Consider the following 57671-nt stretch of genomic DNA (forward strand, 5'->3'; position numbering starts at 1 on the left):
GAGAAGCAGGCAAGGGTTTTGCAGTCGTTGCCGATGAAATCCGTAAGCTCGCAGAAGAGTCCAGTACTCAAGGTAAAACTATCACTTCCACCCTCAAAGTGCTTTCAGGCGAGATTGAAGCTCTTTCAACATCTTCAAAAACAGCAGAAGAAAAATTCAATGCCATTTTTGCTCTTTCGGAACAGGTCAAAACGATGAGTCAGCGCCTTATGGAAGCTATGCGCGAACAGGAAAACGGCAGTAAAGAAGTCCTGTCAGCCATCCGCGACATAAACATGGTAACCAACCAGGTAAACGACGGCTCTGCCGAGATGCTCCGCGGCGGAGAGAATGTTGCCGCTGAAATGCAAAAACTTGATGAGCTTACCCGCGTCATCACCGACAGTATGAACGAGATGGCCTCCGGTGCCGTGCAGATTAGCAACGCCGTGCAGGAAGTAAATACAATAAGCCAAAAGAATAAAGAAAGCATTGAAAATCTTTCTAAGGAGGTAAATAAGTTTAAAGTGTAAATAGGCACGGCCAACACACCCCTATTGACAAATTTAAAATATAGCTCAAAATACAATAATGAGTAAAATGGATTTTCCAAAACACCTGCCGATAAAAGAAATTTTAAGAGCCTCGATGCCGGCCTTTATTTTGAGCCTGATACTTTTATTTTTAATAATATTTTTTACGCCCGGCTTTAAGGTTGATTATTCTTTTACCCTTTACAGCTCCGACGGAAAACTTTTAGGTGCATCTGCTGCGGGTGACGGGCAATGGAGATTTCCTCAAACTTCAAAGCTGCCTGAAAAATACAGGGAAGCCCTTCTAAGCTATGAAGATAAAAATTTTTATTTTCATTTTGGGATAGATCCTTTTTCGGTTTTTAGGGCGGCAGTTGAAAATATTTTAAAAGGAAAAATAGTTTCGGGAGCCTCTACAATTACGATGCAGACCTCCCGCCTTTCCGAAAAAAATCCGGTAAGAAGTTTTAAGCAAAAACTAAGAGAAAGTTTTTTATCTCTTTTTTTAGAGCTTTCTTATTCCAAAGAAAACATATTGAATATTTACGCATCCCATGCACCCTACGGCGGAAATGTTGTAGGCCTTGAAGCCGCCTCATGGCGGTATTTCGGAAGAGGGCCTGAAGATTTAACATGGGCGGAAGCCGCCTGCCTTGCAGTCCTTCCCAATCAGCCCTCTTTGGTACGCCCGGGAAAAGAATCCGAAATCTTAAAAGAAAAAAGGGACAGGCTCTTGTACAATCTTTTTTTACAAAAAAAAATCGATAAGGAAACATACGCTCTTTCCGTTGCGGAACCTGTCCCCGATAAACCTAAGGCCATTCCGCAAAAAGCCTATCATTATCTTGAGTTTTTAAAAACAAAAAGCTCCAATCAAAAAAACATAAGCAGCTTGGATTATTCTTTGCAGGAAATAGTCTTTGAAATTGCAGACCATCATTTTAAAAGAAATTTCTCAAGCGGTGTTTACAATACAGCCGTCTTAATTTTAGATACCGAAACGGGAGAAACGCTGGCCTATATAGGAAACACAGGGCTTCAAAGTCCGAATGCAAAAAATGAGCATGTCGATATGATTCATGCAAGGCGGAGTTCGGGGAGCTTATTAAAACCTTTTTTGTTTGCGGCAATGCTGGATGCGGGAATGATTTTACCGGACCAACTCCTCATAGATATTCCGACAAAGATTGCCGGCTACACACCTCAAAACAGTAACTACACATATTCGGGAGCGATTCCTGCCCGCAAGGCTCTTTCCTATTCTTTAAACATTCCGTTTATAAGAGCTCTGCGTGAATTTACAATCCCCGCCTTTTTGGATATCTTAAAAAGGTCGGGCTTTACAACATTTAACCGTTCGGCCGATGAGTACGGTCTTCCCCTGATTTTAGGAGGTGGAGAAATAAACCTTTACGAAATTACAAATACTTATCGAAAGATGATGCTGAGGGCTCAAAACAAACTTGACGAAAAATTTCCTTTTTCTTCAGGAGCTTGCAGAATAACAATGGATGTGCTGACCGAAGGGAACAGACCGGAAGAAGAAGCTATCTGGCAGCTCTATGCACAAAATCAAAAAATTGCATGGAAGACCGGAACCAGTTACGGGAACAAGGATGCTTGGACTATAGGTATTACGCCTAAATATTCCGTAGGCGTTTGGTGCGGAAACGCTTCGGGAGAAGGGAGGCCTGAAATTACAAGCACAAAACTGGCCGCACCAATCCTCTTTGAAATTTTTAATATCTTGCCAAAATCGGACTGGCCCGAAAAAGAATTAAAGGATTTTGAATTTATAAAAGCTTGTGCAGACTCGGGTTATCCCGCAGGAGAATTTTGTAAAACCGCAAAGGCTGTTTTAAAACCCATAAACAGTCATACACAAAATACCTGCCCTTATTGTAAAAAGGTATCTTTAAGTCCCGACGGCAAGTTTCAAGTTAAGGCAAACGACATAAACGAATTGCCTAAAATAGAAAACAGGTTTGTCCTTCCTGCTGCTGCAGAATATTTTTATAAACAGGGACATCCTGAATATAAAAGCCTCCCCCAGTGGCTTCCGGAAAGCACCGCATCAAATGCAGGCGAGTTTGAAATTTTATTTCCCGAAGACGGAACCTCGGTTTATATTCCTACAGAACTTGACGGCTCTTTTGGAGCCTTGGTTGCAGAAGCCGCCCATAAAAATCCCGATGCCGTCATCTATTGGGATTTGGACGGAGAATATTTAGGAAGTACAAAATCCTATCATCAAATGAAGATTCAGCCCTTAAGGGTGTCCTTAGGGGCGCCCCTAAGGGGCAGACATGAGCTGACCCTTACGGACAACAGGGGAAATACCCGTAAAAGAATTTTTTATGTTCTAAATGAAAATTAGTCTTTAAGCATAACCTGTAATACAACTTCGTCGGTTTTGCGCATACCTTGGGCTGCAACAACGCCGATTCCTGCTATGGTTTTTTCGATATCGTCCTTGACTACGCCGTCACCGCCTGCAAAGAAGTTTCCGTCCATAGCAAGCTCGTGAGAAAAAAGGGCTGAGTCCAAGGCAGCGGCAATTTTAGCGGCGCATGACTGCTTGGCTCCGTCACAAAGGATTCCCGATACGGTACCCAAAGTATTTACTATTGTTCCGCATACCTGTTCATAAGAACCGCCCTTCATATAGGTAATTGCAGCAGCACAGGCAGCTCCGGCAGTTACCGCACCGCAATAAGCAGAAAGTCTGCCTATTCCGGTTTTTTGGTGAATGGCTAAAAGATTACTTACAATCAAACAGCGGATCAGTTTTTCTTCGCTTATCTTATTTTCGCGGGCATATACAACTACGGGCACCGAAACGGCTAAGCCCTGATTTCCGCTTCCCGAATTGGTAATAACCGGATAAGAACAGCCGCACATACGGGCATCGGAGGCTGCTGCGACTTCACCTTCCGCTTGAACCTTAACCGAAAAATTATCGCCCTTCCTCTGATTATATTTTAAAATATTTTTTCCCGTTTCAATACCGTAGGAAGTTTTTAAGCCGTCCTCTGAAACTCTCATATTATATTCAACCTGTCTCATAATGATGGGAGAAACCTCATCAACCGGAACAGTGTCTGCAAACTCCAAAATATCTTTTACATTTAAACAGCTTCTATCGGTTAAAGCACCTGCGGCAGACTCCAAACTAAAAGGTTTTTCAAAGATAACTTCGTCATTCTTTTTTAGGAGTACGATATTCGTATGCTGGTGAATGAGCTCGGCAACTCCGGTATCTCCGTTTAATTTGCCGGTAATCCTTATGTGAAGACTTGCAGGCGTATCCATTAGTTTAAGCTTAGTGCAGGATTTGGCTAAATACTCATGAGCCAGTTTTACATGCTCTTCGGTTACATCGGCCAATACTTCCAAACCTTTATCTGCATTTCCACCGATAAGGCCTATCAAAGCAGAAGCTTCCATTCCCTTCATTCCGCCGGTGTTGGGCACAATAACCGACTTTGCATTTTTAATGATATTACCGCTGCTTTCAATTAAGATTTCATCGGGAACACCGCCCATGATTTTTCGTAAATTGGCAGCTGTGTAAGCAATAGCAATAGGCTCCGTGCATCCAAGGGCTGGAACCAATTCTTCTTTTAAAATTTGAACATACTTTTCTTTTTTTGCGTTATCTAAGCTCATACTCTTTCTCCACGTTAAAATTATAACTCAAATATTTTATTCATATATCAAAATCATGTCAACACTGCGGATAAAGATTACTCATTATCTTTTACAATTGTCTGGGCCAATCTAAAGCCCAAAATATATCCCGGATTTACAGGCGTGGCATAGCCCCAGGATTTTACACGGGAAAAACTTAAACCATGCTTTACCGAGCCGCTTTTTATAATACGGGGTCTGGCTCCCATATCATTTATAGGATTAATAAAATCTCCGGGAGCTCGACTATTGTACCTATCAAAACACCATTCCCAGCAATTTCCTGACATATCATAGAGTCCTAACTTATTGGGCTTTTTTTGACCTATGGGATGAATATCTATAATTTCCCCTGATGAACCTATATTAAATAGAGAACTGTTATCTCTATACCAAGTATATTCTCCGGCTTTTTCAATGTCATCGGTTCCAGCAAAACCGAAATTCCAATCAGCAGCTTCTATATCTCCGCCTCTGGCAGCGAATTCCCATTCAGCCTCAGTCGGAAGGCGGTAACCGTTATTTCCCATCCGGACATCGGGGCTTTCGCTTTTTGTAATATCCAAAGCAGTACGCAAAACTTTTCCGTCATAGTAATAAACAGGATCAAGACCTTCTTTTTCGCTTAAAGCATTACACCAAATAATAGCATCACTCCACGACATTTTTGTTGCGGGATAAACTCCGGTCTTTACCGTATTATAGGACTTTCCCATTTCTTCTGCCTTTTTCTTTAGCTCCGGAATTTCATACATTTCTTCAGGATTTGCCGAATGTCCCATATAGATGCCCGGCTGGCCTAAAGATTGAAACTGATATTCATGCTCGCTTTCTTTGAGAATCCACTCATAGACCTCATTCCAAAATGAATAGGAAACTTCATACTTTCCGATTTTATAAGGGTTTAAAGTAACTTTTCTCCCGGAAGTAAAAAAACCTTCAGAACCTTCTCCCTCGATAATTACAGGTTTTTCTATGACAGTTATCATTGTTTTAAAATTCTCAATTGAATCATAAGGATAATTGACAATTTTTTGTCTGGTAGCAAATAAAATTCCGCCTATCAAAATAACCGATACCAAAAAATAAACAAAATTTTCATTTTTATAACTTGCAGAATTTTTTATAGCCTTTAAGATATTTTTTATACGCTCCATACTTTCCCCATAAATAAAAATTTATCGGATAATTTATACCATATTAAAGCAAAAAAATCAATCAAATAGATTTTAAAAATCAACAACCCTCCGCACGAATAAAAGAAATTTCAGATTTTTAACTTTGTATCTTCTTTTTTATTGAAAATTTTATTTTTATGAATTATACTATTTTTATGGGGGATAATTTATGCAGACAATTTATCAAACAATGAGCGACGGATCGGCTGTTGCAGTTCATCAATGGCTGCCTAAAAAGAAGCCTAAGGCTGTAATTCATATAGTACACGGAATGGCTGAGCATGCTTTAAGATACGCAGACTTTGCCGAAGATGCTTGTACAAAGGGGTTTACGGTATTTGCATCAGACCATCGAGGTCACGGTAAAACTTGCGGAAATATAATGCTTAAAGGTTATCTTGCCGATAAAGACGGCTTTAGACGTGTAGTAGAAGATCAAAAAGAAATCAATGATGAAATTCAAAAAATTTATCAGGATATTCCGATTATAATACTCGGCCATTCATTCGGGTCTTTTATAACTCAAAATTATATAGAAAACTACGGAAAAACCGTAAAAGCTGCTATCTTAGTAGGAAGTGCAGGCCCAAACCCTATGCTGAAAATCGCAGGTCTTGCAGCCGGCTTAAATAAACTCTTCTCGGGAAGAAAAAAGCCTTCCAAATTTATGGATAAACTGAGTTTTGGAGCCTACAATAAAACCGTCGATTCCCCTAAAACTAATTTTGACTGGCTTTCAAGAGATGAAAAAGAAGTTCAAAAATATATTGATGATGAATTTTGCGGCTTTGTGTGCACTGTAGGTTTTTACCAAGACCTGATCAAAGGATTAAAAGAAACACACACAAATACCGAAATGGCAAAGATTCCAAATGAGCTGCCCATCCTCATTACTTCAGGCGATAGAGATCCTGTTTCAAACTTCGGTAAGAGCGTAAAAAAACTATATGATATTTACAAGGTCAACGGTATAAGCGACCTTAACTTAAAGCTCTATGAAGGAGCCCGCCATGAAATCTTAAACGAAACCAATAAGGAAGAAGTTAAGGCCGATATCTTTGAATGGATTGAAAAAAGACTTTGCTAGGAAAAATTATGGAGCCGGCTGTATAATTATCCCGTTTGACGGTTCGGAGTCTTTTTCTTCATTCTGCGTATCTTTTTTCTGTATATCTTTTTTTCTTAAGTTATGCTTTTGGATGTACTCTTGAGTCCTTTTATAGTCCTTCCTTGCAAGAACCAAATACTTGGGAGCAAGACCGGCACCTCCGGCCATTTCGTATCTATCGATAATGGCTTTAAGCATATCATCGGCTTCAAGCCATTTTTTTTGACTTATATAGATATGGGCTATCTCATATTCTGCGGCTGTTCTGGTAGAGGCATCGGAGCCATAGCGTTTGATTACTATTTTATAATATTCAAGGGCATTTCTTAGAGAACCGTTATCAAGCTCTGCTTGAGCCCTTTGGTTTAACTCAATGGGTGTAAGATTTGCAGGAACAGTTTCATCAGTCGGAAGACTGGAACAAGAAAAAAGCAAAGAAATTGCAGCCGTTAAAATTAGTAAATTAAAGCCATAGAATCTTGTCGTAATTTTTTTTGTCATTTTTATTCTCCAAATTTTATTAAAACCGTATTTTCAACACATCCTAAACAAACGATATTAAAAAAAGTATCATCATTTAAAACAAACTTGATGCAAGCGTTTATTCACGTATGACTGTAATTTCAACACGGCGGTTTTTTGCCATATTCTTTTCATTGTTGCTGGGGGCCAAGGGCCTTGTGCTTCCATAGCCTGCTGTCATTATCCTTGAGCGGTCAATTCCCCTTTTTGAAATTTCGTCTGCAATTCTTTCCGCCCTTTGAACCGAAAGAATTTTTTCGTCCTCAGGCTTGTTAAGGTCTGCCGTATGACCTTCAATTAAAAATTTTGTATAAGGGCCCAATTTTAAAAGAGCTTCAGCGATTACGTCTATCTTACCCATCTCTTCAGGAAGAACATCCGGCATATCGGCCACAAACCTTATATCAAACATTACTATCTTTACTATGTTCTTCGGATTTGATAGTGTAATCCCTTTTTCTTTATGCTTTTCAAGCAAGAGTTCAATATCATGATAGGCAAAGTAATAGTTTTCATCAGGCGGAGTAAAGGGCTCTGTAACATGGAGCATATCCTCATCGCAGATGATAACGACTTTTCCTTCCTGTAAAAGTTTTAAGTTTTCAGGCCTTGACAAAATACGGCTGCTATCCTCCATCGAAATAATCGGATCGGTTCTATTTTGGCCGAAAACGCCTCTAGCTATTATACGCAAGGGCTCGGTACCAACATATTCCCTATACAGCTCTTCATTAAGGCTTGAAGAATATAAAACTATGCCCATTTTTTTTGCAATTTTAGGATCTACCATGTTCTTTTCATATATGGTAGACATATTGGTGTTCCACACTTTCGGAAAAATGCAGGGCTGAAGTTTTTCTTTTGTATATTCTCCATGCACAGGCAGCAAACCTCTGGCATCTATTAAAATCCCCGTATAGGCCTTGCTGACAGCCGTACTTGGAGGAATCGATGGAACATAGGGCGTAGTATGCTTGATAAACAGCTTTGCAATTTCATGCAGTTCGGTACTTGTTTTTATCAAGGCATTGGACATATCATTTGAAAAATGAGGGGTTTTATAATTCCCTTTTTCAATTATCTTATTTATGGTGTTTAAGTTTACTTTTTCTTCGGCAAGATAGTTTCCCAAGCGGTGGGAAGAGTCAACTATAACTGAAAGATAAATATCCTTTAAAAGGGAAGGCATGTATTTTTCTATTGTGTTAAAAGCCGCATCCCTATCACTTGGAAGATAAAAACCGCTTTTATTCATATCAAGTTTTATTAAGGATTCGATTGAGCCCTTTTCCCAATTTTGAACGGAAGAAGATTGAAGGACGGGCTCATAGGCATTTAAGGCTAAATTAAAAAGGAAAAAAAACAAAAATAAGCCGCTGAAGCCCTTGGTATTTTTTAAAGCTGTGTTTTTATTTAAAAATTTATTCATTTGCTTTATCTCTTTAATTTATTATCGGCACCTTTAGTTTTTGACCTAAGGAAAGCACCGAATTTACCTCTATTCCGTTTTTTACGGCGAGGGTTTCAACTTGGACATTGTATTTTAAGGCTATGGACCACAAGGTGTCACCCTGTTTAATTACATATGTATCCTTGAAGTCGATATTTTGATCGTCATTTTTACGCCTATACGAATTTACGGTTTTTAAGGCCGGTATTTTAAGTACCTGCCCTATCCTAAGAGCGGAAGCATTAATGCCGGGATTATAGTTCATAATCGACTTGATGCTCACGCCATAGTGTTTTGATAAGGCGTAAAGAGTATCGCCGGATCTTATTTTATAACTGTAATATTTTATAAGAAGGGTGTTTTTTTCAAGCAAATCTTGAACAGCCTCTTTATACTCTAAAGGAATGCGCAAGTTATATTTTAAATTGGGCGGTGTAATATTGAATTTTAAAGAAGGATTAAGAGCCGAAAAAATGTCCGTATCAGCCTTAACTTTTTCTGCAAGCAAAATAACATCAATAGAGCGTTTTATCGGGATAATCTCTGTGGCTTCATAATCAAGAGCGTCTCCCCAGTCAATACCGTATTTTTCGCTATTCATAAGAATTTCCGCAATAGCTAAAAATTTGGCAACATAGAGAGAAGTTTCCGTCTTTAAGAATTTTTTTTCGGCCAGATACCAATAGTTTCGGCTTCCTGCCTTCTTTATAGCCTTATCCAAGGCCCCTACCCCGCAATTATAAGCTGCAAGAGCCAAGTACCAGTCATTATAATAATTATAATTCCATTTAAGTTTTTTTACTGCTGCAGTGCTGGTCTTCCATGGATCCCGCCTTTCATCAATCCATTCATCGATATGAATATCATAGCCGCCTATGCTGTTCCGCATAAATTGCCAAATACCTACAGCCCCCGATTTTGACACGGCCTTGGGCGAAAAACCCGACTCTATAACCGGTAAAAACAAAAGTTCGGGCGGGAGATTTTCTCTGCGTAATTCTTCAATAATAAAATTGCGGTAGGGGCCAGATCTTTTCATAATCGCTTCCAAATACCTTAAACCGTTTTCATTCAAATATTGATTTCTAAACCTTTCAATTAGAGGATATTTTGGAGGCACAATAACCGTGCCGTGAAGCGATTTTTGGCGGTTATAAGAGAGGTTTGATTTGTTAAGCTGCTTAAGTTTTACGGATTCATCCCTTGTAAAATTTAAAGAGGCTGAGTGAATTAAATCAAAACCTAAAAAAACAAAGACTATAAAAAAAAGCCGTGTCTTCACTAAATTTTTTCTCCGTAGTAAATACCTGCCCATTCCCATCTTCCGTGAATTTCAGGATCTGCCGGGAAGTTTACCTTTCTAAAATACAGGTACCATATTCTTGAATATTGATTCCAGCCCGAAGTTTTAAGATAGGCCTCATGAGGTGTAGAAGAAGGATCAATTTCAGGCTCTATTTTTATATAAGTTCCGTACATAAAATTTCTTAAAGAAAAATCTGGGGAACCGTAAATATCGGAAAGCTCCTGTTTCCACGCCATAGAAAAAAAGTTTACCTTTGAACGGTACCGCTCCAATGTATCATAGTCCTTTCTCTGAATTGCCGACTTAATAACGGACAAAAGCTCATCAAGGCTTTCCACTGTCCAGCTTTTTGTTGAAGAGCTGTAGTCTACAATTTTTCGGGCATAGCCGTAATTATCGGGGATGCCCGGGATAATCAAATCAAAACGGCCGAGACCTATAAATTTTGAATAGCTTTGAATGGCTAAATTCCATTCGCCGAGCTTTTCGTAATTTTGTGCAAGCATAAAATAGGAATAAGCAGGATCAATACTGTCATAAAAGTTGGACAGCAAAAGAGAATAATATTCTACAAGGCGTTTAGGATCATTCGTTATATTTATCAAATTTTTTAAACTTAAATATTGAATCGACTTACCCGAAATTTCCATATCCTTATCAAGTTTTATAACTCTTTCAAAAAAATAGGCAGCCGGTTCATTCATTTTTTGTTCCATATATTCGTTTGCCAGCATTAAAAGCCAATACCCCTTGTAAGTGTCATCAGGGTCGTTTTCTACAAGGGAGCTTAAAAAGACAATCAAAAGTTTGTTTTTCTTTTTAACCTTGAGATTTTTTGCTATTCTATCCTTAACGGCAAAGCTCATTTCTTTGCTTTCCGTCTTTTTTAATACTTCAATAAGCGTTTTTTGCTCGTCTTTTAAGTTATCCATATCTTCATACAAATAAAGATCAGGATCTTGTTTACAGCTTATAAAAATAAGACAAAGCATGAACATTAAAATAAGTTTATTTTTCATTTGCTTATAATATCATTTTCTCCCTAAAAGTACAATAAGGACTTAAAACCTTGAATCACGAGGCCTTTGTTTTAAGGCCTTAGCTAAAAGGCTGTCCAAAAGATTTGAAAATTTTTGAATCTCTTTTTTACCGAAAGAGTTTGTTTTTTCGAGAGCGAGGCCGTTGGCCTGCAGCTCATACATAAAATTCCTTGCAGATAGATATGTATTTATGTTGTCGCGGGTAAAAATCGTCCCCCTGTCATTTATGACATAAAGCCCCTTATCTACCAAAAGCTTTGCCAAGGGAATATCCCTAGTTATAGCCAAATCGCCCTCAGCCGAGTTTTCGGTTATGTATAGGTCGGCAGCCTGCTCCGTGTTTTCAGTAACAACCATACTTGCACCCTTAGGTATGGGTATTTCCCTGTTTGCCGCAAAGATTACAGGCAGTTTTAGACGTTCTCCGGCCTTGGCCGTAATTTGTCTTATTCTTACAGGGCACGAGTCGGCATCTACCCAAATTTTCATATTACCTCATTGATTTTTTCGATCATCCTCATAGCGGATTTTTCCATGTCACAGGCCTTTTGGATAAGCTCTTGTGAATCTTGCCCTGAAAATTCTTCCTTATATAGCTCATCGGTAACCAAAATACCTGTAAGAATGGCAAGTTTTAAAGGGTCGGAAACTTTAGAAGTTTGCCTCACTTGGTCTAAAACATTTAGATAGTGATTGTAAATTTGATTTAGATATTCATCGGTTTCATTGGCTTGAATGGCAAAGGAAGTTCCCAATACGTCTATATTTAATTGTCCTTTGCTCATTTTACCTAAAATATATCCATCTGTTTACTTGTCTCGGAGGATTGTCCCAGTACATCATCAAGGTCTTTTTGAAGATTACCGGAAACGGGTTCTTCCGAAACAGGATCTGCAGCGGGAGCTTGTTGTGAAGAGGTTTTAGGAGAAGGTGCAGAAAAAGACTCCGGTTTAGATCCGCTTGAAACAGGGGCTGCGGTTTCCAATTCAGAGGCAGAAGGCCTCGTTTCATGTTTTTTTGTATAAGAGGCATCCTCAAACGCACTTAATTGATTAAGTGCGCTGATTATTCCTTCCTCGATCTTAGATTGGTCATCCTTAAAAACTATTATAAGCTTCTCCAATTCGGAAATTCGTCTATCTCTAGCTTCAATTTCCTTTTTTAGAGCATCTTTTTCGGTATGAAGGCTTTTTATCATCTGCACAGCCCTTTCTACCTTGTTTTCAAGGAGTCTTACCTGATCGAGATTGAGCATATTAGACTCCTAAGGCTTTTTTTGAAGCTTCCACGACAGCCTTAAAAGCGGTAGGATCTTCGATAGCCATGTTTGAAAGGGCCTTCCTGTTTAATTTGATTCCGGCCTTGTTCATTCCGGCAATAAAGCGTGAATAGGTAATACCCTCAGCTCTAACGGCTGCATTAATACGGGTAATCCATATCTGCCTCATATCGCTTTTTTTATCTTTTCGTCCTACATAGCTGTGAAGCAAGGCCTTTCGAACTGCATCGCGGGCAGCCTTAAAGTTGGTACCGCGGCGGCCTCTAAAGCCCTTAGCTTGCTTTAATATAGCTTTTCTTCTTGTAATTCTTCTATCACTGCTTGTTGATCTTGACATTATAAACTCCTGACTTCTGTTTCAAATAAATTAACCGTAGGGTAATAGCTGCTTGCGCATCTTCATGCTGTCAGCCTCTGAAAGAATGGCCGATTTCTTAAGACGGCGTACCCGTTTTTGAGATTTTTTAGTCATAATATGACCCTTGTTCATCTGCTTGTATTTTACCTTACCGCTTGCAGTAAGAGAAAATCTTTTTTTAGCAGCTCTTTTACTCTTCATCTTAGGCATAAGTACCTCCAAATTTATTATAAGCTTATTTTTTTTGTTTGGGACTCAATGTCATAGACATTGTCCGTCCTTCCATAGCAGGTTTTTTCTCGAGGGTATAGGCTTCTTCACCCCCCAGTTTTTCCAAAACCTTGTTTAAAACTTCATAACCGAGCTCAGTATGAGCAAGTTCGCGTCCCCAAAAACGCACGGTTACCTTTACTTTATCGCCGCCGTCAAGAAATTTTTTAATATGTGCAGATTTAAACTCAAGATCATGGTCGTGTATCTTAGGCTGCATTCTGATTTCTCTCATCATCTGCTGCTTTTGATTTTTCTTGGAGTCACGGAGCTTTTTCTCCATTTGAAATCGATATTTACCGTAATCTATTATTTTGCAAACCGGAGGCTTCGCGGTAGGCGCAACTTCAACAAGGTCAAGTCCGGCTTCTGCGGCCATTTTTACAGCCTCAATAGTGGGAACAATACCAGCTTGTTCTCCATTAACCCCGATTAACCTAACCTCTCTCACGCGGATTTGATCATTTATCCGCAAACCTTTTACTTCAGCCAACGATTCTCCTTCTGCACCCTTTCCTATCGGTGCGATATAATAAAATTTAGGGTTCATTATATCGAAAATAAAAAAAATAGTCAAGGCTAGGACGACGAAAAACTATATTGACAAAGTTGTAATTTTTGGTTAAGATGTCGCCCATGTCTAACAATACGATATGCTTAAATTCGGAAATAAAAAGCGGAATCTTTTATACCGAAAAATCAAACGAGTTTACAGCTCTGGCAGAGCAAATAAGAGTCTACACTTCAAAAAAACGGACTATCTTGGATCCGAGAACAATAGTGTTTTTGAACATTATGCTTTCACTCATAACTACGGTTTCTTCGTCTATTTCTGCAAATATTTTTATTTTTTTGGTGTCTTTGGGCATTGTATGCCTTTTTAAGATGTATAAAAAGGCAGTAAAATATATCTTCATATTCTTTTTAGCACTCGCTCTTCCTTTTGGGATAAAAGCCCTGTCCGGCCTTCCCATACAGTTTTTGATTAACTCCGTTTCGCTTATTGCCATGGGTGTACAAAAATTTTTGCCCTTCCTTATGGCTGCAATGGTAATTTTTAACAAGGTAGATACAAAAAGCCTCGTAAGTTCTCTAAACAAAATGAAGCTCCCCAAGGGAATAATGCTCGGCTTTACGGTTGCAGTACGTTTTTTACCTACCATAAAAAAAGAAATGACCATAATCACAAACAGCATGAAAATGAGAGGAATCGAAATAGGAACAAAAAATATCTTTTTTCATCCGATTCAAAGTCTGGAGTACGCCCTCGTTCCGGTTCTTTTTAGAGCAACCTCGCTTGCAGACGACATGACTGCTGCAGCCCTCGTAAAAGGAGCTGAATCCCCAAAAACTTCAGCAGAGCTTTTTAAAATCAAATTCGGAATAATAGATTATGTCTTTGCCCTATCATCCATTTTTGTTGTCGGTGCCGCAATCATATTCGACTTCGATTCCGTATTTATGAGGCTCTTTTAAAGGACGATAAAATGAATACGGCAGTAGAATTAAAAGATGTTTCTTTTATATATGAATCCTCAAAAGACGGAAGAGCAAATTTAAAAAAGACTTCTCTTAATATCAAAAAGGGAGAATTCTTACTTGTTACCGGCATAAGCGGCTGCGGAAAATCTACACTGACAAAATGCATCAACGGCCTTATTCCTCGGTTTTACGAAGGAGAATTTTCAGGTTCCGTTTTTATCAATGAAAAAGATATTTCGAATTTCAGCATAGATGAAATTTCAAAAGATATAGGCTCGGTTTTTCAGTCTCCCAAGAGTCAGTTTTTTACAGATGACGTCATTTCGGAACTCAGTTTTCCTTGCGAAAACTACGGAATTTCCCGCGATGAAATTATAGAAAGGATTGCCGAAGTTTGTTCCATTTTACATATCGAAAATCTTTTAACCGAAAAACTTGAGAGCCTCTCGAACGGGCAAAAACAAAAAATAGCTATTGCCTCGATTTTAACCTTGAGACCTAAGATTATAGTCCTTGATGAACCCTCGTCCAATCTGGATTTTAACTCTATCCTTATCCTGGCAGATATTTTAAAAATTTTAAAACAAAGAGGTTTTACCGTAATCATAGCGGAGCACCGCCTTCATTATCTAAAAGATCTTTTTGACAGAGTTATCTATATAAATGAAGGAAGTATACAAAACGAATATAGCCGAGATGAATTTTTAGCCCTTACAAATACGGAGTTAAATTCTAAAGGTTTAAGAAGTTTACATCTTTTTACAAATGAAAATGAAGCGGAACCCATCGGCCCTGTACATAATAAATTTAACTCCGATACGGAAGCCGAAAAAATATGCAGCCTTTCGGATATTTCGTTTTCGTTTAAAGACGGAACCGAAATTTTAAACTCGGTTAATTTAGACCTTTACAAAAACGACATTGCCGCTCTTACCGGAAAAAACGGAGCGGGAAAAACAACTCTCGCAAAAATCATATCGGGTATTTACCGCCAATCTGCCGGAAGCATTAAATTCGGAGAAAAAATTTTAAGCGAAAAGGAAAGAGTGAGCCGCACAAATTTTGTTCTTCAAGATGTTGAATATCAGCTTTTCGGTGCCGATGTTTTTTCCGAGCTTTTGATAGGAAACAAAAAACTTGAAAACGTAAACGAAAAAATAGAAAAAGCCTTAAAGAAGCTTAACCTTTACGATTATAAAGATGAGCATCCCTTTTCTCTTTCGATGGGACAAAAACAAAGGCTTATAATAGCGGCCACCTATGTTAGAGGCTGCCCGCTTACAATTCTCGATGAACCGACAAGCGGCTTGGATTACGGAAACATGGTCAGGGTGGGAGAACTTATCGAAGAGATAGCCGAGACTTCGGCAGTGCTTATAATAACCCATGATTTTGAATTTATCTCGAAGATATGTAACAGGCTAATTCTTTTAAAGGATAAAAAAATAGCCTTAGATTCGAGGCTTGAAAAAAACGATAAAAAACTGGAAAGTATTTTTTCCACATATTTATAAATTATGGAGGACTTTATGGAAAAGTCAAACAAATTTAAAACAAAGGATTTTGTTTTTATCGGAATAATGACCGTAGTTTATATTGCGGTTTTTATGGTCATAGGGTTTGTTACTGCGGCAATAAATCCCTTTTTACATGCCTTTTCGCCTGCTATCACCGGGCTTGTCGTCGGAACAATTTATTTGTTTCTGGCTATCAAGGTTCCCAAATTCGGTGTCTTTACGATCAGCCAGCTCTTGCTCATTATGATTGTTTTGATTTTGGGAATGGGATATCTTCCATGGCTGATAGGTATGTTTATCGGAGCCTTGCTGGGCGACATAGCAGCCAATACCTCAAAGTATAAGAACAAGTATACGATAGCCATTGCAAGCGGCTTTATATGCTTGGGAAGTGCTTCAGGAGGCGTTATTCCGGTCCTCTTCTTTGTAGAGCATTATAAAAAATTCTGCTTTGAAAGAATGCAGATGAATGAAGCTCAGGTGGAACAAAGCATTGCAGCAAGCGCAGGATACCTCGGAGTCATCATCCTAATTTCGACATTTGTCTTGGGCTTTGCAGGAGTTCTTATAGGCTCCAAAATATTAGGAAAACATTTTAAAAATTCCGGAATAAAATAAGACAAAGTAAGAACGGTATAACATAATAATGAGCATCAAACAAGCTCTTGACCACGCTCGATTTTTCAAATATAATTCAGGGCATCTCTAAAAACTTTGTTAGATTTTTAGAGATGCCCGACGAGTTTTTTGTAAGTCCTTATATATCAATGACTTACAAAAAACATCGCAAGTGAAATCTAAGGTAAACCTCTAAAAACTGAGGTTTTTAGAGGTTCCCTTCAACAAATTGGAGAAATTATGTACATCAAAAAGCTTATCGGAAAAAAATGTTATCTTGCCCCAATGAGGATTGAAGATGCGGAAAAATATGCTGTCTGGGCAAACGATCAGGAAGTGTCCGAATATCTTAACTTTGCTTCTTCGAATATAAGCCTTGAAGCCGAGCGCATTATAATCGATAGGATTTCAAAAGAACATAATTACGCAATAGTAGATTCCGAGACCGATGAGCTTATAGGAAATATGGGGCTTATGAGTATCAATCATATAAATAGAACGGCTGAACTCGGCATCTTTATAGGTAACAAGGCCTACTGGTCAAAGGGTTATGGTACCGAGGCTATGTGCCTTCTCATAAACTATGCCTATCAAAAACTAAACTTACACAACATCATCTTAAATGTATATTCTTATAATGAAAGAGCTATTAAGGCTTACGAAAAGGTTGGCTTTAAAAAAGTAGGCGCAAGGAGAGGAGCTCTAATCCGTAACCGTAAAATGCACGACATAATCTTAATGGATATTATCCCTGAAGACTTTTACGCAAAGCATCCTGAGTTTGAACTAGGTTGATCTATAGATTGATTTATCGGAAAACCTTCTTAGAATAAGCGGCTATGAAAAAGCAAAAATTAAGCGGAGCTCAAGGCTTTGAAAGCTATTATCTTTCGATTTTTGGGGAAAGATGGCAGGGCTTAAAAGCCGCCCTTTTAGAAGAAAGAAAACCGGAAGCCTACAGCGAAAACCTCACACAAAACTACTATTTGGATTATGCAAGCATTCAGGCGGCAAGAGCTATGCCCGTCCTTGAAGAAGGGAGCTGCCTCGACATGTGTGCCGCCCCCGGAGGGAAAACCTTAGTCCTTTTAAGCAGGATTAAAGAAAATGCCGAAATACAGGCAAACGAACTTTCTGCCGATAGGCGGAACAGGCTTATAAGAGTTCTTGATGAACATTTAAGCGAAGAGAACCGAAAACGGATAAGGGTTTCTTCCTATGATGCTTCCCGAATGCCCCGCTATGGCCAAGAACTTTATGATAGAATTTTACTGGATGCCCCCTGCTCTTCCGAGAGGCATGTGCTCCAAAACGAAAAATACCTTAAACAGTGGACAGAAGCCCGCATAAAAAATTTAAGCCAAAGACAGTGGGCTCTTTTATCTGCGGCCTTTTTGCTCCTTAAACCTAAGGGGTTTTTAGTTTATTCGACCTGTGCCCTCGCCGATGAAGAAAACGATTTTTTAATCGAAAAGCTCATAAAAAAGTATAAAGAAAGAGTAAGGCTTGAAGACAAGCTCGATAGCCTTGGCCCCATTTCCCCTGAAAAGACAAGATACGGATTCCGTTTTCTTCCCGATAAGGCGGAGGGAGCAGGGCCCATCTATTTTTCTCTTATTCAAAAGAATTAAGCTTATCTTCTATCCCGTGAAATTAAAATTAAGCGCAATAAGTTTGCCATAGCTGTAAGGGCTGAGGCCACGTATGTTAGGGCTGCAGCCGACAAAACTTTTTTTGCACCCTTAAGTTCTTCTTGGCTTAAAACGGCATTGTGTTCCAAGACTTTTAGAGCACGCCTTGAAGCGTCGATTTCAACAGGAAGGGTTACAAGATAGAATAAAACTGCACAGGCAAAAAGGATAATGCCTATGTTGAGGAGTAAATTCATTCTAAAGATAATACCTGCAAGAGCTAAATAAGGGCCTGCACTTGAACCTATATTTGCAACCGGAACCAAGGTACTGCGTAAGACCAAGGGGGCATATTTTTCCTTATCCTGAATGGCGTGGCCGGTTTCGTGGGCGGCAACTCCTACGGCTGCTATCGAGGTCTTATCGTATACCGGATCAGACAAGCGTAAAACCTTGTGAGAGGGATCATAGTGGTCGCTTAAACTCCCCCCGATTCTTTGGATGCTTACATCAGAAATGGAATTTGATCTAAGCAGAAGAGCGGCAGCTTCCTTACCCGATATCTTCCTCATGGTCTGCACTTGGGAATATTTTGAAAAGGCAGACTTTACCTTAAATTGGGCATACAAGGATAACAGCAAGGTCGGAACAACCAAAACCAAATAATAATAATCGAAATACATAAACTCCTCCAAAAAATTTAGAATTTAACCTTGACTTAGAATTTAACTTCGACGAAGATGGGATCTCTTACACAAAGCAATTCGGAAAGGGGAATATCCACGGTTCCCTTATTTCCGTCTTTAGAAGAATGGCCGAAAGGAGTAATCTTGATGCTTTTAATTTTTTTAGGGCAGGTAATAGAAACATGAAACTTCGATTTTTTTAGATCGGAGGCTAATCTTTCCCCATAAGCAGCCTTAATAAGCTCTTCATATTCCGCAGTTCCTATAGGTTCTCCCGTTATGGCCGGAGCCATTAAAAGTTCTATATATTCACGGTCATCCTCGGAAAGCAAGTTTACAAATTCTTTTATATTGTCGGGGCCTATACTCAAGGACAAAAGACCTGCCTTCATATCGGTTTTTACAAAGGATGTTTCTCTATCCATGTCCTTATTCATAATTTTTATTTTTGCATTTATGCCCGCTATCGAATTGGTAGTCATGTTTAAAACTTTGATTCCCTTAGATTCAAGCTGCTGCTTTATTTCTTCGGTATTAAAGATAGAAGGGCTTTTAGCCTTTTCTTCTTCGGTAAACTGAGCCGCATTTTCGAGGAGGGCATCTATTGTTTTCCCTGTTTGAATATCCAAGGTTACGACAACATCTCCCGATGCCTGAACAAAGACATCGGCTTTTGGAGCACATGCCGTCAAAGCAAGACCGGCAATCAACACAAGCATAATGGTTTTAATATATTTCATTTTCATTTCTCCTATACCGATAAACAGCGAAGCAGAATTCCTGCCGAGCTGTTTATCGTATCTCCTATCGGTAACTATAGATATAAAGTACAATAAACGCAAAAAGTTTCAAAAGAAAATGCTTATGATAAACTCAAAGCTCTTTTACGGCAGAACGCAGCCATTCAATCCAAGCTTCCATTCCGTCCCCTTTTAAGGCGGAAACGGGGAAAATCTTTATATTAGGATTGAGCTTTTTTACATATTCGGTACATTTTTCAAGACTAAAATTAAAAAAACTTGATGCATCTATTTTTGTGATTAAAAGAACATCGCAAACTTGAAACATCGGAGGATACTTTAAGGGTTTATCGTCTCCTTCGGGAACACTTAAAATCATCACATTTTTTAAGGCTCCCGTATCGAATTCTGCAGGGCAAATTAAGTTACCGACATTTTCGAGGAAGATAAGATCAAGGTCGGCAATACCGAGAGCATCCAAACCTTGTTCCGTCATATCGGCATCCAAGTGACACATTCCGCCCGTATGGAGCTGAATTACCTTTGCTCCTGTTTGTGAAATGGTTTCGGCATCTACGGCCGAATCAATGTCGGCTTCCATAACCCCGATTCTAAAATCTTTTTTTAGAGCCTCGATGCTTGCTTTTAATAAGGTCGTCTTTCCCGAACCGGGAGACGACATCAAATTTAAAAGAAACTTTTTTTCTTCTTTTAACTTTTCACGCAGCTTTTCTGCATGAGCATTATTTGTTTCGTAAACGCCTTCTTTAATTTCGATAATCTTAAAATCTTTCATCATAATTTCCTTTTGAAAAATAAAAATTTAATAACAGACAATTTCTTTTATTACGAATTCCCGGCCTGTAAGAATCTCATGTTCATCACAAGAACAGGACGGGCATACGCCGTGATATTCTATCGGGTCAAAAACTTTGTTACAATTATTGCAGCGGACTGAAGCCTTTACCATTTCGATTTTAAGCTTTGTGTCTGCCATCCATGTTCCGTCTATGGCAGCAGGATAGCAGGCTTGAACAAAATGGGGAACAACGGTTGCAATTTCGCCGATTTGCAAAACTATTGTATCGACCTCGCTGACATTATTGGACTTAGCGATTGCATCAACCCGGCGCACAACTTCCATGACCAAACTTAATTCGTGCATAAACTTAAATCCGGTTTTCTATTTGTGCTTGGGAGAGGGCTTAAAAATCTTGTTAAACAAAATCTTACCTTCCCTCTTTACTATGTTTCTTATAACAACACCCTTAAGCTTTTCGAGGGTGCTTGGGTGCGCATCATAAACACGCTTTAAGCTGATAGCCCCGAAACGGCAGCGAGTCGTACACATTCCGCAGCCTATGCACATGTATTCGTCAACCTTTACGGCTCCGCATTTTAAGCAGCGTTCGGTTTCAGCCTTTACCTGTTCTTCGGTTAATGTTTTGCGTAAATCCCTAAATGTCTTTTTTCCTTCTTCGCAGGAAGGGGCTTCCGCTCTTTGGCGAGGCAGCCTGTCAAAGCCTGCAAGTTCCAAATTTTCACGGTCAAGGGGTTTATAATCCCGCCTTGTTCGGCCCATAACCAGACTTTGACCCGGATGTACAAAGCGGTGAATCGAGATAGCCCCTTCTTTTCCTTGGGCGATGGCATCTATGGCAAATTTAGGGCCTGTCAATACATCGCCTCCTACGAAGATATCTTTTTGAGCACTTTGGTAGGTAACGGGGTCAGCCTTTACGGTTTGATTTCTGTTTATCTCGCAAGCGGAACCTTCTAAGATAGAACCTAAATCGATGGCCTGACCTACAGAGGTTATAACGAAACTACATTCTACAGTCATAGTATCGTTTTCGTCATAGCTTGGGCTGAACCTTCCATCCTTATCAAAAACGGAAACGCATTTTTTAAATTCAACTCCGCTCACTTTTCCGTCCTTAACAAGAATGCGTTTTGGCCCCCATGAGTTTGTAATTTTTATACCTTCTTCTTCGGCTTCATGGATTTCTTCCGGAAGGGCCGGCATTTCTTCTCTTTTTTCGAGACAGAACATGGAAACTTCTTCGCCGCCTGCACGGACTGCCATTCGAGCTACATCAACGGCGACATTTCCGCCCCCGATAACGATTACCTTGCCTGAAAGGCTTTTGGTTTCGTTTAAGTTTTCTTCCCTTAAAAAGTCCACACCGGTAATTACGCCTGCCGCATCTTCGCCTTCAATGCCCAAAAGCCTTCCCTTTTGAGCACCGATTGCAAGGTAAAAGGCCTTAAAGCCCTGAGCTCTAAGTTCATCTAAGCTTACATCTTTTCCTACCTCGACTCCGGTTTTAAAGTTTACGCCCAGTTCTTTTAAAACATCTATTTCGGAATCAAGAACATTTTTTTCGAGCCTAAATGAAGGAATACCGAATTTTAACATTCCGCCCAAGGATTTTTCTTTTTCGAAGACGGTTACATCGTAATTATCTATTGCAAGATAATAGGCACAGGAAAGACCTGCGGGGCCTCCTCCTATAATGGCGATTTTTTTATCGTGATAATCTCTTTTCTTTTTAGGCACATAGCGGTGCTCGGAATTAAGATCCTGCTCTGCTATAAATTTTTTTATATCGTCAACGGCAACGGCTTCATCAAGCCCCAGCCTTGAGCAACCTTGTTCGCAATAACGGGGACATACATGACCGCAGACTGCCGGAAAGGGGTTCTCAAGTTTTATAAGCTCCAAGGCTTCTCTGTATTTTCCCTGAGCTGCAAGTTTGATATAACCTTGAACTCCTATATGGGCAGGGCAGTTTGCCTTACAGGGGCTGGTTCCTGTCTTTACTACAACCTGTCTGTTTGTGCGGTAATCGGGATTCCAGTCTTCAGGCCCCCATCGGTGGTCTCTGGGAGTTTTTACGGTTTTTTCTTCGGGGATCGGTTTTGAAGAGCAGATTTTTTGTCCCAGTCTTAGGGCATTTGAAGGGCAGTTTTCTACACATTCGCCGCAGGCTACACATTTTTCTTCGTCAATTACGGAGATATAATTTGAGCGGGAAAAATCCGTGTTTCTGTACATAATTGCATTTCGGATAGCAAGACAGCCGCATCCGCAGCAGTTACAGATGGCATGAGTTTTACCTTCTCCGTCAAGGTTAGGAATATCGTGCATGAGCCCGTTTTCTTCAGCTCTTTTTATAATTTCAAAGGCTTCTTCACGCGTAATCTGCCTCGCTCTTCCGGTCTTTATATAATACTCGGCGGCATGTCCCATCTGGATACACATATCTTCTTTTAGATGGCCGCAGCCTTCTCCCATCTTTTCGCGTACCGTTCGGCAAGAACAATCCGAAACGCTGAAAATCGTGTGCTGATTTAGGTAATGAGAAATTTCTTCATAGCTTGCATGATGGGTATCGCTTTCGATTGCACTTTCGATGGGAATAACCCTCATCGGGGAAACACCCATGGGCAGGATACCGGGAGCTATTTCTCCTTTCTTTTTTCCGTAGGCATCGAAGGCTATGGTTATTTCGGGATGCTTTTCGGTAAGCTCCTTGTTGTTGTTTATCATTTCCATAATGCCGGGAACCCATATTTCGGTCCAGTACTTATTTACTCCGTCAATGGTATTGGTAATACAGCAGCCTACATAGGCCAAATCCCAAAGAATCTTCTCGGTTTCCTCCACGGTTTTTCCGCATAGGGGAGATATATCTTGAGCACTTAGAGGTGTTCTGATTTTTAAAAACATACCGACCTTTGCCATTTCGTCGGTAACGATGTTTTCCATAACATAGTATTCGGGGTCATCGTAGGTAATTGACCTTTTGGATCCGGGTTTTGTCCGGTTTAGATGGTTGGCAAATTCCAAAAGAAAGGGACTTTTTCTTTTCGGCTTATAATCGACTGCATACAAGATTTTTTTAGGCTTGTCTTTTTTACTCATAAAACGCTCCATAAAAGTAAATAAGGTTTAACTCATTTGCGGATTTATCCGCAGGCACTTGATTCAGGATTTTATCATAAAGGCCTAAAAAAGTAAACTGCACGATGAGGATGATTATCTTGCAAATACGAATACGAGAAGACACCCTATCTGTATGCAGATAAGGTGTCTATCCTAAGCCGACAATTACCAATTAATTAATCGCTTCCACCTCTTCTTTACTGAGACCGGTCGCTTTAGCGATAATATCAATTGAAACACCAAGCTGTTTTAAATTGCCTGCATCCTCTAAGGCTTTTCGGTACGAACCGTCTGCAAAGCCTTGCCGGATACCTTGTTGTATACCTTGTTGTATACCTTGTTGTATACCTTGTTGTACTCCCTCTTCCCGAGCGTCCATTTCAAATGCCGACATTATGCGGTATTCCCTGCGTACCTGTTCGTTATGTTTTACTGCCTCTATCATCGTTTCTATCCTCCCTGTGTATTCGGTATTTGCCGCACCTGTTTTAATATATTCCAAAAAACCTTTTAGTTCTTTGTCTTCGGCTTTGCTGAATGCTTGTGCATTGATTATAACTTTTTTTGCCCCATCTTGTAAGAGTGTTTGCCTGTCTTCAAGACAGACGTTTTCAAATGTGTAAAGCGGTTTGCCTTTTCCTATTGCGTCAAACAAACACACGAAAATAATATAGCTGTCGTTTAAGGTTTTGTAGTGAAGGCCTTTATCCAAAAATGAAATATCGAGAGCCGCCTGATAATATCTCATTCGTTGTACATTATACCACAGGTTAAAGGATTTTAAAAGAGCGGTTTTTTAATTTAACCGCAAGGGACGCTAGGAGCGCAAAGGAATTTTAGGGGAGCTTTGTTAAGATATTTAATTTTCCTCTTTGCGAAGTTGAGCGAAGTTCAATGCTTTGCGGCCTTGGCGGTTTCTTTAATGTAACTGCCCCCTGTTCCGCCCGTACGAAACCTTCGATCCGAGCGATACGAGAGGCTCGAATAGGACGATACGAGAGCCTCGAGCAGAGGGTTCTGCCTCCCCTATCGTACTGAAATTACCAATTACCCATTACCAATTACCAATCCCCCTAAATCTCCTCCTCTTGCAAGCTCGTATTCACTTTACACATCCTCCAGTTCTTTACGTCTTTTGCGTTTTGGAAAGCGGCTTGTACTTCAGACGGAGTGGTAAAATCCGTACAGTTGCCCTCGGTAACACCCGGTCCTTCGATGTAAAGACAGCACTTTGCATTGTCCCCTGCATCACGCTGCGGTAAATCGGTAAAGATTTTTATAAATGCTTGGGCATTAAGCTGATTGCCGGGGCAGTACAGCATTTGCAAAGACGTTAAGCCTTGTACGTCAAGGGCGGTAAGCTGATTGTTACGGCAGTACAGCCATTGCAAAGCGGTGCAGCCCGACACGTTAAGTTCGGTCAGCTGATTGCCGCCGCAGGACAGACTTTGCAAAGCGGTTAGACCCTGTACGTCGAGGGCGGTAAGTTGATTGTTGTCGCAATACAGTTTGAAAAAGTCAATAATAGTGCAGACCCTAAATCCCCTAAAGTTGTAGTTTAAGCTGCCGGTTTTAATAAGCCGGCTTCAAACAGTTCCCGATAAATCATAGGAGGATAACCTTGCAGATTCATTGTGGTAATCCTTCGTCGGTTGTAGTAGACAATAAACCTCCAGACGATTTTCTTTACTTCTTCCCTTTTTAATTTTGTTGTATCTATGCGGTATAGTTTCTCCTTCTTCAGCGTCGCAAAAAAGGATTCCATCCTCGCATTATCATAACACTTTCCCACACCGCTCATGCTTTGAATTGCATGACGGCGAGCCAATTCGCTTTTATATGCCTCGCTCGTGTATTGAGAGCCTGCGTCACTGTGATGTATGAGCCCATCATCCGGCTTTCTTAATTCGTATGCCTCCTTTAGAGCTCTTATACAAAGCTCTTTTTTCATGTTATCGTCCATTGCAACTGTGATTATCTCTCCTGCAAAGCAGTCCATTATCGGTGCAATATACAGTTTTCCGTCTTTGCACGGAACCTGCGTTATGTCGGTCAGCCATTTCTTGTTAGGCGCATCTGAACTAAAGTCTCCTTTCAGAAGATTTTCAGGCCGTTGCGCCTTTCTGTCGGCTTTGGTAAGCCCATCGGGACTTCTTCTGCTCTTATGCAGCAGGTTTCCCTTCCTCATCGCTCTTATTACAGTCGAGCGAGAAACTTTTATACCTCGCTGCTCAAGTGCCAATCGTATCCTTTCTATCCCGTAGTTATCGTTTTCAGGATCCTCTGAAAGAATCTTGTGTATTTCGACCAGAAGAAGTTGCCAGCTTTTTATTTTGTTACGGTTCCGTTTCCACTTGTAAAAGCCCGTCTCGCTCACCTTTAGGGTACTGCACATCTTCACAATTGACCACATTTTTTCCTTTGCGTTTTCCAAAATGTAGCTGAATAACCCTTGCGTGCTTACTTCTTCCGGTCTACGACGAAAAAACCGAGAGCGTCCTTGAGGATTTCATTCGCTTTTTTCAGCTCCTGTATTTCCCGCTGCATCTCAAGTTCCCGCTCGTTCAACGGACTTTTGTCCGATGCGATTCTTTCTTCCTTCGCCTTTCGGCTTCTCACTTTTCTCCAGTCTGCAATCGTGTGATAACTGATTCCCAGCTGCTCGGCTGCCTTTTTCACTCCTATCTCTTCCGACAATAGCAGTGCCTGTTCTTTAAATTCTTTACTGTACTTGACCATATTTTCCCTTCCTTTATTTTTCGGGTTTTTAGGTCTGCACTTTTATGATAACGGATCAGTTCGGTGATTTTGCCTTTAAGGATAACGACAATACCTTGTGCGTGCAGCTCTGTGTACGTGCTGTTGCTGCTTGCAAGCGTTGTTTCTTCGCAGCCTTCAACTGTAACGGGGGTACCGTCAGCGGTTCTTACCCTAACTTTGATGTCGAGCTTATCGGGGCTTAAGGTAAGTTCGACTTTTCCGGGCGGAAGGGTTTCAAAGCTCACCTTTATGTTGACCGCTGCCGTTACGGTGTGGGTATAGGTGTTTGACGTGTTGTCTGTAACAACGGCGCCGTCTACTTTCCACTCTTTTACTACATAGCCTGCAGCAGGTTCGGCCGTAAAGGTTACGGTTTTGCCCTGTTCGACGGTTATGGGGCTTACATCCGTTTCCGCTATGCCGTCCGCCCTTGCTTTGAGTGTGCCGCCGGCGCCTTCTACGCTAAAGCTTACGGTGTGCTTGGGAACAGGAACAGCAGGATTTTCCGGTTCCTGAGGCTTTTCGGGTACGGTGTTCCCCTTTTCCTCTTCAACCAGCATCTTCTTTAAAAACGGGTTTTCACAAGACATAACCGATACCAAAAGTACCGCCAAAAATAAAACTAAAATCTTACCTTTATGCTTTTTCATATTCTAAATCCTCCGCTCATTCCGGCAGCCCAGATTACGGGGTAGCCGCCTCTTATATAGGGTTCGATAAAAAAGTTTTTTATTGCAAAACGGTAACCGAATGTTCCTTCTCCCAAACCGAAGATAAAGGGTTTTGCGGCCTTTCCGTTCCACCCTAAGGAAACGCCTCCTTCCGCCTGCACAAAAAAGCCTGAGTCCGGCTTTTTAAACTTTGCAAAATCATAAAAATTCCAGCGGAATAAAAGAGCCGTATCAAGAAGTCCGTATCTTTTAAATCCCGTCGAATACAAGAGCTTTGCACCGGCTGAAAACCTGCCGGTCTTTACCCAATCAGGCAATACAACAAGCCCGTAAAGACCTGCGCCCAAGGCATAGCCTTTCGGTACGTTCATATTCCCTTCCGCAGAAAGCCCCACCGACCAATGAAGAACGTCTTTTTGTTCTGCAGGTTCCTCATTCACCTCTTGAGCAAACAGAACGGAAGCTGCCATGCCCCCTAAAAACACCGCCACACAAAGTGCGGCTTTTATACAATTTTTCATCATACATCAATTCTCCTGATAAGTAATTTTGAATTGGTAATTTGTAATGTGTAATTTTCACCCATTACCCATTATCCATTACCAATTAATTAATCGCTTCCACTTCTTCTTGGCTGAGGCCTGTCGCTTGCATTATCTTTTTTACGGAATCACCAAGTTGTTTTAGTACCTTTGCCGTTTCAAGTTTTGTTTGATATGAACCGTCGGCAAAGCCTTGCTCAATCCCCTGTTCAATTCCTTCGGCAAAGGCGATTTCATGTTCTTCGGCTCGCTGTACTGCAATATCTGTTTCATAATCATATTCTGCCAGTAACATATTCAATACCTCCTTAGTCTTGCGTTTTAGATATTCACGCAAAATATTATTTTCTATACATTCTTCAACGGCTTTTTCAAAACCGTTTTGACTATCTATCTCTTTCCACTTGCGCACCGTTTCCACAAATATACTGTATTCCTGCATTGTCCGGCAATTTTCCAATACCGGATGACGGTTTTGCCGGTTTATGTTTATTACTTTAACGGTCAACTCAAGATTAGTTTCCGTTCCTCTTTCTATAAAGGCCTCCGAAAGTTTCAGAGTCTTATCGGAAGGATAGGCTTCCTCTCCGTTGTAAAATACGTAGAATTCAGGAGTCGGTATATTTAAGAGTTTGCGGCTGTACTTTTCTTTTGATTCAAAGAGGGTTTCATACAAGCGGCTGACATACTCAAGACAGCGGAGAGGCATATTAGGATTTATCGTCGATTGGTGTTCTGCAAGAACTATTATTTTGTTATCTACAAGATAAGAAACGTCGTTATAGAATGTCATGTACAAAACTTGATCGAGGCGGATATTTTTCAAATGCTCTATAGCCGTAAGTTTGGTGCCGTGCAAAGCATTATAGAGCGATAAGAAATTCTCTTTTGCTTTTTCATCTTCACTGAAAAGATCGACGAAGACAGAGTCTTTGTATTTTCTGTTTGAAGTACTCATAACTTATGCCCTCTCTTGCCTTAATTATACCACAACTTCCTCAATTTTAAAAGAGCGGTTTTTTAATTTAACCGCAAGGGACGCTAGGAGCGCAAAGCGTTGAGCTTACGCTCAACTTCGCAAAGGAATTTTTTTTATAAAACTAAGAAATAAACTTCACAGCTCTCTCCTTCCCGTGCTGTCAAAGGGTTTTTTCTCCCCTGATCAATACCATTACTGTGGTAGACCGGCTACCATTATGCTGGTGGACTGTCCACCATTACCGTGGTAGACCGGCTACCATTATGCATCCGTACTCTATGGAGCTATCCCTCCATATGGAGCTATCCCTCCATACTGTCGGGAGCTATGCCTCCCTGCTGTCGGGGCCTACGCACCCATACTTTATGGGGCTATGCGCCCGTACTGTGCGGACCTATGCGCCCCTGTTTTACGGCGTTTACTCCTTCAGCTTGAGCTCATTACCATCTAGTACCGTCTCCCAATTCTTTAGGCCCGACGATGTCTGCTGCGGCGTTATGGGGAACTTTTTTTTGTCCTCATTTTTAAGCGCATAACCGCTTGTACCCTGTACAACAACTCTGCCTGTAGCGTATCCGGGAGTATAGCCCGGAGCATCCTTCATCGTAAGCCTTGCCGCATGTTCGTTCTCAAGCGCACCCGTTACGATGATATACGTGTAATCCCCACTACCATTATCCAAGAACACGTCGTTGTCTTCAGTAACTGTTGCGCTGCCCGACATCTCTATAGGAACGGTACCGGCGGCAGTGGTACTTATATAGATACCGCTGCCTTGTTTTGCCGTGTTGCCGCTGACGGTTCCTCCGGTAAAGTAAAATCTTCCGCCGTGCGGAATGGCAATACCGCCGCCTTCACCGTTTGGAGCGTTGTTGTCCTTTATTTGTGCAGAACCCGATACGGTCAGCTGATACTTCGAGTATATACCGCCGCCTGCGGTATAAATTGAGGTCGCCGTGTTGCCGGAAACTTCGCCGCCTGAAATTTTAATTACTCCTAGATCGTAGCCGGATTGTTCACCGTAAATGCCGCCGCCTTTGTCTGCCGAGTTGCCGCTGACGGTTCCGCCGGACATGGTAAAGGTTCCGTGTTTCACGAACACGCCGCCGCCTTTGCTCGGTTTGGGTGAACTGATATTAGGGTCGGTTTTGCAGCCCGTAATGGTGCCGCCTGTCATTTTAAAAATTCCCTGTTCACCGATAAAGACCCCGGCACCGCAGTTGTTTTCCGCTCCGTCAATATAGTTTTCTTCTATTGTGCCGCCCGTAAAATTAACGGTACCTTTCTCTATACAGATACCGCCGCCGCCGACATCAACGGTGCTACCAAATTGATAATACGGTGTTTCTGCCGCATGATTGGCTTTTATTGTTCCGGCTGAAATGTATGCTTTTCCGTCTTCGCCGACATAAATACCGCCTCCAAGGCACGATGCTTTATTGCCTGATATTTCACCGCCTATCATTGTAAACTGCCCTTTGTTGGTTGTGCCGGTGCCTTCTACAGACACACCTGCCCTGTTAGTAGCCTTATTATCTTTGATAGAGCCTCCCTTTAAGATAAATGTGCCGCCGCCTTCTATCGCTACACCGGACTTTCCGCCGTCCACATAATTATTGCAGATTGAACCTTCTTCCATAGTAAAAGTACCGCCCTTAATCTCTACGGCATGGGCAAAGTTTCTAATTTCCGTCTTGCCCGTAACGGTTACCGTTCCACTTGTTTGTTGTATACCGTAAACAAAACTGTTAGCTCCACCTCCATGGGTATCCGTTATATTAGCTTTTAAGATAACGGAGTCGAGGATTAGTGTTCCCGCCGTTGTAACAAGATAGCGTGGAGGAGGAGGAGAGCCGCTAGGATTGGGGCGGTTATCGTGTATTATCGCAGGTACCGGAGGATTATAGTCCTTGCGTAAAGCTGCTATTGTAATCATTTTACCGCTTTCAATATTAAGGGTATTCTTTTCCTCAATCATTCCGTCTGTAAGAATGATGTAGGGCACGCCGTTTTGGGTACATTGTGCCAGCGCTGTTGCAACGGTTGCATACGGCTTTTCCTTTGACCCGTCTCCGGTAGTGTCATTGCCCTCAGCTGCATCCGGTACGTTATCGGTATACCAATCACCGTTTGTTCCGCGGACATAGAAAGCGGGAAATTCCGCCTTTGCGGTTGGCTTCAATTCTTCTGAAACCAAACCTTGTTCATCTATAAGTGTAATCGTATAATCTTTTTCAGCTCCGTATTCGGCTTTAACATCGGTTTGGTAATACAAAACCCATGCACCTGTAGGCAGATTATCCGCATCTGGTATGGGAAGTTTTTCCACTTTAGAAGCCTCAATAAAAGCTGAATCCGCAGGTTTTATAAAATCGGTGCCTCCGCCGTTTATTTTCAGCTCATATTTCGTCCCGTTGATTTCGATGTGAGTCATGTCTTTGTGGAGTTTATCGCCTGTAACCGTTTTGTCCATATCGGGGACTTTCAGACATAAAACGTAATGCTTCGAATCCCTTGTCTGCGCAAGAGTGACGGACGGCTTCGGAGGGGCTGTGTCCGCCTTTAGGTTCAGACTGAACTTCTTACCGAATTTTCTGCCGTCTGTAGAAATAAAGGTAATTTCGGGGCCTATGCCGCCGTTACTCCACTCCTGTGCTTTCAAAAAGTCTGGCTTGTACGTGAGCTTCAATGCCGCTTTGTCAGGTGTTTGCTCTAAAGTGTAGTCCGTGCCGTATGCCGGCTGCAGCGAAAGCCCCGGAAACCGGATAATTTTTTGCACATCTGATGGCGAAGATGTAGGAGACGGCATAACTAGGCTGAATTTTTTAGGATTGTGCAGTTTAATCGTAACTGTTACATCCGAGAACGCTCCATCACAGTATGACGGAATATACTCTATGCCTCCAATTTTTTGAGTCGGCTTATCAATGTCAAAGCCTCTAGGGACAACTTCCGCAGCCCAATAGCTTAAAAAATCTTCAGGGTCATCCCGAAATTGTTTACAAGTCGTAAATAATATGGCAGTTGTCAGCACTGCCGCAATTGTTGTTAAAATCTTTAAAAGTTTTTTCATCATATCCTCGCTTTAGGGGCCTGCTCAAAGCCTGCATTGCAGACTTTGGGCAGGGTTCTTCATGGTTTTGTATATAAAAAATGCTTCGGGCACATTTTACCTGAAGCGTTTTGGTGTGAGAAAATTTGGCTGTGTTTGATTGTTTTATTTGGACACAGGAAGCCCTCAGCTGTGAAGCTGTGAAGCTGTGAAGCTGTGAAGCTGTGAAGCTGTGAATTTTGTGCAGATATGCGGTTTTATGTCAAGTGCTTTGCACAGTGCTTTTGCAAAACTTTTTGCATTTTTTTTGTGAGGATGATTGTAACTGCTATCGGTACATTTTTCTTCCATTTGTAGTACAGTATAACATGTTTTTCCGTATATTTCAATCTTTTGAGGATTTTTTTTATTTAACCGCATAGAGCGCAAAGCGTTGAGCTTACGCTCAACTTCGCAAAGATTTTTTAATGCCGGCTTATAGTTTACAACAAAAACCTATCATGCTATAATTTAAAAGTAAAAACTTTTTTGGAGGAAAGAATGACAGCTTTTTATATAATTGCAGGATTGCTTGCGGTTTTCGGTATTTTAATTCATAGGTTTAAATTCTATTTTTTGATTGCAGGTTACAATATGATGAGTAAGGAGGAAAAAGAAGAATACAATGCATCTTCCATAGGTAAGCATGTAGGGCTTAGCCTCTATCTTCTTTCAGGCCTTTCCTTGTCCGTCGGCCTTTTTTTTCGGTTTTTTCAAATGTCCAAGCAAACCGAAAAACTTGTAATAGCAGTCTATGTAATTTTTACAATGATTGCAGTTTCAATCCTCTTGATAAAAGAAAATAAAAAAAGGCTAAACGAAGTTATTCCCTTTATCGTGTTTATAAATATTGTTGTTTTAATTATTTTGGCTGTAGTTATTTTTGCAGGGTAAAAAATATTTAGAGTGCATTTTAATTGACAGGCAAAAGGCTTATTTATATAATATCAAAGATGAGCAACACAGGTTTAAACACAAAGAAAATTCTTGAAAATTGGTACGGCAATCATCTTATTATTGCCGGAGAAAGTTTTATAGTGGGAATCCTCACAGGGCTTGCCGTTACGGCATTTAGAAAATCCATCGATTTTCTTTCAAGCTTGCGAATTGATGTTTATGATAAGGCAGTAAGCGGACTGTTAAACCCGGCCTTTGGTACAATCTTAAGCCTTGGCGTTTTAATTTTGACGGTAATTATTTTAGGCTTATTTATGGGCTTTATCATCAAAAAATATCCTATGATAAAGGGGAGCGGGGTTTCACAAATCAAGGGTAAATTTATGAAAAAGCTCGATATGAGTCCATGGCCTGAATTACCATTGAAATTTTTAGGCGGTGTTTTAAACATAAGTGCAGGCCTTTCAGTCGGACGGGAAGGCCCCTCCGTTCAAATCGGAGCGTATATAGGAAGCGCCTTTGAAAAAATCGGCAAGACTTCCCATATTGAAAGAGTCTGCCTTGTAACGAGCGGAGCTGCAGCAGGGCTTGCCGCAACTTTCGGAGCACCCTTTGCAGGAATCGTCTTTGCTATCGAAGACCTGCACCAATATCTGAGCCCCCTCCTTTTAACCTGCGTAATGCTCGGAGCCTTTGCAGGCGACCTTACAGCCTCCTTATTTTTTAAACAGGGAGCTATTTTTGATTTTCACGGTCTTCAACTTTTCCCTATAAAATATTTCGGCTGGTTAATTTTGATGGGGGCTGCGGCAGCCATAATCGGACATCTTTTTAAAAAATCGATTTATACGTCTCAAAAGATGTACAGAAAATTAAAAATTCCGCCCCAATTTTCGCCATTGATTCCGTATCTTATTTCGGTACCCGTCTGTGTTTTTTTGCCCCTTGCGGCAAGCGGAGGCGACCATCTGATTGAAGCCCTTGCAGAACACAGCTTTCCGCTTTCCATGCTCGTTCTGATTCTTGCGGCAAAGATAATTTTTACAGGTCTTTCGGCAGGCTCCGGAGCCATAGGCGGCATATTTGTTCCTCTTCTTTCATGCGGAGCCTTGACGGGAATTATATTTTCGAACATCTTGGTTTATTTTAATTTAATTGAAGCTCAATATGCCGTAAACCTGATGGTCTTTGCGATGGCCGCTTTTTTTACTACCGTAATAAAGGCTCCGGTTACAGCCATAGTTCTTCTTGCAGAAACAAGCGGAAACCTTTTCCATTTGGGAGGCTTGGTGCTGACCACAGCAGCTGCATACATTACGGCAAACATAATAAAGTCGCCGCCGAATGACGAGGTTCTTTTAAAACAAATTTTAAACAGTGAAGATTTTTCAAATAAAAAAGAAAAAGCAGAAGATCACGGCAAGCAGGTTTTTGAAGTTTGCGTTTCCCCCGAATCCTTTTTGGACGGAAAAAAAATTATGGACATTCAATGGCCTGATGACTGTTTAATCGTAAGCATTGCGAGGGGCGAAGAAGAAATTATTCCCGACGGCAGTACTTCCATTTCGGCAGGCGACAGGCTGGTGGTTTTAACGCACGGACACTATGTAGAATCCCATTTGGAGCAGATTGCAGAGATGGCTCAAGTTATAGATTAAGTATTTTACTTTCCGACACAAAAGCCTGAAAAAACCTTGTCAAGGATATCATCGGAGCGGACTTCTCCGGTAATTTCGCCCAAAAAGCTTAAGGCTTCTTCAAGGTCTTCTACGATGAGGTCGAGGGGGAAGCCTTCAAGAGAATTTTGATAGGCTGTTTTGAGCACATCCAAGGCCTTTTGAACGGCATCCCTCTGTCTTTCACTTCCGAGGGAAGCTGTTTTTGAAAAGCCGGAACTGCCTGTATTTTTTGCAAGAACAGAATAGGCCTTTTCAGACAAAGCCTTAATCCCATTAGAAGCCTTTGATGAAATTATTATGGGCTCTTTAATTTTTTCGGCTTTTAAGATTTCTTTTATTTTTTCTTTTGACTCGGTATCGAGTAAGTCCTCTTTTGTGATAACTGTAATTACCGGAGCCTTTGCATTTTTTATAAACTCGGAATCATCCTTGTTTAAACTACCTGCGGACAAGATATCTTTAGGGTCGCAAAGGTAGAGGATGAGGTCGGCATTCCGGCTCATCTCCAAGCTCCGCTCGACACCGATAGCCTCTATCGAATCCTTAGTATAGCGTATACCCGCCGTATCGTAAAGGCTTACGGGGATGCCGTTAAAGTTTAGGGAAGCTTCAAGCCAGTCCCTTGTCGTCCCGTGAATATCCGAAACTATGGCCCTGTCTTCTTTTAGGAGGGCGTTAAAGAGGGATGACTTTCCTGCATTGGTCTTACCCGCAAGAACAACCTTAGCTCCTTGAATAAAGATTTTTTCAGCTGCCCATGAATCGGCTAAATCTTTTAGAGGTTCGATAATCCGTAAAATCAAATCGGGAGAAAATGCACCTTGGCTTGTTTCCTCATCTTCAGGATATTCTATTTCGACATCGGCCGCAGCGATGACAGCCGTAAGGTTCTGCTTTATTTCCTCTATGCCCGAAAAAAGATTTCCCGACAGGCGGCCTGCTGCGAGCTCTATATTTATATCGGTTTTTGAATTGATTATCTCGTTTACAGCTTCGGCCCGCGTTAGATCGGCCTTTCCGTTCGCAAAGGCACGGAATGTAAACTCCCCGCCCTCGGCCGCTCTAAAACCGCTTTCGATTAAAAGGCGGTAAATTTTTAAAACTACGGCAGTTCCGCCATGGCAGATAAACTCGACTGAATCTTCTCCCGTAAAACTTTTAGGTTCCCGATAAACGCAGGCCGTAACCTCATCGACTTCTTTTTTGGATTCGGGATCTAAAACCCAGCCGTGCAGGATAGTGTTGCCTTGGGCTTCTTTTAGTTTTTCAGGTTTTGAAAAGATTGCGGAAGCAAGGTCTATCGCCCCCTTCCCCGAAGTGCGGACAATACCCAAAGCGGCAGGGCTTAGGGCCGTAGCTATTGCAGCTATAGGATCGTCTAGGGAATATTTACCTATCTGCATTATCTTCTCCCGAAATTTTTAAGCGGCAAAATATTATCGGAGCAAGCCCTGAGGCAATAAGACCTACTGCAAAAAATTCCAAAAAGCGGTAGAGCCTGTATTGTGCATAGCTTGAATCTATTTTTAAAAGATAAAAAATCATAATCGGAATACAGGAAAGAGCAGACCCGATTATAAAACGTAAAAATTTTTGAACCCAAGTTCCCGAAGAAGCATCAAAGCTATACTTCGAATTTTCAAGGATACGGATATTTCCAAAAGCCAGTCCAAGTATAAGGCCGGCTTCATTTACCTTTTCTCTCGAAATTAAAATGAGTATAAATGAAAAAAGAGCCGCAAGGGTAAACCTTATAGATGCAGTTTTTTTGAATTTAATGTTTTGGGCATCGCTCTCATCTGTTCTATTTAATGTTAATGTGGAAAGCTTTGCTTCAATTGCGGGAAGAAAAAACATCATACTTAAAAAGATAAACGCACCAAGGCCCCAGCCTAATAAGACATCGGTCGGATAATGCACACCGAGATAAACCCGTGAAAAGCCTACCAATAGAGGAAGAACAATTGCAGCTGCTATTTTTATCTTAACCGAAGCTGAGCCGCTTTTTTGAGGCTTTGCCGATTGGGTATCTTTTGAGAGGTTTCCTCTAAAGGGCTTATAAAACAAAACAGCCGGATAGATAAAAGCACTTATCGAAGAATGGCCCGAAGGTGTTGAAAAACCGCCTATGCTTTTAAGCATAATTTCAGGAGCATGAGCAAAGGGCCGGGGAATTTTAAAAATACGCTTAATCCCTCCGTTGAGTCCCGATGTAAAGGCAGCGGCATAGGCAAGATGAAGCCCCTTTTTATAATCTATACACCAAAGATACAGACCTATAATAAAAACTACAAATCCGTAAGTGGAAGCCTCCGTAAAAATTTTCATTACCTCGTTAAGAAAAGGACTTGAAAAATTTTGTACAGCCCTGATTACTTCTATTCCCCATTGGTGAATAAAATGAAGTTCTTTTGAAGCTGCCGTAAGTTCCGTCATTATAAGCCCTCCCCGTCAGGACGCAGATCCAAATACCTACCCGAATTATTCCAATAGATATAGCCCTCATCTATGGAATCCTTAATTCCTAAGATCTGGCGTTTTACGTAATTTTCATCATAGTATTTTTTATCATAAGAAACGGGGATAAAAAAAGCTTGAGCCCAAGGCCGTACAATTACCTTGTTGCGTGCCATCAATTTGTTTCTATAAGAACCTTGATGATAAATTCGATAGGGTCTTTCTTCGGCAGGTTGATAAGCTAAAAAACTTTGAGAAAAATGACTGGGATAAAACATCGGGCAGATAACGTCCACATATTCTGCAAGAAGTTCTACCTCCTGCCCCGTGCGGGCACCCGTGCGGTACCAGCCGTTTGCTCCATAAATATCTATAGAAATAGGGGCTTTGATTCTTTCGCGTGAGTAAGCTAAAAAAGACATAAGCGCACCGACCTTGTCCATGCCGTTTTCCCTTGCAGGGTATCGGACATCTGCAAGGTTTAAGCCGTCGGTAGGAAAACGTATATAATCGAATTGAATTTCGTCAAAGCCTAGGGAACAAAGTTCTTCGGCTATATCTACATTGTATTTCCAAACATTTTCGTTATAAGGATCGACCCAATGCTCCTGTATAATTTCTTTTTCTCCGTTATAAAGATTATAGCCCTGCCAAGGTTTACCGGTTTCTTTATCCTGAACGGCATACTGCCCGTTATTATATCTATATAAATTTTTATCTTTAAACACGACAATTCGGGCAATAAGATAAATCTTTTCCGCCTTTGCTCTTTTTATAAGTTTTTCGATATCGAGAGTATATTTTATTCCGTTATATTTTTTTATATCTTCATTTTTACTTTCATAGCGGACAAAGCCATATTCATCTTTCATATCGATAACAAGGGCATTGAGCTTGTTATCATTGATCGTTTTAAGATGTTTTTCAAAAGATTTTTCATCCCGCATCTGATGCGTAGGAGTATAAATCCCTTTTTTACCGTCGGAGATTTTTAAATAAGGATTCTTTTGATTTTTTTTGTCGTGTAATAACCATAGCTCGGATAAAGATAAATTACCGTTAAACAAAGTTAAACTATTCGGAACAAAGGCACAAAGATAATTTGAATTCTTCAGGTATTTTTTAACCTTATCATAATTTTTTAATAATTTTTTAGAAGTATAAGTTTGGGTATTAGGCATAATTAAATCGGTTTCAAATAAATCGTTTTCCATAACTCCGAAAACAGTATTGTCTATTATATTTAAACTATCTACACAAACGAGCTTTTTATTGTTTGCTTCTTTTTCATTTAAGGATATAAATACTTTTTTATTCCAATCAAGCTTATACATCAAACCTGAAAATGTTTGAGCACAGTAAACTTGAGAGTTATTCGAGATTTGATTAAAAACAATATCCGATATTTCTTCAATTCCTTCAGGGCCTTTTTTTAAACCGTCGCTTATATCGTTCCAAATTTTTGAATTTACATCGGGCTGTTTCCAAGCCATGCCTGCGATAGAGTGAGAAACAAAAACCGTTAAAATTTTTTCTCCCCTTGAATTAGGCATATCCAAAACACTGACAGCCTTTATTCCGTTTACCGAATGATTGGCTCCAAGGTCCTCCCAAGTTTTTCCTGAATCCCGTGTCAAAAAAACATTGCTTGAAGTTGCAGTAACAAAGATATTCGGATTAAAGGGGTGAACTTCCAAATCTTTAAGTTGAGGAATTTTTTCTATAAAAGTTTTGTTTCCATTTTTATCTATATTTTTGATTATTTTTTTTGGAAGTTTATCATTTAGGTAGTAGAATTCTTTTAAGTTTTTGCTTGCAGCAAGCCCCTTGCCGGTTAAAAAAAGCCATTGATTTCCGGCCTTAGATATTTTAAAAACCGCCGCATCACTCCAAATCTTTTTTACCCTAAAATTATCTATTTTAAACAAACCCTCAGAACTTCCTGCCAAAAAAGCATCTTGAGCATAAAGCGGGAGCATAATAATCAACAAAACAAAAGCAAGCCTTAAAGCTCTTTTACCGCAATAAAACATTTTCATAGGCTCACATAATGCCATAAATTGAAGATATATGCAAGCGGTATTTTTGGGCAAAGCTTCTTAATAATTTATATCATACAGTAAATCGTTTCATCGGCTCTTACATTTTTCTCTAAAATATGCTATAATAATGGAATATTGGAGTTTTACTATGAAAATAAATTGTCCTTGCGATAAAAGTTTTGAAATTGAACATAATGCCAAAATAAATTTAGACAAAGAACCTGAAATATTAAAAAAAATAGCTGACGGTTCATATTTGACATTTAAATGCCCTCAATGCGGAAGAAAGGTCCGTTCAGAAATAAAGACAAGAATAGAATGGCCTTCCAAAAAGCTTATATTGCTCTTCGTTCCTGAAGCCGATAGGATAGCCTGCCTTTCCAGCTGTTCGGGATTAAAAGAGATAAACGAAAAAACAAAAAAGGCGGAAAAGATAGAATATGAAAAAGCCGATGAAACCCCGGTTATAGGCTATTCGGAATTGGCCGAGCGTATTGCCGTTGTAGAGGCCGGCCTCGATCCTCATGCCATGGAAGTTTTAAAATTCTTTATATTGGACAGCGGAAAAGACATAAAGGGCAAAAAGATAAAAATCTTTTTCCACTCGGTAAACGATGACGGCAGCTTCGAGTTTTATGTTTACGGATTAAAAGAAGATCAAGTAGCGGTTATGAAAATTCCCGTCAAATTATATGACTCGATTTGTCAAGATATAAAAAGCAAAAAGAAGTCCGAAATTTTTACGGCAGTCTATTTGGGGAACTATCTTTCCTACCAAAATATTTTTACCGAAGGAAGGGATTCATAGTTTATGTACAAAAAATATCTTTGCTTATTTTTTGCTTTAATTTTATGTTTTTCATTAGGTGCTCAAAATACGGATTTGCCTTGGAGTGAGGTTGCCGAAGATCAAGGACAACAAACGGGAGGAACCGGCCAAGGAGGCGGAACATCAGGCTCAAACTCTACCTCTCAATCACAACCGAACGCAAACTCAAGTGCAAGCCAACAAACCCAACCAGAAGCAAATGCAAGCACAAACCAGCAAACGAAGCCGGCAACAAGCTCAAACCCATCCCCGCAAACTCAACCGGCACCAAGTGCAAATCCACAAGCTAAACCCTCACAGATAAAGCCTGAAGAAACCAAAATAAATATCATTGTATTTGCTCAAGCGATGACCCTTGCAGTTGCAAACGATAAGGCTCTTTATTCACGTAACTCGGCCGCAAAAGCAAACCTCCCCGAACAAGACCAACTCCGTTCGGCAAAGGTCATTCATAAATTTTCGGGAGGCGTTACCGAGATAATGAATTCGGGGACATCACCGATATTTTTTGCAGCAGGAAAAGACGGCTTTGTTACCAGATATTCTTATCCGAAATTTGAACCCGATACTTGGCAGCTTTCAAGTATGCCCATACAAAAAATAGCCGTACATCCTCAAGGAAGGCTTGTTGCAGTTTATGAAACAAACGGCTTCAGCATTCATCAAGTTTCTCTTTGGGACTGGGCAAAAAAGAAAACCTTATTTTCAAAACGCCTATCCGATTCGGTAGTATCCCTTTCATGGTCGGCCAACGGAACCTACCTTTTTGTAGGCAACAGGTCTACCGACGGTATCACTGTATTGGATTCAAAAGGCATAGTACAAAAGATCTATCAGGAAGCCCCCGGAATAGTTTTTTTAGCAGCTACGGCATCAAGCGAAAGAAGCATTGTAACTTATGGAGAATCAGGCCGTCTTGTTTACACCGATATAGCAAAGAAAAAAAAGCTAAAAGAATTCAGAACGGAGAACAAACTTGAAAATCCGAATCTTATAAAAAACTTTACAAGAATTATAGGCTATAAGGACAATAATATCTATGTAATAGATGCAGTTACGGGAGAAACAATTTCTAAACATCAAGCCCGATATGCCCTCTTTGCTTCTAAAATTCAAGATTCTGTTCCTATTTGGATCGAAAGAACTCGAAGAAAAAATGAATGGTGTATAAGACAGGGAGACGCTTCTTCAAACGGCTTTTATGTGCCGGGAAATTCCAAAATAACGGCAGCCCGCCATATTAAAAATCACATGATAATCGGTACCCAAGACGGTTCCATTTACATGATAGGCCTAAACGAAGACTCTTCAGTAAATCTTGAAAAACCACTCACCTACTCCGGCTCAAAAATAGATGACATTACAAGCGACGGAAATGTTTTGTACATCCTAAAAAACGGAAAAATCTATGTTCAAAATTCTCCGGAAGAAAAACCCGTTCCAATAATAGAAGACCTTAAAACAAATAAGTTTACATTTTATAATAACGGCTTTTTGCTCTGGTCGGACATAAAAAAAGGTACATCCATCTCCCACTATTCCCTTGATACAAAGGAACTAAAAAAAATTACAACACCTAAAGAAACCGTTATATCCGTTTCGGTTTATAAGAATTTATTTTTATATGTAGAATCTTTTAATGGAGTTACATTGGTTAATTTTGATAACGGTAAAAAAGAATTCGTTTATAATGCTCCGGGAATTCAAAATGCGGTTCAAGTAGACGACAACACAATGCTGATTGCCAAAAGTGCCATAGGACGATCTCAAAGTCCGGTCTTTATAATAAATACCCTGACGGAAGAAACAAGTCCAATCCCTATGGAGGGAAATTTAGCATTCGCTCTTGAACAAAATGCTTCACGCCCTAACAGTCTTGCATGTTTTTTGATCGGAACAAGTCCTTCAACTAAGACGGAGCTGCTGCATATCAGCTTAAACCGTAAAAATCCGATAGACAGCACTTTTAAACCGGTTCTTTCCTACAAGGAAGAAAGCGTAGATGCTTTTTTGGAAATTTCGGGAAACGACATTTTAACCAACTTGGGAAACAGCTCGCTTGTTCACTACAACACCTCCTCAAAACAGGCCAGAAGATTATCCCGCTCATACGGATTTCCCAAGGAAGCGATTATCTTGAAAAAATATTTTATCAGCCTCAACTTCGGTGATACTCTATCATGGTATGAGCGGAAAACGGGGGCTATTTTAAAAACAGTAACAATAGAATAAGAGAAAATTTATGAAAAGATATATTTTATTTTTAATCCTTGCAGCAATGCTTTTTACTTCATGTACAAAAACCGAAGAAGACAAGATAGCGGTCATCTGGACGGACAGGGCGGAGTTTGTTTCATACTGTGAAGTTTTTAATAACTCTCAAAATGAGTATAAGATTATTGTAGAATACAAAAGGAACCCTGTTGATGCCATCATAAATACTGATGTGCAGCCAGACATAGTTATAGGTTCATGGCTTAAGGGTAAATCCGCCAGAGTAAAGTTTAGAAAAATCAATAATCTCTTTGGGGAAAAAAAGATAAACAAAACCGACTTTTATCCCGAACTCTTAAACCTAGGAAATATTTCCGGTAATCAATATCTATTACCTATAAGTTTTAACTTACCGATGATTATTTTTTCTTCGGCAAATAAGTTTAAAACAAAGAGCGATTTTTCCATTTCTACTGATGAGATAAGGGATTTTTCAATTAAGTTTAATAAGGCAGCCAAAGGGACTTATACCGCAATGGGATTTTCGCCCCGATGGTCGGACGACTTTTTATACATGAACACCAAGGGCTTCAATGCCTCCTTTGAAGAAGAAAAAGATTTTTTTTCATGGAACGATAAATCCCTTCAAAATGCAATAAATTATATAAGAGATTGGAGCAGCGAGGTAAATACATCAGCTGCTGCCGAAGATGACTTTAAATTCAAGTATCTTTATGACTCGCCCTATGTTTTAGTCAAAAACGGAAGATGTCTTTTTTATTATGTCTCCAGTGAAGAGCTTTTTTCTACACCTCAAAAACGATTGGAAAATATAGATTTTAGGTGGCTGGCCTTCAGCGGAAAGACCCCCTTAAAAGACGACATTCTGTACGGAGGGATTTGCAGCAAAGCAAAAAACTCTAAAGCTGCCGAGGCTTTTTTTATTTGGTTTTTTCAGGTAAAAACCCAAGAACAGCTTTTAAATCGGGCCAATGAGATGGATTTGATGATAAACTCCTTCGGCCTTGCCGGGGGCTTTTCGGCCCTGCATCAAGTAACCGAAAAATTATTGCCAAGGTATTATCCTCTTTTACTTGCACACCTGCCTCAAACGCAAAGCTTTTATGCACCTCATATCTTGCCGAGCAATTGGCCGATGCTAAAAAAAGAAATTCTAATGCCCTATTTGAAGGACGCATGCAATGCCTCTGCCTACCCCAATTCTATTCCTTCTCTTAATAAAAGAATAGCAGAATGGTATAAAAATCAATAAAAATTGCAACCTTATTATAATTAAGTTGTCATAGATATTTAATGGAGTATTTATGCAGACAATCAATGATCTCGGAAAATATACATTTTCAGCTTTATTAAGGAATTCGGTCTTAAAATTTTCAAATAGACCGGCTCTTTCATACGTATACGAACAACCCATAAACTACAAAGAACTTAACGAAAAGATTGAGTCTATAAAAGCCTTATTACATTCATTGGGTATAAAACCCCTCGATAAGGTGGCAATTTTCAGCACAAGCTCGCCGCAGTGGGCCATTTCGTATTTTGCGATAGTAACACTTGGAGCCGTCGCCGTACCTCTTTTACCTGATTTTAATGAAAGTGAAGCTTCATCGTGTTTAAAGCATTCAGGAGCAAGGGCTATCTTTGCCGGAGAAAAACTTTTGGCAAAGTTAAACAATACCGATGACCTTGATGTCATAATCAATATACATGACTTTGCAGTAAAAAAGGGAGAAATAAAGACGGATAGTCCCCTGCCTGTGCATGAATGTAAGGAAGAAGATACAGCTTCAATCATTTATACATCGGGAACAACGGGCCGTTCTAAGGGCGTCGTCCTTACACATAAAAATCTTATCTTTACAGCCATTGCAGGCCAGCACTGTCAACGTATAAACCAATATGAGGCAGCTCTTTCAATATTACCAATGTCCCATGTTTATGAGTTTACAATAGGCTTTTTAATGTTCATGCTGAACGGAGCCTGTATCTACTACCTTGAAGGTCCGCCTATTCCTCGAAACCTCCTGCCGGCTCTTCAAAAGATAAGACCTCATTTTATGCTGACGGTTCCGATTGTAATCGAAAAAATATATAAACAAAAAATTCTGCCGGCCTTTAATGCAAGTCCTCTTATAAAGAAAATTTACGGAACAAAACTCGGAAGAAAATTATTATGCCGTAAGGCCGGAAAAAAACTAAAAAAGACATTCGGAGGCCGTCTTAAATTTTTCGGTATAGGAGGCTCAAAAACCGACCCCGTCGTTGAGCAGTTTATGATTGATGCAAAATTTCCTTATGCAATAGGTTACGGCCTTACCGAAACTTCTCCATTAATTGCTTATTCCGCAGTGTACAAAACCGTTCCAGGGGTAATAGGCGGCACCATACCGGGCGTAGAAATAAAAATAGGGGATAAAGACCCTCAAACAGGAATAGGAGAGCTCTTGGTAAAAGGCCCCAATGTAATGCAAGGGTATTACAATGCCCCGGACTTAACAAAGGAAGCCTTTACCGAAGACGGCTGGTTCAAAACTGGCGACCTATGCGTCATAGATAATAAGGGAAAAGTCAGCTTAAAGGGAAGATCAAAAAATATGATTCTCGGAGCTGCAGGAGAAAACATCTATCCTGAAGATATAGAATTTGTTCTAAACCAGCATCCGCTTGTATCCGAAGCCCTTGTTGTCGAAGGAGAAAACACATCCTTAGTCGCTTATGTCCGCTTACAAGATGCCATAGGAGATGCCGTTTCAGGGATTTCCAATGCGATAATGCATAAGCGAGAAGAGGTGCTAAATGAGATAAGATTTTTTGTCAACTCAAAGGTCAACAAGTTCTCAAAGATAGATAAAATTGAACTTGTAGAAGAGTTCGAAAAAACTGCAAGCCAAAAAATAAAGCGCTATCTTTATTCTCTGCGTCATAGAAAACCCCAAATTGAAGATGTAACATAAAAAGAAAAAAGCCTCCTTTTTGGGAGGCTTTTTTACAATAGTTTTGATAAAACCGGTTCAAAGGATTTATGTTCCATACTCCTCTGAAAGATTTTCCAGCTGCATCATAAAGTCATCTTTGATTTTTGTCCACTCCTCGGAGCTAATTTCAAGCACATTTACCCTTTCTTTAGGCATTTCTATCGTCTTTATAATCTTGTTAGTGATAACCATTTTTGAGTCAAGCTCAACGTCAAGACTTCCTCCGCCCATTTCTTTAGAAGAGGTTAAGTTTATTTTGTCAATACCAAATTCCACAGTATCGGCACTCTTCTTATTAAAGCTGCCCGAAACAAACATTTGCATTATTTCCATCTTATTATCGTCATAACCTTCATCCGAATATACGGGCACCATTTTGGGGAAAGCAAAATTCATTGAAGCCTTAAAATTATCGGACTGCTTTGTTTTATCTATCAGTATGGAATAATTTAGAGCTCCGAGTGTTAAATCTTCACTCATCGAATCATTAGCAGTAAGCCACATATTTATCATAAAATCGGCTTTATTTTCATTTGATTCCCCCCTGCTTGTAAATGCGATAATATGGGAAGAAGAATCTACATCACTAAAAAGTTCTATACTTGCAATTAAATTATTTAAAACATAATCATAGTCTTCGATTTCGTATCTTAACTTAAGCCAAGGCTTATCTGCTACAAAAACCGTAACCTCATCTTTTGAAATTAAGCCGTCTTTTACGATTATTTCTTCGGTAATGCGGAAGCCATCAGGGATAGTCATTTTTTCAGGCGAAATATTTTCTGAAAACTTATCCATCACTTCTTTTGTAAGAATATCTTCATACATGCTCAACATTAATTTTAAGCGGTTATCGTTTTTTAAGGCATACCAAAGAAGAGAAGGCACTTGTTTTAGCTGTTCATTGTTAAAAGTAATTTCATATCCCGAATCGGTCTTTTTTATATCGGCTTTTTTATAAAGAGCTTTTTCGGCATTTAAATATCTTTTTTTAGAATGTCTGTCAAGCTGCATTGTCATCATATTCTTTGTTTCGTTATACGAAAAATCCATATTAAAAAATGAAAGGAAATTTTTAGGAGAAACCAAGGCTAAAAATTTACCTATACCGTTTGACGGCATATAAAATGTAGTTTCCTTTAAAAAAGGGCTGGCAGCTTCAATATTTTTATCACCGAATTTCATAATAAAAATAGGAAGATCGGACATTCCGGGAGCCGGACTTTTAATACCGTAAGAATAAAAAAGGGCTTTTTCTTTTTTATCATTAATAAAAGTAAAATTCAAACCGATGTTATTTTTTATAAGATTCTCAATACCTGCCGCATCCAAAGGATTTTTATCAGCTTTACTGTTCTGAATGGTATTTTTAAAATCCTTAATGTGAGCATCAAATATTACAGAACCGTTTTTTTCCAGTTCACTGCTCATAAAATATTCATCTGAAAATTTCTTAATGGATTTTTCGGCTCTTTCCATGGATAATTTTTTTAATGCAATAATATCCTTTTCGTGCCTATTTCCGCAAGCAACAAGGAGTCCGGCAAAGATGCCGACAATGGTAAATAAAATAAAAGATTTAAAGTTTTTCATATAGTACCTCATAAAAACAGTATAAAGAATTAGAGGCTTTTTGTCAATACTACGTAGCTATATAACCATAAAACCTAAAATAACTCTTTTGTTAGAAGAAGTTCGGGATCTGAAGGGATTTCATTTATGCGGAGCTCCCAATGCAAATGCGGACCTGTCGAAAACCCCGTCGTGCCGATGTCGGCAATTTTTTCTCCTTGTTTTACCAAAGAATCTTCTTTTACGTGAATCTTATTTAGATGATAATAAATGGTGTAAACAGCCGGGGCATGTTCTATTACAAGGGTCCAGCCCGTTACTATCCTGTTTTCGGCAAGCACAACTTTTCCCGTTCCGGGAGCAAAAATCGGTGTTCCTTTTGGCGCAGGATAATCAACTCCCCAGTGGCGGCTCACCGACGTTTTTCCGTCAGGGTATTTAGACGTACGCTTTTCGGCAAATGTTGAGCTTTTTCTTTTAGCATTAAACGGCATTGTAAAAGGGCCTTTAAAATAAAGGCTTTCAAGGTTTTGAACCTTTAAAATTTCTACAAACCTGTTTCGTTGTTCGGTTTTTTTTAAACTTTTATCTCTTAAAATTTGTGAATTTTTTTTGCTCAATTTCATTACAAGCTCTTCAAATTCTCTTTCTAAAACTTCAAAGCTTCTATCTTCCTCAAATAAAGCTCCTTCAATTATAAGATGAGTCCGAATTTTCCATTTGCCGCTCTTCCACCAAACGGCAACAGCCGCAATTGCAGCCCATTCTTTTTCCGTCTTATCAATGGGAAAAGCATTGATAGTTTGAACTTTTTTTTCCGATGTGTCATAAACGGTAATCCATGCTTTATCTATTTTACGTGCAGCTTTAAATTTTACGTTAAAAAAAGAACCCAAGTCTCCGCTCTCCGGCAGCGAAATAATATATAGAGCTTTTTCCGATTTGCCGTTTTGTTCAATATCGGAAACTTCCTTCTTTCCCGATGAGTGGAGAGTAAATAGAAAACAAAAAAACAATAATATTTGAAAACTTTTTTTTAACATTTTAATAACCCTTAAATTATGCTAATCTATTTTTTTTAAATCCTTGATAACCATTTTAGGCGTAACTGTCCCGTTAAAATAATTTTTCGATACATTGAATACTATGTCGGCATAGTCCCCAACCTTAAACTCCGTTCCCAGTTTTTCGGCAGCCTTCCAATAAAGAGCATTCCATTTATATTTTCCGCACTCCAAGTTAAAACGCAAATGAAGGGGCTCGGCCTTGCCTATAATGTTTGCATTTAAAATTTTTACCCGCTTTGTCATAAAGGTCAAAGCCGGAGAATTACATCCGTAAGGTTCAAATTTATCGACTAAATTTAAGATTTCGGGTTTTAAATAATCATGAGGAAGCTCGGCATCAATTGTAAGAGTTTCGGAATCTGCATCACTTTCAAATTCCATTGACAGGGAAAAATGTTTTAAACTTTCCAAAAATTGATTTAGCTTTTCCTGTTCTATGCCGAAGCCTGCCGCAAAATCATGTCCGCCGTAGTCCAAAAAAAGCTCGCTGTATGGTTCAAGAAAGTCCAAAAGGCGGAAGCCCCTCGCCGACCTTATCGAGGCAACGGCACTGCCGTCAGGCATAAGGCAGATAGCAAGGGCGGGCAGCTTAAAGTATTCGGCCAATTTTCCTGCAAGAATTCCTGTAATTCCGCGGTGAAATTCCGCACTGACGGCAACTACCAACTTTTCATTATATTCTTTTAAACTTTCAATCGCAAGAGGCAGGGCAATTTCCCAGGCCTTGGAACCAAGAGCCTTTCTGTCCTCATTCATTTGAAATATTTCTTGGGCCTTAGCCGTTCTTTCACCCGAATCTTGAGCAAGAAAAAGCTCGATAGCCGTTTCGGGCCTACCCATTCTGCCGGAGGCATTTACCAATGGCGAGATATTCCACGCTATCTCTTCGGTGCCTATGGGTGCCCCTAAAAGTTTTTGCATAGCCATTAGGTCTACAAGACCAAGACGGGGCTTTTTGTTTATTTCTTTTAAGCCTTGTTTTACTATAATGCGGTTTTCTCCGGTTAATTCCATGAGGTCTGCAAGGGTAGAAAGGGCAACCAGCTGAATTTCGGAAGCCTCTCTTTTTCCGTAAAAATTGTTTTTTTGCTGAACAAAGGTTATAAAGATATTTTTAAAAGTTTCAAGCTCCGACTGGGCATCTTCATAATATTTTCCGATTGTCGAAAATTCTTTTAAGCGCAAAAGGCTCATATCTCCCATTTGCGGAAATTGTTTTGCAACCTCGGGCTGAAAATCAAAAAAGTTAAATTCGATTCCGTTTCCGAAGATGGTTTTAAGCTGTTTTTTTTGTAATGGAGCATCCCATACGAATATTTGCTGCCCGTTTAAAAAAGAGCCAAGCCTTGTTTCCGAAAAAGAAAGCATTCCCGGAACTATGGTTTCGGTAATTTTTCCGATTTGAACCATATTTACAAGTTTTACGGCTTCTATCGAGTAAGCGTCATTTACAGGCCTTACATTTAAAAGGGAAACTTGCTGTTTATAAAAGGGCTGCATTCCGAAACGGAGGGCGGTGATGAGTTTCCATGCCGTAGCACAACCCGATAGAGTTTCGTGGGGATAGCCCGAATCGGGCATCTTACAGTTTATTATGACGGCTGCCTCAGGTAAGCTCTCCTGAGGGGTATGGTGGTCAACTACTATTACATCGATACCTAAACTATTGGCTTTTTCAATTTCCTTAAAATTGGAAATACCGCAGTCCACCGTTATGATAAGAGTGCCGTCATTTGCAGCGTGCTTTTCTACGGCTTCCACGGAAAGCCCGTAGCTCTCATCTCCGGTAGGAATACGCCATGACACGTCAAGCCCCATATCCTTTAAGGCTTCATAAAGAAGGGTCGTGCTCGTAATGCCGTCCACATCCCTGTCGCCGAAAATCAAAACCTTCTCCCCTTCTTCTTTTGCATCTAGGATACGGTCTACGGCATCTTCCATGTTTTTAAATAGGAAGGGACTATGAAGATAGCGCATATCGTCTTCCAAATAGAATAGTATATCCTTCCCTTCAATAATTCCGCGGCGTACCAATATTGCCGAAGTCAGGGGATCACATCCGTATTTTCTTTTTATCTCGTTTACAAGTTCGGGGCCTATTTCTTTTTTTTGCCAGTCCATTTTTTTCTCCGCATTGGATTTAAAGTTCTTCTTGCTTGATAATTTTAAAAATAAGCTTATCTTTTTGCGGAGCCTTATCGGAATATGCTATAGCGTTTTTCAATAAAGGCATTGAAGCGGAAACCGAAGCCGAATCCTTTCCATAGACCCTCATTATAAGGTCTCCTTTTTTTACGGAATCGCCCTTGTGTTTTAAAATTTCAACTCCGGCATCGGGGCATACGGGATCGGTGGTTTTATTTCTTCCGACTCCAAGGTTTACACCGGCCATACCGACCTCAAAAGCATTAATGCTTTCGATAAAGCCGTCCCTTTCTGCCTTCAATTCTTCAAAGAATTTGCTGCGGCGGGTTTTATATTCCGCCATAAGGGTCTTGGGATTGCCTCCCTGAAGTTCTATATTTTTTATAAAAAGATCCAAGGCTTTGCCTGAGCTCACAGCTTCTTTTGCAAGAGAAAGCCCCTCTTCTTCCGTCTTAGCCTTGCCTCCCAGAACGAGCATGTGGGCGGCCAGCTGCAAGGTAAGCTCCGTACTGTCCGCGGGGCCTTGTCCTTTTAAAATATCTATCGTTTCTTCTATTTCCAAAAAGTTTCCGGCCATCGTGCCGAGAGGTTCATTCATATTGGTTATAAGAGCCCGCGCCTTTTTCCCCATAGCCTTAGCCGTACCTACAAGGCTTACCGCCAAGGCTTCCGCATCGCTCAAGGTTTTCATAAAGGCACCCTTTCCGCATTTTACATCGAAAACGAGGGCTTCGGAACCTTCTGCAACTTTTTTTGAAAGGATACTTGAAGTTATAAGAGGAACCGATTCGACTGTGGCCGTAACATCCCGCATCGCATATAGAAGGCGGTCTGCCGGTACAATTTCCTTTGTCTGCCCCGTCATAGCAAAGCCGGTTTTTGATATAAAGTTTCTAAATTCGGCTTCGGTCAAGTCGGTGCGGTAGCCCGTAACTGCCTCAAGCTTATCGAGAGTTCCTCCCGTGTGGCCAAGTGCTCGGCCGCTCATCATAGGAACCTTAATACCGTTTGCCGCAACAATGGGAGCAAGAGGAAGCGAGAGCTTATCCCCTACCCCTCCGGTAGAATGTTTATCGACAAATGGGCCTTCAAGGCTTGAAAGGTCCATCACCTTCCCGGAATGAAGCATAACATCCGTAAGAATAGCAGTTTCCTCAAAGGTCATTCCGTTAAAATATACGGCCATAAGCCATGCCGAAATCTGATATTCGGGAATTTCGCCCCTTACATAAGAATTTACAATAAATTCTATCTCTTCGCGGTTTAAGGGCTCTATAGCCTGCCCCTTTATTCCGCGTTTTTTCATAATAATATCCGTTGCTCTCATGTGTTACCTCTCATTTTTGATATTAGTATGAAAGAACATAAATGTCAAGTCTAAAACTTGTAACTTGATAATTGACAATGAATGATTTATATTGTAGAATACAAAATGTGAAAAATCTATGTAAAACTTGTGGATAAGTAGTGATGAAATTTTATGATATAACAAATAAAAAAGTTCAAGTCTCTTTTAAAGAAGCAGTGCTAAAAGGTTTTAATTCTGAAACGGGCGGAGTTTTTATGCCGGCGGAACTCGGAAAAATAAGTCCGGCAATGATTTATCGAAATCCTCCATCGTCTTTTAGGGATATATGTTTTGAAGTTATAAAAAGTTTTTGCGGCGATGAAATTCCCGAAAGCGAGCTAATGTCGATAATAGCTCAATTTTATCCTCACAGACTCCCGATAAACCCGATAGCACCTACAACATATATTTTAGAGCTTTTTCATGGGCCAACCTGCAACTATAAAGACATAGGAGCAGGCTTTTTAGCCTATCTTTTAGAGTACTTTAATAAAGATGAAGACAGAGAAATTAACCTCATTGTACCGGCCTCCGGCGAAAGAGCTTGTGCAATTGCATCAGCTGTTTCCCAAGTAAAAGGTGTTAAAGCCCTTCTTTTATACCCCAAGGATTCATTAACGGAAATACAGGAAAACATCCTTTCTTCAATACCTAAGAACATTTACACAATTTGTGTGGACGGATCCTTTAAAGATTGTGAAAATATTGTGGATAAAGCACTTAAAGATGAAGATTTACTAAAAAAGCTAAAACTTGTCTCAGGAGGAGCCCTAAACATAGCCCCTCTTTTACCCCAAATTGCTTTTTTTGTCTATGCGGCCTTAACCGTATTATACCGCAGTGATTACGACAACAAAATTGAAAATCCTTCACTCATAGCTTCAATACCGTCAGGAAGTTTTTCAGCCCTTACCGCAGCTCTGATTGCAAAAAAAATGGGAACACCGATCAAGGGGCTTATTTCGGCCGAAAATGAAAATCATGCTCTTTCGGATTGGCTCACAGTTGAAGATTTCGAAAAAAGACCGGCTGTAAAAACTAATACGCCGGCTCTGGATATTCCTAATGCAATCAACTTTAAGCGGATGCTTCAAATTTACGATTTTGAAGAACTCAAAAAACAAATCATTCCTTATTGGCTTGACGGTGTTGGAACCGTATCTTCCGTAAGAACATGTAATGAAAGAACAGGCTATATAATAGATCCTTACGGTGCTATGGCTTGGACAGCTTGGCAGGATGTATATCATGGGGCAATGAATTCGTTAAAGAGAAAAACGTCAGAAAATGATGAATGCCCGGGAATACCTTTAAAATATGCAAATATAAAAACATGGGCATCTTCAATTCACAGAAACAGTATGGTGGGAATAGTTTTACAAACCTCTCATCCTGCAAAGTTCCCGGAAATTATGAAACCTGCTATAGGAAGGCCGCCGTCTTTACCGGATAGGCTTGAAAGTTTACAATACAGGCCTTTAAAAGCGGTTAATATCCCGCCCGATTACTCAAGGTTTAAAGAATGGGCTCTGTCCCACTAGAAGCCTAAAACTCAAACGAATCGCAATTTTTCTATTGTCCCTTGTATTCTTCTAAAGAGTCGGAAATATGCTCTAGGATTATACCGGCTTTTTTAAACATTTCGATTGTGTCGGCCGAGTCATGATAGCGTTTTTCGGCTACAACTCTTACAATCCCGCAGTTTATGATGAGCATGGCACAGGTTCGGCAGGGAGTCATCTTGCAGTAAAGAGTTGCTCCGTCAATGCTGATTCCCCGCTTTGCTGCCTGACAGATAGCGTTTTGTTCCGCATGGACAGTCCGCACGCAGTGCTGGGTAATGCTTCCGTCTTCATGCTGAACTTTTTTAAATTGGTGTCCTACATCATCACAGTGAGGAAGGCCGGTAGGAGCTCCTACATAGCCGGTAACAAGAATTTGATGATCGCGTGCAATAACACAGCCGGATCTTCCGCGGTCACAGGTTGCCCGCTTTGCAATAGCCCGGCAAACATCCATAAAATATTCGTCCCACGAGGGGCGGCTATATTTTTCTTCGTTACTCTTTGTTTCTACCATAAACTAACTTCCTTATCTACAAAATTCAAAGAAAGCACCGGTTTGATATTTTCAAATCGGTGCTTTTTATCTTAAAAAACAGGATTAAGGACATCTCTAAAAACTGAAGTTTTTAGAGGTTCCCTTAAATGATTCCCATTTCTTTGCCGACTTTTTCACAGATTTTTACAGCCCTGTCAAGCTGTTCCGTAGTGTGGCCGGCAGTAACCATACATCGGACTCGGCCTGTTCCCTTGGGAACTGTGGGGAATACGATGGGGCCTGAGAATAAGCCGTTTTCAAAAAGCTTTTTCGAGAATTCCAAGGTCTTGGCTTCATCTCCGATAATAATCGGGGTAATCGGCGTCTCGCTGTGACCGATATTGTAGCCGAGCTTTCCTAAGCCTTCTTTAAAGTGCTTGGCGTTTGCCCAAAGCTTGTCAGTATATTCCGTTGATTCCATGAGCATCTTAACGGCTTCAATAGCGGCTCCTACGGCTGCGGGAGGAAGACCTGTTGAGAATAAGAAGGGGCGGCCCCTGTTTTTAAGCCAGTCGATAGTTACTTTTTTTCCTGCAACATAACCGCCTACAACACCGATAGCCTTTGAAAGGGTTCCCATTGCAACATCAACTCTTCCGTGAAGCTTAAAGTGGTCTACTGTTCCGCGTCCGCTTTCTCCTAAAACACCGCTTGAGTGAGCATCGTCAACATATGTAAGACAATTATATTTTTCGGCAAGAGCAACGATTTCGGGGAGTTTGGCTATATCTCCGTCCATTGAGAAAACGCCGTCGGTTATAATTAAAACATTGTTGTAGTTATTTCTTTTTTCTTTTAAAACTCTTTCAAGGTCGGCCATATCGGAGTGCTGGAAGACTGCCTTATCGGCCTTTGAAAGGCGGGTACCGTCGATGATTGAAGCGTGGTTCAGCTGATCCGAAATGATTAGGTCACCCTTATCCGTAAGGGCCTGAATAACGCCTGCATTACAGTTAAAACCTGACTGGAAAGCTAAAACGGCCTCCTCTCTTTTAAATTCGGCTAAAAGTTTTTCCAAGTCATCATGTATCTTCATATTACCGATGATGGGGCGTACGGCTCCGGCTCCGGCTCCGTATTTTTCGATAGCCTCAATAGCTGCCTTTTTAAGCCTTGGATGATTTGCAAAGCCTAAATAGTTGTTGGATGAAAGGTTAATAACCTTTTTTCCATTAATAATACATTCGGCATCGCTCGGCCCTTCAAGCGTAACAAGCTCTTTATATAAGCCCTGCTCTTTTAATTCTTGAACTTTTTTTTGTAAAAACTCCATATCATGGATATTCGACATAGTTTCCCCCTAATAAAATGTTTAAAATTCTTAAAGATTAAGTGGACTTTAAGACTGAGATATTATTTATCTTTTTAGCGATATTGTCAAGAGCCGTAAAGTATTGTATAATCCCGCCTGCAATGTTTGGGATTTTAAAATGCACAATGAAGTAAGAATTTTATTTGAGGACAATTTTTTTGCGGTAGTTTTAAAAAACTGCGGGGATAATTCTCAAGTCTTTTTTAAAAAGGCCTTTAGCGAAAAAAAATATGCCGAGGCAGTCAACCGATTGGATAAGCCTGTAAGCGGTTTAGTTCTCATAGCTTTTTCTCCTGCAATGCACACAAAGCTAAATAATCTTTTTAAAGAAAAAAAGGTAGAAAAAGAATATTGGGCAATCTGTAAAAAAATAGAAGAATTAAACTCGGCGGCCGATCCAGGAATAAACCGCACCGCTCCCGTCCTCTATAAAAAAGAATTTTGCGAAAATTATCTTGAATTCAATACCAAGCTGCAAAAAGCTTTTGTAACCGGCTCAAAGCAAAGAGGAAAAAAAGCATCTCTTTATTGGCAGCTTGCAGGGATTGGTGATAACTATAATTTTTTACGGATCTTCCCCGAAACAGGCCGCACCCATCAAATCCGTATTCAGCTTTCTTATTTGGGGATGCCCATAAAAGGAGACATCAAATACGGCTTTGCGCGTACCGAAAAATCCGGAGGAATCAGGCTCCATGCCCACTCCCTAAAATTTGAACATCCTGAAACAAAAAAGCAAATAGAAATTTCAGCCCTCCCCCCGTCTCCCGACACTCTATGGTCAGCCTGCATCGAAGCCTGCTTAAAAGCAAAAGAGCTTGAAGAGTAAAAACTTATAATAAAGCATGAATTCCCATCATTTGGCATTTGAAATTTATCATTCGACATTTTCAATTTTTTTTAAAAATTTTACCATTTATTCAACTTAGAACCCTATAATTATATGAAAGCAGGCAAGGAGATAATGCCCGCAAAGGAGTTTGTATGACACAATTATTTAAAATAACCCTTCGCAACGACTATGCTTTTAAACGAGTCTTCGGAATGGAAGAAAACAAAGATGTTCTTCAGGACTTGCTGGAATGTATTTTAGACATTCCGCCTGAGAATATCGCAGGTTTGGAATTTCTGGATAAGGAGCTCCATAAGGATTTGATAAGCGACAAAACCGGAGTCTTAGACGTAAAATTACGCCTAAAGAACAACACGGTTATCGATATCGAAATTCAAAACAGGTGGAACAGCGAGTTTATCCAACGAACCATCTTTTATTGGGCTAAAATGTATACGGAAAATTTAAAAACGGGCGAAGTATATACAAAACTACCTAAATGTATTACAATAAACATAGTGGGTGAAGGCTTTGATTTGAATTCGCTTATCCATAGTGAGTACAATGTAGTCGAAAAGCACATAAACGATAGGCTTTCCGATGAGCTTGAAATCCACTTTTTAAACTTAGCCAAGGTTAAAGAACAGGATGAAAATACAGAATCCGATGAAAAGAAAAAGAAACTTTACAACTGGCTGAAATTTATCGAAACTGATGACACGGAGGTACGTAATATGCTGGCACAAGAATCCCCTATGATGGCAAAAGCCAATACAACAATAGAAGTAATGGAAATGAGCCCAAAAGAAAAGTGGCTGTATGAAAACCGAATGAAATACGAGCACGATAAGGCCTCATGGAAACATGTAGGTTATCAAGAGGGAATATTGCAGGGAGAAACAAAAGGCAGACAAGAAGGCTTTGCCGATGGGGCTCGCCAAAACAAGCTCGAAACTGCTGCTGCATTTAAGAGAATGGGTATTTCCATCAAAAAAATAGCCGAAGGAACCGGCCTTACTGAAGAAGAAATAAAAAACTTATAACAATCACACCGAAAACAACTGTCACCCAATTTTTAAATATGCGAGGCGAGCACTAGGAGCCAATAAAAATTAACCAGGGGCGTGCTTTTTGCATGTTGAGGATTAATTTTTATTCGAGCGACAACGTAATCGCCCGCATCCTGTAGACTAATTTTTAAATATGCGAGGTGAGTACTAGGAGCCGATAAAAATTAACCGCAGGCGTGCTTTTTGCACGTCGAGGATTAATTTTTATTCGAGCGGCAACGTAATCGCCCGCATCCTGTAGGCTAATTTTTAAATATGCGAGGTGAGTACTAGGAGCTAATAAAAATTAACCGCAGGCGTGCTTTTTGCACGTCGAGGATTAATTTTTATTCGAGCGGCAACGTAATCGCCCGCATACTGTAGGCTAATTTTTAAATATGCGAGGTGAGTACTAGGAGCCGATAAAAATTAACCGCAGGCGTGCTTTTTGCACGTCGAGGATTAATTTTTATTCGAGCGACAACGTAATCGCCCGCATATTTAAAAATTAATTACTCAGCCATACTCTTATACCTACTATACCTCTCCTTAGCATCTTCCTCTGCATGCTTGAATAAGACTTCCGCAACATCGGGGAAGGTCTTTTTAAGCGAGGTGTAGCGGACTTCGGAGTTGATAAAGTCTTGGAATGAAGCGGTCGGCTCCTTGCTGTCAAGCTGGAAGGGATTTTTGCCCTCGGCTTTTAAGCGGGGATCAAAGCGGTATAGGTGCCAATAACCGGCTTCAACAGCCTTTTTCTCCTGCTCGACACTTCTACTCATTCCTGAGCGGAGTCCGTGGTTGATACAGGGAGCATAACAGATAACAATAGAAGGTCCGTCATAGCTTTCGGCTTCTTTTACAGCCTTTACGAATTGGCTCATATTGGAACCTATAGCAACCTGAGCTACATAGACATAGCCGTAGGTCATAAGCATTGCACCCAAATCCTTTTTGCGGATTCGCTTTCCGCCTGCCGCAAATTTGGCGACAGCTGCTGTCGGTGTCGACTTTGAGGACTGACCTCCTGTATTGGAATAAACTTCCGTATCGAATACGAGGATATTAAAGTCTTCACCCGAGGCCATTGTGTGGTCAAGACCGCCGTAACCGATGTCGTAAGCCCAGCCGTCGCCTCCGAAGGACCAGACGCTCTTTTTGACAATAAAGTCTTTCAGCTTGTAGATATATTCCAAGAGCCTGTCGGCTTCAATATTTCCCGTATTATATTTGAAGGTATGGCTTTCGGGAACCGGAAGATAATCGGCGGCATCGGTATTCTTTACGGCCGTATTTCTAGGCGGCTGATGAGCATCAAAGAGAGCCTTAATCTTATCACAGGTTAAGGTATTGGCTTCAACATCTTTTTTGTTTTCAATCCATTCTTTAAAGAGAGGAGTAAAATCGGTTCCGACATTGAGCTCAACAAATTTTTTCATATAGTCTTCGGCCTGTTCCCTCAACTTGCGGGTGCCGATGGCCATTCCGTAGCCGTAGTTCGCATTGTCCTCAAAAAGGGAGCTTGCCCAAGTCGGGCCCTTTCCTTTTTCGTTATAGGTAAAGCCGGCAGTGGGATAAGAGCCGCCCCATATCGAAGAACAACCGGAAGCGTTTGCGATCATCATGCGGTCTCCGAAAAGACGGGTAACAAGGGTTGCATAGGCAGTTTCGCCGCAGCCTGCACAAGCTCCGTGGAATTCCAAGAGAGGCTGTTTAAACTGGCTTCCTTTAACGGAGAACTGATCCATAAGAC

52 protein-coding genes and 1 pseudogene (2 of these 53 only partly in view) are annotated in these 57671 nt (G+C 40.3%); 17 read left to right on the plus strand and 36 right to left on the minus strand.

Annotation, left to right across the window (positions count from 1 at the left end):
- Both E4N80_RS07240 and pbpC read left to right on the plus strand, forming a co-directional pair.
- Window positions 1-512 carry the 3' portion of a methyl-accepting chemotaxis protein gene (locus tag E4N80_RS07240; protein WP_253698492.1) on the plus strand. Its footprint begins 1588 nt before the window's first position, so only the last 512 of its 2100 coding nucleotides appear in the window; its start codon lies beyond the left edge, outside the window; the stop codon is at window positions 510-512.
- 67 nt (window positions 513-579) lie between these two features.
- Complete coding sequence (gene pbpC / locus E4N80_RS07245) at window positions 580-2889, plus strand: penicillin-binding protein 1C (protein WP_253701051.1); 2310 nt, start codon at window positions 580-582, stop codon at window positions 2887-2889.
- Here the strand turns inward: pbpC and E4N80_RS07250 are convergent.
- Both E4N80_RS07250 and E4N80_RS07255 read right to left on the minus strand, forming a co-directional pair.
- Window positions 2886-4181 (minus strand): L-cysteine desulfidase family protein, encoded by a 1296-nt coding sequence (locus E4N80_RS07250; RefSeq protein ID WP_253698493.1) that lies wholly within the window; start codon window positions 4179-4181, stop codon window positions 2886-2888. The two genes, pbpC and E4N80_RS07250, sit on opposite strands and share 4 nt — an antisense overlap.
- A gap of 77 nt (window positions 4182-4258) precedes the next feature.
- A complete protein-coding gene (locus E4N80_RS07255; RefSeq protein ID WP_253698495.1) occupies window positions 4259-5359 on the minus strand; it encodes a formylglycine-generating enzyme family protein in 1101 nt (366 codons plus the stop codon).
- 190 nt (window positions 5360-5549) lie between these two features.
- Here E4N80_RS07255 and E4N80_RS07260 point away from each other — a divergent pair, with 190 nt between their 5' ends.
- The gene (locus E4N80_RS07260) at window positions 5550-6467 is read left to right on the plus strand and encodes an alpha/beta hydrolase (protein WP_253698497.1); all 918 of its coding nucleotides are present in this window, start codon (window positions 5550-5552) and stop codon (window positions 6465-6467) included.
- Window positions 6468-6473: 6 nt separating this feature from the next.
- Here the strand turns inward: E4N80_RS07260 and E4N80_RS07265 are convergent, their stop codons facing one another.
- From E4N80_RS07265 to infC, 10 genes are all read right to left on the minus strand, one after another.
- Window positions 6474-6989, minus strand: coding sequence for an outer membrane protein assembly factor BamD (locus E4N80_RS07265; protein ID WP_253698498.1), 516 nt, complete (start codon window positions 6987-6989; stop codon window positions 6474-6476).
- Window positions 6990-7089: 100 nt separating this feature from the next.
- Window positions 7090-8439: an OmpA family protein gene (locus E4N80_RS07270; RefSeq protein ID WP_253698499.1), complete on the minus strand. Its 1350-nt coding sequence runs from the start codon at window positions 8437-8439 to the stop codon at window positions 7090-7092.
- A gap of 13 nt (window positions 8440-8452) precedes the next feature.
- Window positions 8453-9742 (minus strand): LysM peptidoglycan-binding domain-containing protein, encoded by a 1290-nt coding sequence (locus tag E4N80_RS07275; protein WP_253698501.1) that lies wholly within the window; start codon window positions 9740-9742, stop codon window positions 8453-8455.
- On the minus strand, window positions 9742-10785 hold the full coding sequence (locus tag E4N80_RS07280) for a tetratricopeptide repeat protein (RefSeq protein WP_253698503.1): 1044 nt from the start codon (window positions 10783-10785) through the stop codon (window positions 9742-9744). The genes E4N80_RS07275 and E4N80_RS07280 overlap by 1 nt, the downstream gene beginning before the upstream one ends.
- 42 nt (window positions 10786-10827) lie before the next feature.
- Window positions 10828-11295, minus strand: coding sequence for a YaiI/YqxD family protein (locus tag E4N80_RS07285; protein ID WP_253698505.1), 468 nt, complete (start codon window positions 11293-11295; stop codon window positions 10828-10830).
- The gene (gene zapA / locus E4N80_RS07290; RefSeq protein WP_010695627.1) at window positions 11292-11591 is read right to left on the minus strand and encodes a cell division protein ZapA; all 300 of its coding nucleotides are present in this window, start codon (window positions 11589-11591) and stop codon (window positions 11292-11294) included. Before zapA ends, E4N80_RS07285 begins: the two co-directional genes overlap by 4 nt.
- 5 nt (window positions 11592-11596) lie before the next feature.
- Window positions 11597-12061 (minus strand): cell division protein ZapB, encoded by a 465-nt coding sequence (locus tag E4N80_RS07295; RefSeq protein ID WP_253698507.1) that lies wholly within the window; start codon window positions 12059-12061, stop codon window positions 11597-11599.
- Window position 12062: 1 nt separating this feature from the next.
- A complete protein-coding gene (gene rplT / locus E4N80_RS07300; protein ID WP_253698509.1) occupies window positions 12063-12422 on the minus strand; it encodes a 50S ribosomal protein L20 in 360 nt (119 codons plus the stop codon).
- 30 nt (window positions 12423-12452) lie between these two features.
- Window positions 12453-12653, minus strand: coding sequence for a 50S ribosomal protein L35 (rpmI, locus tag E4N80_RS07305; RefSeq protein ID WP_002668131.1), 201 nt, complete (start codon window positions 12651-12653; stop codon window positions 12453-12455).
- Window positions 12654-12678: 25 nt separating this feature from the next.
- Complete coding sequence (infC, locus tag E4N80_RS07310; protein WP_253698511.1) at window positions 12679-13263, minus strand: translation initiation factor IF-3; 585 nt, start codon at window positions 13261-13263, stop codon at window positions 12679-12681.
- Window positions 13264-13340: 77 nt separating this feature from the next.
- On the opposite strand from infC, the gene E4N80_RS07315 reads away from it, so the two are divergent.
- The 5 genes from E4N80_RS07315 (at window position 13341) to E4N80_RS07335 (ending at window position 17961) form a co-directional block, all read left to right on the plus strand.
- Window positions 13341-14189: an energy-coupling factor transporter transmembrane component T gene (locus E4N80_RS07315; protein ID WP_253701052.1), complete on the plus strand. Its 849-nt coding sequence runs from the start codon at window positions 13341-13343 to the stop codon at window positions 14187-14189.
- Window positions 14190-14200: 11 nt separating this feature from the next.
- Window positions 14201-15709, plus strand: coding sequence for an ABC transporter ATP-binding protein (locus tag E4N80_RS07320; RefSeq protein ID WP_253698513.1), 1509 nt, complete (start codon window positions 14201-14203; stop codon window positions 15707-15709).
- A 15-nt stretch (window positions 15710-15724) separates the two neighbouring features.
- The gene (locus E4N80_RS07325) at window positions 15725-16330 is read left to right on the plus strand and encodes an MptD family putative ECF transporter S component (protein ID WP_253698515.1); all 606 of its coding nucleotides are present in this window, start codon (window positions 15725-15727) and stop codon (window positions 16328-16330) included.
- 240 nt (window positions 16331-16570) lie between these two features.
- Complete coding sequence (locus E4N80_RS07330; RefSeq protein WP_253698516.1) at window positions 16571-17125, plus strand: GNAT family N-acetyltransferase; 555 nt, start codon at window positions 16571-16573, stop codon at window positions 17123-17125.
- Between the two features lie 44 nt (window positions 17126-17169).
- Complete coding sequence (locus tag E4N80_RS07335) at window positions 17170-17961, plus strand: class I SAM-dependent methyltransferase (RefSeq protein ID WP_253698518.1); 792 nt, start codon at window positions 17170-17172, stop codon at window positions 17959-17961.
- Window positions 17962-17963: 2 nt separating this feature from the next.
- Here E4N80_RS07335 and E4N80_RS07340 read toward each other — a convergent pair whose 3' ends face one another.
- The 14 genes and pseudogenes from E4N80_RS07340 to E4N80_RS07405 form a co-directional block, all read right to left on the minus strand.
- Complete coding sequence (locus E4N80_RS07340) at window positions 17964-18644, minus strand: zinc metallopeptidase (protein ID WP_253698519.1); 681 nt, start codon at window positions 18642-18644, stop codon at window positions 17964-17966.
- 35 nt (window positions 18645-18679) lie between these two features.
- Window positions 18680-19387 carry a hypothetical protein gene (locus E4N80_RS07345; RefSeq protein WP_253698520.1) on the minus strand — a complete coding sequence of 236 codons (708 nt, stop codon included), beginning with the start codon at window positions 19385-19387 and terminating at the stop codon, window positions 18680-18682.
- Between the two features lie 133 nt (window positions 19388-19520).
- A complete protein-coding gene (gene hypB / locus E4N80_RS07350) occupies window positions 19521-20183 on the minus strand; it encodes a hydrogenase nickel incorporation protein HypB (RefSeq protein WP_253698521.1) in 663 nt (220 codons plus the stop codon).
- Between the two features lie 27 nt (window positions 20184-20210).
- Window positions 20211-20552 (minus strand): hydrogenase maturation nickel metallochaperone HypA/HybF, encoded by a 342-nt coding sequence (locus E4N80_RS07355; protein WP_010695607.1) that lies wholly within the window; start codon window positions 20550-20552, stop codon window positions 20211-20213.
- 18 nt (window positions 20553-20570) lie between these two features.
- Entirely contained in the window at window positions 20571-23315 is a 2745-nt protein-coding gene (locus tag E4N80_RS07360) for an FAD-dependent oxidoreductase (RefSeq protein ID WP_253698522.1), read from the minus strand.
- Window positions 23316-23508: 193 nt separating this feature from the next.
- Window positions 23509-24090: pseudogene (locus tag E4N80_RS07365) on the minus strand (Rpn family recombination-promoting nuclease/putative transposase); the annotation flags it as partial.
- Window positions 24091-24409: 319 nt separating this feature from the next.
- The gene (locus tag E4N80_RS07370; RefSeq protein WP_253698523.1) at window positions 24410-24790 is read right to left on the minus strand and encodes a hypothetical protein; all 381 of its coding nucleotides are present in this window, start codon (window positions 24788-24790) and stop codon (window positions 24410-24412) included.
- A 104-nt stretch (window positions 24791-24894) separates the two neighbouring features.
- The gene (locus E4N80_RS07375; RefSeq protein ID WP_253698524.1) at window positions 24895-25749 is read right to left on the minus strand and encodes an IS3 family transposase; all 855 of its coding nucleotides are present in this window, start codon (window positions 25747-25749) and stop codon (window positions 24895-24897) included.
- 47 nt (window positions 25750-25796) lie between these two features.
- Entirely contained in the window at window positions 25797-26075 is a 279-nt protein-coding gene (locus tag E4N80_RS07380) for a transposase (protein WP_253698525.1), read from the minus strand.
- On the minus strand, window positions 26018-26656 hold the full coding sequence (locus tag E4N80_RS07385; protein ID WP_436411320.1) for an InlB B-repeat-containing protein: 639 nt from the start codon (window positions 26654-26656) through the stop codon (window positions 26018-26020). The genes E4N80_RS07380 and E4N80_RS07385 overlap by 58 nt, the downstream gene beginning before the upstream one ends.
- 86 nt (window positions 26657-26742) lie before the next feature.
- Window positions 26743-27291: a hypothetical protein gene (locus E4N80_RS07390; protein ID WP_002675616.1), complete on the minus strand. Its 549-nt coding sequence runs from the start codon at window positions 27289-27291 to the stop codon at window positions 26743-26745.
- Between the two features lie 82 nt (window positions 27292-27373).
- Window positions 27374-28267: an Rpn family recombination-promoting nuclease/putative transposase gene (locus E4N80_RS07395; protein WP_002694511.1), complete on the minus strand. Its 894-nt coding sequence runs from the start codon at window positions 28265-28267 to the stop codon at window positions 27374-27376.
- Between the two features lie 439 nt (window positions 28268-28706).
- Window positions 28707-31361, minus strand: coding sequence for a right-handed parallel beta-helix repeat-containing protein (locus tag E4N80_RS07400; RefSeq protein WP_253698528.1), 2655 nt, complete (start codon window positions 31359-31361; stop codon window positions 28707-28709).
- Window positions 31362-31526: 165 nt separating this feature from the next.
- Window positions 31527-31691 (minus strand): hypothetical protein, encoded by a 165-nt coding sequence (locus E4N80_RS07405; RefSeq protein ID WP_253698530.1) that lies wholly within the window; start codon window positions 31689-31691, stop codon window positions 31527-31529.
- Between the two features lie 189 nt (window positions 31692-31880).
- Here E4N80_RS07405 and E4N80_RS07410 point away from each other — a divergent pair, with 189 nt between their 5' ends.
- Both E4N80_RS07410 and E4N80_RS07415 read left to right on the plus strand, forming a co-directional pair.
- Window positions 31881-32273 carry a DUF3784 domain-containing protein gene (locus tag E4N80_RS07410; protein WP_253698532.1) on the plus strand — a complete coding sequence of 131 codons (393 nt, stop codon included), beginning with the start codon at window positions 31881-31883 and terminating at the stop codon, window positions 32271-32273.
- 23 nt (window positions 32274-32296) lie between these two features.
- Window positions 32297-33934: a ClC family H(+)/Cl(-) exchange transporter gene (locus E4N80_RS07415; protein WP_253698533.1), complete on the plus strand. Its 1638-nt coding sequence runs from the start codon at window positions 32297-32299 to the stop codon at window positions 33932-33934.
- Between the two features lie 5 nt (window positions 33935-33939).
- Here E4N80_RS07415 and mnmE read toward each other — a convergent pair whose 3' ends face one another.
- From mnmE to E4N80_RS07430, 3 genes are read right to left on the minus strand one after another with little or no spacing between them, the layout of a single operon-like run.
- Window positions 33940-35358, minus strand: a complete 1419-nt coding sequence (gene mnmE, locus E4N80_RS07420) for a tRNA uridine-5-carboxymethylaminomethyl(34) synthesis GTPase MnmE (protein WP_253698535.1) — start codon at window positions 35356-35358, stop codon at window positions 33940-33942.
- Entirely contained in the window at window positions 35345-36391 is a 1047-nt protein-coding gene (locus tag E4N80_RS07425) for a phosphatase PAP2 family protein (protein WP_253698537.1), read from the minus strand. The genes mnmE and E4N80_RS07425 overlap by 14 nt, the downstream gene beginning before the upstream one ends.
- Window positions 36391-38469 carry a putative glycoside hydrolase gene (locus tag E4N80_RS07430; protein ID WP_253698539.1) on the minus strand — a complete coding sequence of 693 codons (2079 nt, stop codon included), beginning with the start codon at window positions 38467-38469 and terminating at the stop codon, window positions 36391-36393. The genes E4N80_RS07425 and E4N80_RS07430 overlap by 1 nt, the downstream gene beginning before the upstream one ends.
- A 133-nt stretch (window positions 38470-38602) precedes the next feature.
- On the opposite strand from E4N80_RS07430, the gene E4N80_RS07435 reads away from it, so the two are divergent.
- The 4 genes from E4N80_RS07435 to E4N80_RS07450 are packed head-to-tail and all read left to right on the plus strand — an operon-like array spanning window position 38603 to window position 44472.
- Window positions 38603-39262, plus strand: a complete 660-nt coding sequence (locus tag E4N80_RS07435) for a CpXC domain-containing protein (protein WP_253698540.1) — start codon at window positions 38603-38605, stop codon at window positions 39260-39262.
- Between the two features lie 3 nt (window positions 39263-39265).
- Window positions 39266-41515 (plus strand): hypothetical protein, encoded by a 2250-nt coding sequence (locus E4N80_RS07440; protein WP_253698542.1) that lies wholly within the window; start codon window positions 39266-39268, stop codon window positions 41513-41515.
- A 10-nt stretch (window positions 41516-41525) separates the two neighbouring features.
- Entirely contained in the window at window positions 41526-42770 is a 1245-nt protein-coding gene (locus E4N80_RS07445) for an extracellular solute-binding protein (RefSeq protein WP_253698543.1), read from the plus strand.
- Window positions 42771-42822: 52 nt separating this feature from the next.
- On the plus strand, window positions 42823-44472 hold the full coding sequence (locus E4N80_RS07450; protein ID WP_253698544.1) for an AMP-binding protein: 1650 nt from the start codon (window positions 42823-42825) through the stop codon (window positions 44470-44472).
- Between the two features lie 66 nt (window positions 44473-44538).
- Here the strand turns inward: E4N80_RS07450 and E4N80_RS07455 are convergent, their stop codons facing one another.
- The 4 genes from E4N80_RS07455 to E4N80_RS07470 form a co-directional block, all read right to left on the minus strand.
- Entirely contained in the window at window positions 44539-46086 is a 1548-nt protein-coding gene (locus tag E4N80_RS07455; RefSeq protein WP_253698545.1) for a hypothetical protein, read from the minus strand.
- Between the two features lie 74 nt (window positions 46087-46160).
- Entirely contained in the window at window positions 46161-47108 is a 948-nt protein-coding gene (locus E4N80_RS07460; protein ID WP_253698546.1) for a M23 family metallopeptidase, read from the minus strand.
- A 21-nt stretch (window positions 47109-47129) separates the two neighbouring features.
- Complete coding sequence (recJ, locus tag E4N80_RS07465) at window positions 47130-49253, minus strand: single-stranded-DNA-specific exonuclease RecJ (protein WP_253698547.1); 2124 nt, start codon at window positions 49251-49253, stop codon at window positions 47130-47132.
- 19 nt (window positions 49254-49272) lie between these two features.
- Entirely contained in the window at window positions 49273-50604 is a 1332-nt protein-coding gene (locus E4N80_RS07470) for a thymidine phosphorylase (protein ID WP_253698548.1), read from the minus strand.
- A gap of 143 nt (window positions 50605-50747) precedes the next feature.
- Between E4N80_RS07470 and E4N80_RS07475 the strand changes: the two genes are divergently transcribed.
- Window positions 50748-52166 (plus strand): PALP domain-containing protein, encoded by a 1419-nt coding sequence (locus tag E4N80_RS07475; protein WP_253698550.1) that lies wholly within the window; start codon window positions 50748-50750, stop codon window positions 52164-52166.
- A 31-nt stretch (window positions 52167-52197) separates the two neighbouring features.
- Here the strand turns inward: E4N80_RS07475 and E4N80_RS07480 are convergent, their stop codons facing one another.
- Window positions 52198-52704 carry a deoxycytidylate deaminase gene (locus E4N80_RS07480; RefSeq protein WP_253683714.1) on the minus strand — a complete coding sequence of 169 codons (507 nt, stop codon included), beginning with the start codon at window positions 52702-52704 and terminating at the stop codon, window positions 52198-52200.
- Between the two features lie 124 nt (window positions 52705-52828).
- A complete protein-coding gene (locus E4N80_RS07485) occupies window positions 52829-54016 on the minus strand; it encodes a glycine C-acetyltransferase (RefSeq protein WP_010697822.1) in 1188 nt (395 codons plus the stop codon).
- Between the two features lie 139 nt (window positions 54017-54155).
- Here E4N80_RS07485 and E4N80_RS07490 point away from each other — a divergent pair, with 139 nt between their 5' ends.
- Together E4N80_RS07490 and E4N80_RS07495 are read left to right on the plus strand one after the other, a co-directional pair.
- Window positions 54156-54866 (plus strand): RluA family pseudouridine synthase, encoded by a 711-nt coding sequence (locus E4N80_RS07490; RefSeq protein ID WP_253698551.1) that lies wholly within the window; start codon window positions 54156-54158, stop codon window positions 54864-54866.
- Between the two features lie 155 nt (window positions 54867-55021).
- Window positions 55022-55912 carry an Rpn family recombination-promoting nuclease/putative transposase gene (locus tag E4N80_RS07495; RefSeq protein ID WP_253698553.1) on the plus strand — a complete coding sequence of 297 codons (891 nt, stop codon included), beginning with the start codon at window positions 55022-55024 and terminating at the stop codon, window positions 55910-55912.
- 518 nt (window positions 55913-56430) lie between these two features.
- Here E4N80_RS07495 and nifJ read toward each other — a convergent pair.
- Window positions 56431-57671, minus strand: partial view of a pyruvate:ferredoxin (flavodoxin) oxidoreductase gene (nifJ, locus tag E4N80_RS07500; protein ID WP_253698554.1) — the 3' portion only. It continues 2365 nt past the right edge of the window; the window shows 1241 of its 3606 coding nt (coding positions 2366-3606); its start codon lies off the right edge, out of view; the stop codon is at window positions 56431-56433.

Origin of the sequence: Treponema denticola, assembly GCF_024181605.1 — a bacterium.
Lineage (GTDB): Bacteria > Spirochaetota > Spirochaetia > Treponematales > Treponemataceae > Treponema_B > Treponema_B denticola_B.

Excerpts from the sequence above, each read along its gene's own strand:
- pbpC (WP_253701051.1), top strand. The coding sequence starts at position 580 with ATGGATTTTCCAAAACACCTGCCGATAAAAGAAATTTTAAGAGCCTCG.
- E4N80_RS07250 (WP_253698493.1), bottom strand. The coding sequence starts at position 4,181 with ATGAGCTTAGATAACGCAAAAAAAGAAAAGTATGTTCAAATTTTAAAA.
- E4N80_RS07255 (WP_253698495.1), bottom strand. The coding sequence starts at position 5,359 with ATGGAGCGTATAAAAAATATCTTAAAGGCTATAAAAAATTCTGCAAGT.
- E4N80_RS07260 (WP_253698497.1), top strand. The coding sequence starts at position 5,550 with ATGCAGACAATTTATCAAACAATGAGCGACGGATCGGCTGTTGCAGTT.
- E4N80_RS07265 (WP_253698498.1), bottom strand. The coding sequence starts at position 6,989 with ATGACAAAAAAAATTACGACAAGATTCTATGGCTTTAATTTACTAATT.
- E4N80_RS07270 (WP_253698499.1), bottom strand. The coding sequence starts at position 8,439 with ATGAATAAATTTTTAAATAAAAACACAGCTTTAAAAAATACCAAGGGC.
- E4N80_RS07280 (WP_253698503.1), bottom strand. The coding sequence starts at position 10,785 with ATGAAAAATAAACTTATTTTAATGTTCATGCTTTGTCTTATTTTTATA.
- E4N80_RS07285 (WP_253698505.1), bottom strand. The coding sequence starts at position 11,295 with ATGAAAATTTGGGTAGATGCCGACTCGTGCCCTGTAAGAATAAGACAA.
- zapA (WP_010695627.1), bottom strand. The coding sequence starts at position 11,591 with ATGAGCAAAGGACAATTAAATATAGACGTATTGGGAACTTCCTTTGCC.
- E4N80_RS07295 (WP_253698507.1), bottom strand. The coding sequence starts at position 12,061 with ATGCTCAATCTCGATCAGGTAAGACTCCTTGAAAACAAGGTAGAAAGG.
- rplT (WP_253698509.1), bottom strand. The coding sequence starts at position 12,422 with ATGTCAAGATCAACAAGCAGTGATAGAAGAATTACAAGAAGAAAAGCT.
- rpmI (WP_002668131.1), bottom strand. The coding sequence starts at position 12,653 with ATGCCTAAGATGAAGAGTAAAAGAGCTGCTAAAAAAAGATTTTCTCTT.
- infC (WP_253698511.1), bottom strand. The coding sequence starts at position 13,263 with ATGAACCCTAAATTTTATTATATCGCACCGATAGGAAAGGGTGCAGAA.
- E4N80_RS07315 (WP_253701052.1), top strand. The coding sequence starts at position 13,341 with ATGTCGCCCATGTCTAACAATACGATATGCTTAAATTCGGAAATAAAA.
- E4N80_RS07320 (WP_253698513.1), top strand. The coding sequence starts at position 14,201 with ATGAATACGGCAGTAGAATTAAAAGATGTTTCTTTTATATATGAATCC.
- E4N80_RS07325 (WP_253698515.1), top strand. The coding sequence starts at position 15,725 with ATGGAAAAGTCAAACAAATTTAAAACAAAGGATTTTGTTTTTATCGGA.
- E4N80_RS07330 (WP_253698516.1), top strand. The coding sequence starts at position 16,571 with ATGTACATCAAAAAGCTTATCGGAAAAAAATGTTATCTTGCCCCAATG.
- E4N80_RS07335 (WP_253698518.1), top strand. The coding sequence starts at position 17,170 with ATGAAAAAGCAAAAATTAAGCGGAGCTCAAGGCTTTGAAAGCTATTAT.
- E4N80_RS07340 (WP_253698519.1), bottom strand. The coding sequence starts at position 18,644 with ATGTATTTCGATTATTATTATTTGGTTTTGGTTGTTCCGACCTTGCTG.
- E4N80_RS07345 (WP_253698520.1), bottom strand. The coding sequence starts at position 19,387 with ATGAAATATATTAAAACCATTATGCTTGTGTTGATTGCCGGTCTTGCT.
- hypB (WP_253698521.1), bottom strand. The coding sequence starts at position 20,183 with ATGAAAGATTTTAAGATTATCGAAATTAAAGAAGGCGTTTACGAAACA.
- E4N80_RS07355 (WP_010695607.1), bottom strand. The coding sequence starts at position 20,552 with ATGCACGAATTAAGTTTGGTCATGGAAGTTGTGCGCCGGGTTGATGCA.
- E4N80_RS07360 (WP_253698522.1), bottom strand. The coding sequence starts at position 23,315 with ATGAGTAAAAAAGACAAGCCTAAAAAAATCTTGTATGCAGTCGATTAT.
- E4N80_RS07375 (WP_253698524.1), bottom strand. The coding sequence starts at position 25,749 with ATGTGGTCAATTGTGAAGATGTGCAGTACCCTAAAGGTGAGCGAGACG.
- E4N80_RS07380 (WP_253698525.1), bottom strand. The coding sequence starts at position 26,075 with ATGGTCAAGTACAGTAAAGAATTTAAAGAACAGGCACTGCTATTGTCG.
- E4N80_RS07385 (WP_436411320.1), bottom strand. The coding sequence starts at position 26,656 with ATGCTGGTTGAAGAGGAAAAGGGGAACACCGTACCCGAAAAGCCTCAG.
- E4N80_RS07390 (WP_002675616.1), bottom strand. The coding sequence starts at position 27,291 with ATGATGAAAAATTGTATAAAAGCCGCACTTTGTGTGGCGGTGTTTTTA.
- E4N80_RS07395 (WP_002694511.1), bottom strand. The coding sequence starts at position 28,267 with ATGAGTACTTCAAACAGAAAATACAAAGACTCTGTCTTCGTCGATCTT.
- E4N80_RS07400 (WP_253698528.1), bottom strand. The coding sequence starts at position 31,361 with ATGAAAAAACTTTTAAAGATTTTAACAACAATTGCGGCAGTGCTGACA.
- E4N80_RS07405 (WP_253698530.1), bottom strand. The coding sequence starts at position 31,691 with ATGGAAGAAAAATGTACCGATAGCAGTTACAATCATCCTCACAAAAAA.
- E4N80_RS07410 (WP_253698532.1), top strand. The coding sequence starts at position 31,881 with ATGACAGCTTTTTATATAATTGCAGGATTGCTTGCGGTTTTCGGTATT.
- mnmE (WP_253698535.1), bottom strand. The coding sequence starts at position 35,358 with ATGCAGATAGGTAAATATTCCCTAGACGATCCTATAGCTGCAATAGCT.
- E4N80_RS07425 (WP_253698537.1), bottom strand. The coding sequence starts at position 36,391 with ATGACGGAACTTACGGCAGCTTCAAAAGAACTTCATTTTATTCACCAA.
- E4N80_RS07430 (WP_253698539.1), bottom strand. The coding sequence starts at position 38,469 with ATGGCATTATGTGAGCCTATGAAAATGTTTTATTGCGGTAAAAGAGCT.
- E4N80_RS07435 (WP_253698540.1), top strand. The coding sequence starts at position 38,603 with ATGAAAATAAATTGTCCTTGCGATAAAAGTTTTGAAATTGAACATAAT.
- E4N80_RS07440 (WP_253698542.1), top strand. The coding sequence starts at position 39,266 with ATGTACAAAAAATATCTTTGCTTATTTTTTGCTTTAATTTTATGTTTT.
- E4N80_RS07445 (WP_253698543.1), top strand. The coding sequence starts at position 41,526 with ATGAAAAGATATATTTTATTTTTAATCCTTGCAGCAATGCTTTTTACT.
- E4N80_RS07450 (WP_253698544.1), top strand. The coding sequence starts at position 42,823 with ATGCAGACAATCAATGATCTCGGAAAATATACATTTTCAGCTTTATTA.
- E4N80_RS07455 (WP_253698545.1), bottom strand. The coding sequence starts at position 46,086 with ATGAAAAACTTTAAATCTTTTATTTTATTTACCATTGTCGGCATCTTT.
- E4N80_RS07460 (WP_253698546.1), bottom strand. The coding sequence starts at position 47,108 with ATGTTAAAAAAAAGTTTTCAAATATTATTGTTTTTTTGTTTTCTATTT.
- recJ (WP_253698547.1), bottom strand. The coding sequence starts at position 49,253 with ATGGACTGGCAAAAAAAAGAAATAGGCCCCGAACTTGTAAACGAGATA.
- E4N80_RS07470 (WP_253698548.1), bottom strand. The coding sequence starts at position 50,604 with ATGAGAGCAACGGATATTATTATGAAAAAACGCGGAATAAAGGGGCAG.
- E4N80_RS07475 (WP_253698550.1), top strand. The coding sequence starts at position 50,748 with ATGAAATTTTATGATATAACAAATAAAAAAGTTCAAGTCTCTTTTAAA.
- E4N80_RS07480 (WP_253683714.1), bottom strand. The coding sequence starts at position 52,704 with ATGGTAGAAACAAAGAGTAACGAAGAAAAATATAGCCGCCCCTCGTGG.
- E4N80_RS07485 (WP_010697822.1), bottom strand. The coding sequence starts at position 54,016 with ATGTCGAATATCCATGATATGGAGTTTTTACAAAAAAAAGTTCAAGAA.
- E4N80_RS07490 (WP_253698551.1), top strand. The coding sequence starts at position 54,156 with ATGCACAATGAAGTAAGAATTTTATTTGAGGACAATTTTTTTGCGGTA.
- E4N80_RS07495 (WP_253698553.1), top strand. The coding sequence starts at position 55,022 with ATGACACAATTATTTAAAATAACCCTTCGCAACGACTATGCTTTTAAA.